Raw genomic sequence first — 56,260 nt, forward strand, 5'->3', positions numbered from 1 at the left:
CCGGCGCCGTGCGGGGCCGCGTCGCGCGCGCGCTGCGAGGCCGCGCTTTCTTCGAAACGATGTACCGGCCCGCGGACGCCATGCGTATCCCAGCCGGCGACACACTCGTGTGCCGATGCGAGGAAGTGACGGCGCAGCAGATCGTCGATGCGGCGCAGCTCGGCTGTAGCGGGCCGAATCAGTTGAAGGCGTTCCTGCGCTGCGGCATGGGTCCATGCCAGGGCCGCATGTGCGGGCTGACCGCGTGCGAACTGCTGGCGCGGGAAAGCGGCACGCCGATGCGCGAACTCGGCTACTACACGCTGCGGTTTCCAACCAAGCCGTTGACGCTTGCCGAGATCGCGGCGCTGCCCTCGACCGTGGAGGGCGAAAAGTCGATCGTCACCGCGTGAGTGTTTCGTTGTGTTTGCGGTTTTGTCTCATCCGGGCGACGGTATGCATGGCGCCCGTTCTCATCAACCTGGTCGTCTCGAAGTGAATTGTTTGGGAGATGCAGATGCACACAGCAGTGAATTTATGGCCGTTGGTTGGTGTCGCGGTCATCGTGATCGGATTTGCATTGCGCATCAATCCGATGCTCGTCGTGGTGGGCGCGACGGTCGTGACGGGTGTACTCGCTTCCATGCCGCTCGTCGCCATCCTGACGCAGATCGGCACGGGCTTCGTCAAGACGCGCAACCTGCCGCTCATCATCATCCTGCCGCTGGCTGTGATCGGTCTGCTCGAACGATACGGCCTGCGCGAACAGGCGCAGAACTGGATCTCGAAGGTGCGCGCAGCGACGGCGGGCCGTCTGCTGATCTGCTATCTCGCGGTGCGCGAGTTGTCGGCGGCGCTCGGGCTGGTGAGTCTGGGCGGTCACGCGCAGATGGTGCGTCCGCTCATCGCGCCGATGGCCGAAGGCGCCGCGGTCAACCGACACGGTCCGCTGTCCGATGAACTGCGCAACCGCGTGCGTGCCTTCGCCGCCGCCACCGACAACGTCGGCCTGTTTTTCGGCGAGGACATCTTCGTGGCGTTCGGCGGAATCATGCTGATGCACACGCTGCTCACCGAGATGAAAGTCGACGTGTCGCCCGTTGCGATCGCGTTCTGGGGCATCCCGACTGCGCTCGCCGCGTTCCTGATCCACGCAGTGCGGCTGTACCGGCTGGACGGTTACCTGGCCCGCGCAGTATCGCCGCACCTGCCCACGATAACGACAACGGCAACCGCGCGCCACAGCGCGCCGGTGACCACCACGCCTTCCGAATCCAAGGGGCATTGAGATGATCTTGCGTAGCGAATATTTCTACTGGCTAGCCGGCGTCATCCTTGCGATCACGGGTGTGCTGATCCTGCTCGATCGCACGCATACACGGCGGCTCGGCAGCGGCGTGTTCTGGCTGATCTTTTCCGCGCTCTTCCTGTTCAGCGACCGGCTGCCGCCGGCTGTGGTGGGCGCGGCGGTAGTGGTGGCCGCGCTGATCGCGGGCTTTGGTGGACTCGGACGCGGCAAGCCTGCACCGCTGCCCGAAGCCGAGCGCAACGCAAGCGTGACACGCCTCGGCAACTGGCTGTTCGTGCCCGCGTTGCTGGTGCCGATCGGCACGCTGATCGGCTCGGTTGCACTGCCGAAGCTGAAGCTGGGCGGACTGTTTCTGTTCGATCAGTCCAACCCGACCCTTGTTGCGCTGGGTCTGAGCGTCATCGTCGCGGTGCTGGTCGCGTGCCGCATCACGCGTGGGACACCCGTCGAATCGATGCGGCAGTCGCGGCATCTGACGGAATCGCTTGGCTGGGCTTTGCTGCTGCCGCAGATGCTCGCGGTTCTCGGGCTGATGTTCGGCCGTGCGGGCGTGGGCGAAGCAGCCGCGTGGCTCACGCATACGTATGTCAACACGGACTTCAAGCTGGTCGCGGTGATCGTCTACACGTTCGGCGCAGCGATCATGACGATGATCATGGGCGGCGCGTTCGCGGCCTTCCCGGTGGCGATGATGGCGGTCGGCCTGCCCGTGCTGATTCACACGTATCACGGCAATCCCGCCGTGATCGCAGCAATCGGCATGTTCTCGGGCTATTGCGGCACGCTCGTTACACCGATGGCAGCGCACTTCAACATCGTGCCCGCGGCGCTGCTCGAACTGCCCGATCGTTACGGCGTGATTCGCGCCCAGGCAATGACAGCGTTTCCGCTGCTGCTCGCCAACGTGGTTCTGCTTTATCTGCTGATGTAACGCACGGCTAGCGTTACTCGCCGCTTTAGCCCGCAGTACATCCAGCTTTTTTCCCGCGCTCCACCAACCCATTGCACGGACGGCTTGCCGTCTCGTGGCGGGCTTTGTCGCGCGTTTTTTTCGAAGTTCTCACAACACACACGTCGGGGTCTACTGATGAAAAAGCACATTTACGCGCAGTCTGCGACATTGGCATGCCTGCTCGCCGGAACAGGTATCGCGCATGCGCAGAGCAGCGTCACGCTGTACGGCATCATTGATGAAGGGCTGAACTACATTAGCAATAGCGGCGGCGGCAAAGTGGTTAGCGTGACGAGCGGGGTCATCCAGGGCAGCCGCTGGGGCTTGCGCGGCAGCGAGGATCTGGGCGACGGCCTCAAGGCGGTCTTCGTCATTGAAAACGGTTTCGATGCCTCGAATGGCAAGCTCGGGCAGGGCGGACTGGAATTCGGACGACAGGCGTGGGTCGGGCTTTCGGGCGCACGCCTCGGCACGGTAACGCTCGGTCGCCAGTACGATCCACGCGTCGACTTTGTCGGACCGCTGGTGTCGGCGACGCGCTGGAGCGGCGCTTTCGGTACGCATCCGGCCGATATCGACAATCTGAACAACTCGTTCCGTATCAACAATTCGATCAAGTACAAGAGCCCATCTTTCGGCGGATTCGCTTTCAGCGCGTTGTATTCGATGGGAGGCGTAGCAGGCTCCGTGGGCCGCAACCAGATTTATAGCTTCGGCGGCGGCTACACCTATGGTCCGTTCGCATTCGGCGCGGCGTACTTCAACGCGCACAACCCGAATGTCTCGTACTTCGGCGCGACGGGCACGGTTGCCGCGACGACCAATGGCGTGCCGGGTTCGAACCTCGGCACGGCACCGTCACTATCCGGATTCGCGTCGGCATCGACGTATCAGTCGATCACGGCGGGCGGCGGGTTCCAGTTCGGCGCGGCGCACATCGGCGTCACTTACTCGAATACCGCGTTCAAGGGGCTGGGCGATACCACGTCGGGTCCGAATCCGAATGGCTTCACGGGCAGTACGCATTACAACAACGCGGAAATCAACGGTGAATATCGGGTTGGACCGGCACTGCTGCTCGGCGTCGCATATGACTACATGAAGGGCAGCAGCATCAGTTCGTCGCATGGCAGGCTCGGCGGGGCAACCTATCATCAGGTCTCGCTCGGCGCGGACTATTCGCTGTCCAAGCGCACCGATGTCTACGTGATGGGCATGTATCAGCACGCATCCGGAACCGACTCCACGGGCGGCGAGGCGCATGCCGCGATCTATACGATCACCCCGTCGGACTCGAACCATCAGGGCGTCGTGCGGGTCGGCATTCGCCATCGTTTCTGACCGCGAGCGATGCGAAGACTACATTCGTAGTTCTCTGGGAACTCCTCTGGGCTGATGTGTATGGCTGGGGGAGTTTCTCTTGCACCGGCGAGGCATTGGAAGCCACGATGTCTCAACGCCGACTTGATTGTCGCGCGAAACCGCAGTCCGGTCGATATAGACAACATACGGATCAGTGAGCCAGTCTTGATGAATTGCTGGCCAGAACGTCGTCATCCAAACGCTAACGTCAGTGCTCTGCGGGGATCACTTGCAGAAGCGGTTCGGGCGTGAGGGCTATCGCCCCTGTAAAAGGCCGATCGTGAGCAAGGATGAGCAAGATGGTCGTTGCGAATACAGCGGAAAACAGACCGATTGCTACGGCAGATGCCAGCCGGTTTGCGCAATGAACCAATGCGATCGCGAACAGCAGGCAGACGCCCAAAAATATCAGGCATGCCCATTTGACACCGTTGACTTGGGTGCGGCTAATCAGAATTCTCTCGCGGCGGGCTTCGAGCGCCTGCCGCAAGGATGCCACGATCTCGCGCTGCGCTGTCTGCTGTCCGGGCGTATCGACGGCTAGAGAAAGGGTGGACTGAAGTGCCTTGTTCAACGACGGAGGACTGATGTTGAGTGTGACGACTCCCTTCGCCATCAGCGGCCATTCGGTATCTGCCGTGTACTGGATATAGTCTCGTACCAGCTTTCGCAACTCGCCTTGCGATTCTGGCGGCAGAACGGCAGACATGACAACGACCGACCGTAGCGCACCGGCTTCCGTGTTGACCGCGGCATTGGCGCGAGCCGTATCGTTCCAGACCTGTGCGGCAGTAAATGCGATGAAGAGACCGAAGATAATGCCGATTGGAGAAAGCAAGGCGGGGGAAATTGCCCCGTATGATTTGCCGTGCTGGCCGCCAGCGAGCCTCGCAGTGATGACATGTAGCGCTGCGCCCGCGAGAAATGTCGCGCCGAAGGCGATGAGCGTCATTTGCCATATTGGCAGATTATGCAACCATGTACTCAGCATTGGGGCTTGCTCCACGCGTGCCATGACTTGACGGCTATACCTCTTGAATGCAGGTGAATCTACGCGCTCAACCAGACCACAGGAATTAATCGACAGTCTGTACGCGCGACCACGATCTGCGGCAAGAACCGGTCAGGTAGACGGAGACGGCGAGCTAATCAACAGAAGTTAAACGTCCAGCGGGGCAGACGCGAGTTCGACGGGGCTGGTCAGTGGAGGGCCGACAAAATCTATGCTCCACTTGTCGCCGAATGCTTTCAGTACCCGCGCATCTGGCAAACCATTCGCCATGACGTCACGGAGTTCCCCAAAAAAGCTCGCAGCATCCCAGCCGGGCGTGATCAGAACCAGTAGCCGCGACGGTTGATCGTCAACGTTGACGAAGCGATGCGTAGTGCCCTGATTCGCGACGATCGTTTCACCTTCGCTCACGATGGTCTGAACGCCGTCCACTTCGAACAGATACCGTCCCTGCAGAACATGAAAGACTTCGGTCTCGATTTCATGCCTATGTTGCGGGGGACCGAATCCGGGTTGGTCGGTTGTCTCGATCAATGTAGCCAGCGCCCCGGTCGCGTCTGGACCAATGCGCTGTTGAGTCCAATGGCAGTGATGTCGATAGGCGCGGTATTGCTCGTGTGAAGCAGCAAGTCTTGCTTCATGACGTTTCTCCTCTACTCAGAATATGGAAGCAGGGTGCGAGCAAACACATACCCACAGGGGGATCATGTGACGGGAGGTTGGCGTGAAGATTCCGCGCTTACGCTAGCTCTAACGTCGATATTGCCGGCGGCAACTTAGCTCAGAATTACTGCGAGAGAAGGATATTGCCGGGTGTGATCCGAGCGTTCCAGGCGCGTTTTCGCGGCTGCTTTTACCGGGTCGTTTTCGGACGTAAATGTCCCATAAGTTTCAACCCCTACCTTTGCCAGACTCTCCGGCTCGCGGTGTCAGCCGGTGCAGTGGTGTTCCGTCTGCCGGAAACTTTCAGATCGTCGCTTCCGGCTGCACACGGTCAGCGTGGATCGCATCAATCATTGAGACATACATCATGAGCCTCAGTCCGGAAATCATCGCTGTCGTCGTGGTCGCGGGTCTGGTCTGCGGCTTTCTCAATACCGTGGCCTCGTCGGGCTCGGCGGTAACTTTGCCGATTCTGATGGCGATCGGTCTACCTGCCGCTGCCGCGAACGCGACCAATCGCATCCCGGTTCTGGTCGGCGCGATGGCCGCGACCATCCAGCTCGCGCGGCACGGCGCCATTCCTTGGCGGCGCGGGTTGATGGTCGGGGCGCCGATGGTGTTGGGTGCAGTCAGTGGCGCGCTCATCAGTGAGTATCTGCCGGGTCATGACCTGCGCAAGATTATCGTGGGCGCGGTCGTGATTGCGTTGATCCTGATCTTCACCAAACTGAAGAAACTGCTCAATGCTGCCACGAGCGATGATTTCCGACTTAGCTTCAAAACGGTGTTCTTGCTGTTCGTGGTGGGAGTCTGGGCGGGCTTCATCGTGCTGGACTCGGGCACATACATGCTGCTCGTACTGGTGCTGGCCGTTGGGCTGCCACTCGTCGAAGCGAATGCGATCAAGAACTTCGTGACGCTCCTCGCAACGTTGGCCGCCATGCTCGTTTTCGTCGAGCATCAAAGCGTCGACTGGAGGATCGGCGGGCTGATGGGAGTGGGTAGTCTGATCGGTGGGCTTCTGGGTGCGCGCGTCGCCATTTCCGAGCATGCACGACGCTGGATTGTTGGCTTACTGGTGGTCGTGATCCTCGGCGAACTGGTTCATCTGGCCGTGCCTATGCATTGGCTCGATAAGGAGATCAGGCCTGCAGTTGATGTTTTTTCCGCCGCTCATTTTGTGCGACATCATTTCGTTTCATCACGATGCATTTGTTAGCGGTCGATCCACCACGTAGCCATAGCAAGGTGTCTCTACGTTGGGCCGGTGATGGAAGCGGCGCTTCAGTAACGTACTGTCGTTATGAAAGGCGTCGGGGCACTCTTCCTTCAATTTCCGTACCGTCGTTTCGATATGTTCGATGCCGCTCTTCGATGCCTTGATCAGTGCCCGCTTCTGCGAATGATTGAGTTTCATGTCTTCTCCTTAAATGGAAACAGCGCAGAAACGAATATAGGCAGTGAAGATTAGTAACGCGTTAGCAAGCCTCGCGGAAGCGGACGTCACGGGTAACGCACAATAGCGAAGGCTGTGAGATCCATCACAATGTCGCGACTCACAGTTCAGCGTCGGAGCAAAAGAGTACGGATAAAATGCCGTTAACCGGCTATATCGAGCCGAATTTCGGCCGGTCGGTCAAGTTTTCTCATTGTCTTCGCATGTTCCACACGCCTGATACCGAAACGCTTCGTCTGTGCAGTGTCCTCTCCAGCACGGCGTTCGGACTCGTATTCGCACTCGTTGGTCTGGGTCGCAAGGAAGAGCGTTACTGCTTTCATTGGTCGGCGAGCGCGTTGCTTTACGCGGCGGTGCTCATTGGCTTCGAGTTTGCGCCGGGCCATCCGTATCTGAAGAGCGCGCTGCTTGGCGCACTCGCATTCACCAACATGCTCATCGTGTCGGGAATCAGGGCCTTCGACGGTGTGCCACCGTTTCGTTGGTGGATGGTGCTGCCCGTCGCGGGATGTGCGGGAACGCACGTGGTTCCATGGTGGATCGCCGGTGCCGATCCGCGCATCGAAGTCGTCACGCAGGTCTGCGATACATTGAGCATTGCTGTATCGGCGACCATCGCGGGCCTCGCGTGCCTTGCCCGGGAACCGGAAGAAGAACGTGCGTCCGGCTCACGCATCGTCACGCGTAACCGGAGCCGCGGCCGACGCCTCGCCGGTTTCGCCATGCTGTGTTATCTCCCCGGCTATGCAATCGCACTCAGCGGTTACCTGTGGACGGTGCCGGGCGCCAATCTGCTCGCGCTCATTCCGATGCTGTCGGATCAGTTGCTGCTCGCCGTGCTCAATCTCGGGCTGCTGGCCATGCCGGCCGAGCGCGCGCACCAGAGATTGCGTGTCGCTGCGCAGCGGGATCCGTTGACGGGCGTGTGGAATCGCGCGGGTTTCGAGTTGCATTCACGTTCTCTTGTTGAGCCCGGCGCGACGGTGCTCGCGATCGATCTCGACCATTTCAAGCTGATCAACGACCGTCACGGTCATTTTGCGGGCGACGAAGTGCTTAAGGCGCTCGCCGATCTTGCTGGTGGCGAGGTCGCGTCATTAGGCGGAGAGTTCGGACGCCTGGGAGGCGACGAATTCGTTGCTGTGCTGCCTGCGTGGCGAGCGCCGTACGCGAAAGCGTGTGCGCAACAGATTCACGATGCTTGCCGTTTGCACTCGTCCGGCATGCCGAAATGGACGATCAGTGTAGGTCTTGCCCAGATAGAGCAAGGGGAATCCGATCTGCGTGATGCGCTACAGCGAGCGGATAGCGCGTTGTATCAGTCGAAGATGGGTGGCCGCGACAAGATGACTGCGTGAGGGTTTTGAAAGCCGTTTCGGATGGCGCGGCACCTGACTCTTCGGAAACGTGGCCCGATGCCGCTCACTCGTGAAGGCCGGGCCCCTCTCACATCCGTTGCTCCCGGACGGAATCGTAATGTCGAACGATGGGGAAAAGCGTCATGATCCATTGGCGTAAAGATCGTGGTCCCGGCTTTTCAGCACATCCGCCACTACCCAGTACGCCTCTCCCCAGGCATTCAGGATATTTTCATCTGCCGCATCGCCAAGTACGTCTTTTATGGCAGGACGCAATGCATTCGCGACAGCCAGGCGATTTACTCCAACACAGGTCCTTCCTGGCGGGCCGCAGAAGACGGCATCAACAACGTTGCGAGTACAAGGGCAATAAGACAACCCACGACGACCTCTTCAATGCGAAGTTGCGCGAGAGGTACGATATCGAATCCCAGCCGTCCGTAGACAAGTCCCACAAGCATCGTGATGAAGAAAACACCACGTGCATAGGCATGCAGGATGAAGTAGGCCCAGCCGAAAACCGACATTGCCATCAGCGCCACGAGCACCCAGAGGTCGTTGTTGAGCGTTGTGACAACGAGCACGCTTGCGGCCGCACCGGCCAATGTCCCCGCGAGCCGTTTTGCAACGCGAACCAGCGTTCCCTCGCGTGAGCTCGTGCCAAGAAAGACTACAAACGTGCTGATGACCGCCCACATCGAGCGCTCGCTGGAGAGTTCTTCGCCAGCCAGCAAAGCGAGTAGCGCTGCCAGGGTTGCGAGCGTGGCAAGCCGCCAGGCGAGATGGTGTCGATGGCGCGAGATTGCCGCCAGTTCATCTTGCAGGCGCCGCTTGCACAGGCTGGCCGCGTGACGCATGAGTTGGCTGTAGCGCGCCGGTGCACTGGCGACGAACCGCGATACGGCGTCGGAGATCGCAAACCAGGGCATTCGGGCGGCATGTGGCGGAAGCAGGACGCGTCCAACGATCGTAACCACGACGGGAGCGAGTATGGAGACAGCCAGCATCTCCACGGTCTGGTCGCGCGATGGATGGATATAGAGCCCCAGATAGAACGAAACCAGTGCAAGCAACGCGCATCCGGTTGCACGGGGCCCCAGCGAATGACACAGCATGCCCGTAAAGACGATCAGCAACAACAGCACGCCCCGCGCAGTCGGATGCGAGGCAACGAAGCACGAAATCGCGAAACAGATGCATGTGCAAAGGTAGAGCGCGGCTAGCGAGATGAGCCAGCTGGACAGACGACGGTCGCGCAGAAATAGCGGCGAAATCATCGAGAACAGCGCAGCAAGCGAAGCGAGCGTGATGGCCGCGTGGTGCTCGACCAGCCATGCGATGGCAAGGGCCGCCGTCAGCAGGCAAGCGAGAGTCGACTGGGTGGCGTGCCGAAGGCGCGATAGTTCCGGATTGATGGCGAGCGCCTGTGCAAGGGCGCGTGCATAGGAGGCAATCATGTTCAATGATCTCCGTTTTCCGGTGTTGCAGCTTGTGGCCGCGAACCGGTTAGCCGGGAAGATTCCCGGCGTTGACCGAGTGCCAGATATGCACCTTTTGCCGGGATCTCCAGCGTCAAGGCGTTTCGGCGAATATTGCCCCGCGGAGGCGACGCGGCACGCGGATAGGCGGTGCCATGTCGCTCTCGAGAAGCATTAGCAGGTTATCAGGACAAAAATGGCTTGTGTCTGGCAGCAGCGCGCACGACGCGCATCGAGTATTGAGGGAATCAGGCCGGTTTTCTGGTTAGCCATATAATCCCTACTTTTTCTCGAACCGGGCGAAGCAGCCATGAAGAAGACTATCCTCACCCTGGCCGCGTCGGTGGCCATGTTTGTTTTTGGTTCTGCCGTAGCACAGGCGCAAGATCGGGAACTGGTGGTGGCATCAAGCGCGACCTATACGCCTTTCGCGTTCGAAAACAAGGACAAGCAGATTGTCGGGTTTGACATCGACGTCGTCAACGCGATTGCCAAACAGCAGCACATGAAGCTGCGTATTGTGAATACGCCGTTCACCAGCATTTTTGCGTCTCTCAACAACGGTGATGTCGACTTTGTGATCTCCGGCGTGACCATCAACGAGAAGCGCAAGCAGAGTTTCGATTTCTCAGCGCCGTATTTCGATGCGCGTCAGCTGATCGCCGTGCCCAAGAGCAGTACTGTGAAGTCGCTGAAAGACCTCGACGGCAAGAAGGTTTCGGTGGTCAGCGGCTCTACGGCCGACGATGTCATGAGCCGTGAAGTCGGCAAGACCAACCCGAACATCCGCCGCTTTGAAAGCACGCCGCTGATCATCTCCGAGCTTGTTTCAGGCGGCGTGGATGCGGCGATCGGTGACAACGGTGTGATCGCTTACCGTGTTTCGCAGAATGCTGGCCTTAAGACTGTCGAAGACGCGAACTTCCCGAAGGAATACTACGGCATTGTCGTACGCAAGGGCGACAAGGCCTTGCTGGAGAAGATCAACGCCGGTCTTGCCGCGATCCGTGCGGATGGCACCTACAACGTGATCTACAAGAAGTGGTTCAATCAGGACTTCAAGCCGCAGTGATAGTTTGATGCAACTGGTTGGATAGAGCGCCGGGCCAGGGCGCGTGACGCGAACGCACCTGGCAGCCACTTCGTTTTCGGTTTCAGCAAGCGAGCATGGAAGATAGCAATCCAGTACTGTGGTTCGGGTGGTTCCGCCCGGATATCCTCGTTGAGTACAAGCAACTGTTCTGGCAAGGCGCACTTGTAACGGTGGGTATGACCGTGGCATGCGTGCTGATGGGCTGTGCGCTGGGGCTGTTGCTGGCGCTGGCGCGGCTGGCCGAGGCGCGACATCAACCGTGGAAGGCCGTTTGCAAATACCTGCTTCGCTGGCCGTCGACTGCCTACGTGAGCTTTTTTCGCGGCACGCCGTTGTTTGTTCAGATTCTGCTGATGCACTTCGCCGTGATGCCGCTATTTATCCACCCGGTGAATGGGCTATTTATCAGGGGCGATCTGGCGCGCACGCTGAAGCAGGATTATGGCGCGCTGATTTCTGGCGTAGTGGCGCTTACGTTGAACTCGGGTGCCTATATCTCGGAAGTGTTTCGCGCGGGCATTCAGTCGATTGCGCGTGGCCAGCGCCAGGCCGGCCTGTCACTGGGCCTGACGCATGGGCAGATGATGCGTTATGTGGTGATCCCGCAGGCGTTCCGGCGCATGTTGCCGCCTCTGGGAAACAACATGATTTCGCTGCTCAAGGACACATCGCTGGTGTCGGCAATCGGTCTGGGGGAAATGGCGTATGCGGCACGCACGGTGGCGGGTGCCTATGGCCGCTATTGGGAGCCGTACCTGGCCATCGCCGCCGCGTACTGGTTGATGACATTCGCGCTAACGATCGGCTTGCGGAAGCTGGAACAATACCTGGCGCGAACAGATCACGTGCCACACTGAGCCTGCTGGAGCCTAGGTGCGGGCTGTGTGTGCCGCGCTGCGTTGCAGTGCAACGTGCGGTTACTGCGCGCCAGGTTTGAAGGGACAGTGGCGGCTCCGGCGGATTCACCCAGGTTGCAACTACTTGCAATCCGATTCGAACCACTGGTCGACCAGGCGCTGCGCCGCGTGTAGATTCGCCGGGTAGTTTGGGTCGTCGTGCCATGGCGACGGGTTGTAGCCCGCCTTCCTCAGTGCCGAGAGTTCGCTTTTGTGTTGCGACTTCGTCGGCGGCGCGTTGCTTTTAATCGCGGCCAGGTCATGGCACTCGGTTTGGCTCAGATGTCGCCTGCCTTGCGGCGTGCCGGCAGCGACATTTCCGGTCAGCAGCAGCGCCAACGCGGCAAGCGTCGAGCAGTTTCTCGTGAGGTTTTTCATAGCGTGCCTCCACGCGTGCGTTTGGAGAAACGCGCACGGTGCGATGTCACCGGTCGCGCGTGACTTCCGCGTTTATTTTGCCTCATTCCAGTGTCCTGAAGCTACTTCGCGAGATTCAACCGTCGCTCCAAACCTTGAATCCAGTTCAGCACCCATCTTTGGCCTGCCAATCTGTTCAGTGTGTGCTTCGCGCACCTGTCCAACGGCCTTTACCTGTTCGATGAAGCGCCTGGTCGCCGGAGACAGATAGCATCGACGCAGACCTGAAACGCTTCGATCGGACAATCGACTGGGTGCGACCAGGAGCCGCCATGATGAGGTCACTCGCGTCAGATCACGCCTGCCTAAAACTGGTACAACTCAGCCGGGTTATCAACCAGTATCTTGCGGCGAATCTCGTCGCTTTCCACTAGCCGCATCGTCCAGTCGAGCATGCGCGCGTCGTCGGGCACGGGCGCCACGTTGGGGTGCGGCCAGTTCGATGCCCACACACTGCGCTCGGGATATTGCGTGGAGAGCGTACGCACGAGCCACGACACGTCAGCGAAATCAGGCGCGCCATTACGCGAGCTCTCGTACGGCGCGGACAGCTTGATCCAGCAGCGCGGCCCGTCGAGCAGGCGGCACAGCGACGCGAACCCTTCGCTTTCAGGCGTCACGGGCGCAAGAAACTTGCCGAGATGATCGATGACAAGCTTCGACGGCAAGCGTGCGAGCATCGCTTCATGCTGCGGCAGGGTGTGCCCATCGAGTTGAAGGTTGATGTTCCAGCCCATCGGCGCGATGCGCGCGGACATATCCGCGAGCGCGTCCCACGGCAGCACGCCGCCCGGGAGCATCATGAATCGCACGCCACGTATGCCGGCATCGTGCAGGCGCTGCAGTTCGTCATCGCTGATATCGGGCGGCACGACCGCGATGCCACGCGCACCGTCGCCGAGTTGCGCAATGGCCGCGAGCGTGCAACGGTTGTCGAAGCCATATCCCGTCGGCTGCACGACGATAGCGCGCGAGAAACCGAGCTTGCCTTGCACTTCCCGATAAGCCGATGCAGGCGCCAGCGGCGGCGTGAAAGTCGCGCTCGCGGCCAGCGGATAGCCTTCCTCATACACGTGGATATGGCAATCGCACGCGCCTTCGAAATTCGTCGGAGCATTCATCGCGCGACCGTCGGCGTGGCAAGGCCCGAGAGCCGAAATGCGTGCTCCGCATTCACAGCGCCAACGGGCACGCGACCATCAAACAGCGCTTCCGTCTGCGCGACGGTTTCCATCGCCTGATGCTCGATGGCGCCCGGCGTCAGCCCGCCGATATGCGGCGTCGCGATCACGCGCGAATGGGCCGCAAGGGCAGGTGAGGGCATCTGGTCTGCCGCGCGCCCCACATCGAGCGCGCATCCTGCCAGATGACCACGCTCGAGCGCAGCGAGCAGAGCCGCATCGTCAACGAGTTCGCCGCGTGCCGCATTGATGAAGTACGCGTCAGGCTTCATCGTCGCGAACGCGCGCGCGTTCATCAGGTTCGTGGTCTGCGGCGTGGCGGGCGCGAGGCAGACGACGAAGTCAGCCTCGGCGAGCAGATCATCCAGGCCGACCTGATGCACGCGCGCATCGTCGAGTATGGCGTGAGGATCGGACACGATGACGCGCATGCCGAATGCCAGCGCGAGATCGCACAGATAGCGCGATATCTGCCCATAACCGATCACACCGAACGTGCTGCCGCGCAACTCGCGGCCCATCTTCGGAGCGGGCGCTTCGTGGCGGTGATACGCCTGCGCATACGCGGTCGTGCCGCGTGCGAGATCGAGCATCGCGCCGATCACCCACTCCGACACGGACGGCACGAAACCGGCGCTCGCCTGCGTGACGAGCACGCCCAGTTCGCTTGCGGCATCGACATCGATGGTGCGGATATCCACTGCGCAGCGCACGAAGGCGGCCAGCTTCGGCAGCGCTTCGAACAACTCGCGCGTCGCGGGCGTCTGCCGGTAAGCGACGATGACATCGGCATCGCGCGCGGCGTCGGCGAGTTCGGCTTGCGACAACTCGCGATCTTCGGTGTTGTACGTGACATCGGCGAACTTCGCGAGCGCTGCTGCCGCGCGTGCGCCGAAGTAATGATCCAGCATGTGCCGGGGATGAGTCACGAATACCTTGTTCATATCCTTATCCTGTCTTTCTGGCTTGCTTCGATTTCGCCGCAGTTTTCCCCGGGCGCGAGACCGATTCGCGCTCCACGAGCGTGATATCCGTGAAGAGCGCCTGCTCCGAGGCAGGCATGGGTTCGTCATGCGGACGCATCGCGCGCTCGACCATCGCGGCGGCCATCGCCGGCACGGGGAGTTGCACGGTCGTCAGCGCGGGGTTGGAAATTGCCGCGAGAAAATGCCCGTCCATGCCGACGATCGATACATCCTCCGGCACCCGCAAGCCACATTCGCGCAGGCCTGCCATGAGGCCGAGCGCCATCAGGTCGTTGACGGCCACGATGCCGGTCGGGCGCGAGTCGTCTTGCGCGAGCAGGCGCGCGAGCGCGCGGCCATTCTCTGCAATCATCGAATCGCCGTATTCGTTGACCGGGCCGCTGTCGAGCACGCGCGCGTCGTCCGGTAATCCCGCATCGCGCGCTGCCGCGAGAAAGCCGTTGATCTTGTCGCTGCGGCTCATCGTCATGCCCGTCAACGTCGCGAACGCGAGCCGCCTGTGACCGTGCGCGATCAGGTGGCGCGTCGCGATGCGCGCGGCTTCGAAGTTGTCCGGTGTCACGTGTTCGACGCGCGTGGTCTCGCCCTCGGTCGCGCGGCGATCGTAGCTGACGACGACCATGCCGCGTTCGACGGCGGTTTCCAGATGGCGTTCGTTCGCCAGCGACGAGATCACGATCACGCGCCGCACGCCCTGCGACAGCAGATCCTCGAAGAACGACGCTTCCTTCATCGGATCGCGATACGTATTTCCGATCATCACACGATAGCCGTAGCGCTCCTGCGCGTACGTTTCGACTTCGCGCGCGATATAGCCGTACATCGGATTGGCGATGGACGGCACCAGCAGCCCGATGAGCGGCGTCTGTCCTGTCTTGAGCTGACGGGCAAGCGTGCTCGGCCGATATTGCAGCGCGCTCATCGCGGCCTGCACGCGTACGAGCGTTTCCTGGCGCATCTGACCGGTGCGGCCGTTGAGCACGTTCGATACCGTGCTCACGGAAACACCAGCCTCGCGGGCGACATCCTGAATGGTGCTCATAAGGTTTTACATCTGCCGGCTACAGGCCGAGCCGGGTCGGCAACCACAATGAAAAGGATGGCACGAGAATCAGCACCACCAGTGCGATGCACAGCACCAGCAGATATTTGAGCATAGGACGCGCGACTGCCTTCATTTCCGTGCCGGTGATGGCGCAGGTCGCGAACAGGCCTAGCCCGAGCGGCGGCGCGAACAGACCCAGGCCCATCGCGACGACGATCACCGTGCCGAAATGCAGCGGATTGATGCCAAGCTGCGCGGCGATCGGAGTGAGGAGGGGCCCGAAGATGATGAGCGCCGGCGCGCCTTCCAGCACTGCGCCGAACACGATCATGATAAGCACGGACAGCAGCAGAAACATCGTCGGTCCGTATTGATGCGCGAAAGCGATCATCGAATCGGAAACGAGCGCGGGAATCTGCTCGATGGTCAGCGCGAACGACACGCTGGACGCCGCCGCGACGATGAACAGGATACTGCTCGCCATCGATGCGGAGCGCACGAATACCCGTGCGACCGATTTCGGCGTGAGTTCGCGAAACGCCAGCCAACCGACGATAAGCGCATAGACCACGGCGAACGCGGACACTTCCGTCGAGGTCGCGACGCCCGACGTCACGCCCTTGCCGATCATGGTGACCATCACGAGCGCGACCAGCGCGCCGCCGAGCAGCGGCATCCATGCGCGCGGATGGGTGAGCACATCGGCGAGATTGATGCGGCGCCCGAAAATCACTGCGACGATAGCCAGCGCGACGGCAAGGACGCCGGCCGGCACCACGCCCGCGAGGAACAGCCCGGCGATCGAAATGTTCGCGACGAAGCCCATGATGATCATGTTCACGCACGGCGGAATGGTTTCCGCCATCACGGCGCTGCAGGCAAGCAACGCCGCGGCCTCGTTCGGATCTTCCTTGCTCTGGCGCACCGCCGGCATCACGACGCCGCCAACCGCCGCGATGTCCGCGAGCTTCGAACCGGACACGCCCGAGAAGAACGCCGTCGCCAGGATCGTGATGAGCCCGAGCCCGCCGCGCACGCGACCGAAAATCCGCAGCAGCAGTTCGATCAGGCGCGCCGACATGCCGTTGGTTTCCATCAACAGCCCGGCTAGCACGAAAAACGGGATCGCGAGCAGCACGAAGTGGTCGGTGCCGGCCATCACCTGTTGCGAGTAGACGAGCATCGGCAGGGACGGTTCCGCGAGGAAGTACAGCAGCGCCGAGAACGCGAGCACGAAGCCGATCGGCACGCCGAGCACGAGTCCGCTGATGAATCCGGCCATCAGCAGGAAGCCGGGCTTGATTGCATGAGCGGGCACGAAGGTGTTCCACTCGAACACCACCGCTGCGAGCAGCACGCAGCCGATCAACGTGCCGAATACGGTCTTGCGCGAGCCGTTAAGCGCGTTGGCGAGTGCGAACACCGTCATGAACACGCTGCCGATAACGACGGGATACACGTTGATCCACGCGGGGAGGCCGCTCGGCGTCATCTGACCGTAGGAATCGACCAGCAGCAGACACGACGATACGCACAGATTCCCCGCGACGCCCGCGATCACCCAATGTCCGACATGGACTAGCGCCGGCTGCCAGCGCCTGGGCAGCATGCCGCGAAACAGATCGACGCCTACGTGCTGGCTGCGCGCAAGCACGGTGGCCGCGCCGAAGAAGACCAGCACGATCATCAGCGCGCCCGCGACTTCCTCGGCCCAGTCGAATGGATCGTGCAGGAAATAGCGGTAGATCACGGAGAGAAACACCACGAGCACATCGGCCGCCAGCACGGCCGCGCACAGGTTTTCGATCACGTGCATGAGGCGGGCGAGACCGCGCGCAAGCATCGTCTCATGGCCGAAAGATGGCGCAACATGTTGCGCTTCCGGTCCGGGCGTGGCGGAAAAAGTGGTCATGGTTGCCTGCCTCGCTAGCCGCGCGCCGCGGCGATGGCGGTGAAGAGGGGCGTGGTCGCGGCATACTGCTTCGAGAAGCTCGCGTACAACTGCGACTGCATCTCGCCGCGCGCCGTGTCGCGATCGGCTTTCGACATCGGATAGAACGACATGCCGCGCTTCTTCAACTCCTGCTCGGCGCTGGCGGCCGTCTGGATGGCTGCGATGCGCTGTTTCGCGGTCGCGTCTTGTGCTGCTTTCTGAAATGCGGGGCGCAGATTCTCTGGAATCTTCGCGAGCGCGCGGCGGCCCATCACGGTGACGAGCGGGCTGAAGACGTGCTGCGTTTGCCAGCACGACTTCACGACTTCATCGAACTTGCTCGCCAGCACGGTCGCGCAGTCGTGCTCGAAGCCATCGACGACACCAGTTTGCGCGGCCATATACAACTCGCCGATGGGAATGGGCGTCGGGACTGCGCCCATCAGCTTGAAGGTTTCCATGAAGGCTGGTGTGGGCAGCACGCGCAGTTTCACGCCCTTGATATCGGCGAGCGATTGCGTGGGCTTCTTCGTGAATACGTTGCGCGCCCCAAAGGAATAGCCCCACGCGACGACTGTGCAGCCCGCACGCTGTTGCAACAACGTGTCGAACGATTTCCCGACGGTGCCGTCCATTGCGCGCCCGACATGGTCGAAGTTGTCGAACACATAGCCGAGATCGAGCATGCCGAGTTCCGGCAGCACGGTTGCCCAGATCGACGAGCCGGTGACCATCATGTCGACCGCACCGACCTTCACCTGCTGGACGACATCGCTTTCCTTGCCGAGCTGGCTGTTCGGGAAATAGTCGATCCGGATCTGGTCGCCGACGCTCGCCTTCAGGTTCGCCGCGAGGTTTTGATACCACACGAAATGCGCGGCGTTTTCGTTCGCGGGCATCGACGATGACAGTCGCAACGTGGCCGCCGGCTGCGCGCGCACGATCGCGGGAAAGCCCGCGCCTGTCGCCGCGAGCGAGGCCACCGAGGCGGCCTGGATGAACCGTCGCCGGGAAATGGATTGCATGGTTTTGTCTCCTGAAATGCCGCTTTGAGCGCGGACGATGTATTGCGCGCGGCATGACAGCAGCGGCGCGACTGTATCGATTTAGTGTATCGATACAGTAAATCGATACAGTTGTGGATCAAATGGGCGTTTACCCGTGTTCACCCATCTAGCACTTCAGGATTCAGTACGCTCGGCGGTCGACCCGCATATGGGCCGAGATCGAGCGCGGCGAGCAGGTTGTCGACAGCATGGTGGGCGTTCGCGCGACGCGTTGCGATCGTCGCGCTGCCGGTGTGCGGCGTCATCACCAGGTGCGGGGCGCGCTGCAGTTCCCGATGCACCGCAGGCTCGTTTTCGAAGACATCGAGCCCGGCGGCCGCGATCGTGCCCGCGACGAGTGCCTGCGCCAGGGCTGCGTCGTCGACGACGCCACCGCGCGCGATATTGACGAGGGTCGCGGAGCGTTTCATCCGGGCAAGTTGCGGGGCGCCGATAAGATGATGCGTCTGGACGCTGTACGGCAGCGTCAGGATGACGTGATCCGCTTCACCGAGCAATGTGTCGAGCGACACATGACACGCTCGACTCTGCTTCTCGATTTCAGGCGTGAGTCGCGTCCGGTTGTGGTACAGCACGTTCATGTCGAAGCCCGCTGCGCGACGCGCAATCGCCTGACCGATGCGTCCCATACCGACGATGCCCAAAGTCGATCGATGCAGGTCCATGCCAAGCATCAGGTCATACGCAAAACCGCGCCACGAGCCGGAGCGCACCAACTGATCACTCTCGATCATGCGTCGCGAAGCGGCGATCAGCAGACCCCATGCGAGATCGGCGACGCTTTCGTTCGACAGATTCGGCGCGTTCGTCGCGACAATCGACGCGCGAGTCATGGCTGGGAGATCGAAGTTGTCGTAACCGACCGACGCATTGCTCACCGCACGCAAATATGGCGCACCGTTGATCAGAGCCTGATCGATGCGATCGGTGCCCAGCAAGAGCGCCCCCGTCTTGTCAGCCATGCGGCGTCGCAGTTCATCGGGTGCGAATGGGATGTCGGTCTCGTTGTACTCGACGTCGACGTGGGACTTGAGTCGTTCGATGACGTCTGGAAAGGTTGCGCGTGGAACCAGAACTTTGTGCTTCATGTGGTTGAACTCGCTTAAGGATCGTATCCGATAGCAGCCACTCTAGAAGTTCCGGTTTCAACTGAATAGTGAGTACAGGATTGCACCAGTATCAATTTCAGGTTGATACTGACGACCTTGTGCGACCGTTGCGCTCGCGCTTTCACAGAAGAAAGGGATCATGCCTATCAACGACTTCAAGGCCATCGCGACGTTCGCGAAGGCCGTGGAACTCGGCAGCATCCGGCAGGCCGCGCTGGCACAAGGCGTCACGCCTCAGGCGGCCGGCCAGACCATAGCGCAGCTGGAGCAGCGTCTCGGGGTTCGCCTGTTGCATCGGACGACGCGCAGTCTCTCTCTAACTGAGGAAGGGCAACGGTTGCTGGAAAACACGTTGCCCGCTCTGGCCGCACTCGATAGAGCTTTGGTTCTTGCGAAGGAGTCGAAGGACGAGATTGCAGGTCCGCTGCGCATCGTTGGGCCGAAGTCATCGTTCGGTGCGATCCTCATGCCGCTGCTCGACGAGTTTTGTCGCGCGCATCCGGGCATTCAGCCTGACGTCCAGCTCGATGATGCTATCGGCAACTGGGTGCTGGATCGCGTCGATGTCGGCTTTCGTCTTGGCGCGTCGGCCAGCGAAGGCGTGATTGGCCGCCAGCTATTTCCGATCCAGATGATCGTGTGCGCAACGCCCGACTATCTCAAGGCGTATGGGACGCCGTCGACACTCGACGATCTGGCGACGCATCGCTGCAGCGTGTTCCGGCATCCGGTCACCGGCAAGGTATCGCCGTGGTATCTGACGGTGGACGGCAAGCTTGAGCATCGGCAGATGTCGCCCGCATTCGCGACGAATGACACCGATCTGGAAGCGCAGGCTGTGCTTGCGGGGCAGGCCATAGGTCAACTCGCCAATTTTCTGGCAGCGCCCCATATCCGCGCAGGGCGGCTGGTGCCCGTTCTTCTGCAGCATGTGAGCGCGCACACGGGCCTGCATCTCTACTACGGAAGCCGAAGCGCCATGCCCAGGCGAGTGCGGGCGTTTCTCGATCTCGCATTCGCGCGGCTGCATGATTGCAGCGACTACGTGCTCGCTGACAAAGAACTCGCGCAGTTTGAAGCACGATCGAAGCGGACGCGCCGCACGCGATAGTGACCGTGCATCGGAAAGCGTGCATCAGTCACCGTGCCGCCGGTTATGCCGTTTGATCCCCGAGGGCAATTTTGTGAATGTTTGCTGCGTACACCCATTCGCGGGCTTGTCGTTCAATGAGATCCATGAAAGCTGGAGGGCCGCTGCAGTAAATCTGTGTGTTGGCATGAGTTGGACTCATTGCGTGGGAACTCTTCTGCGCGAATAGTTCATCGGACAGGCCGAAATGGTGATAGACCGTACCGTGACTTCGAAGCGCGTCAAATTCTTCTCGAAGAACTGCGCGATCGGCCGATCGGGCGAAGTTGTGTACTTCAAACCTTTGCCCCGCCGATGCAAGCCGCTTCGCGATTCCCGCGATCGATGCTGCGCCTATTCCGCCAGCAAACAGGATAGATCGCGCACGATCGTCCAGAATTGTCGGTGGGCTTTGGGGAGCGCCGACAAACACTTCGTCTCGTTCATTCAACGGAAACTGGGATAGCAGACTATCCGCTCTGCCATCACCATCCTGTCTGGTGCCAACCACGTAACCATCTGACAGCGACGAAACACCGAGCAAGGGGTAAGTTCTCTCCTTGTCGCCAGTGCTATTCAGACAGAGTGTTACACACGATCCTTCGTTAAATGGCGGAAGCGCCGATTGAGACGTTGTTCGAAGTTCAATGGCATGGTACCCCTTGGCAATTTGCCATTTCCGGCTAACGATGACGGGAATCAGGTTGTCGCGCATGTCGTCTCCAATAGGACCTGCATCACAGATTGAACTCTAGCCGATACCTCGTCAGGGATGGAAAGGGGAGGCGGGCAGTAGTGAATCCGCAGTAGTTATTGAGCGTCGAAACCCGCGCGGTCAAAGGCTTTGAGCGATTAGTGCAAGGTTGGTATTTTCAGAGCGTACTTTCTGTTTATGCGGTTGCTTTCACTATTGCCAATTACTGAATCTATTCAATGCTCTTGCGTGGTGCGTCGTGCAGAGTCTGGTTTCCGCGGAGTAGCTTCTGCGGATGAAGGCGCGAAAGCAAACCGCGTGGATGACAGCATCTGGTGAGTATCACTGTCCCTTGTGTGTCGACGAGAGGTAGCGATGTGGGCGAGGACCAGACTATTGATCCAGTGCTGCAAAAATTCCGTGATGCCATGGCTCCTGCTTCGCGCTCGCGTTCAACATCGATTGTCCGCAATCACCAGGTCCCCGATAGCGAGGCGACGTAGGGTGAATTGTCCTTTGCCGTGCACGGATGAGCGCCGCGCCATGATGCGTCGTAGTCGCGTCGAGTAATTTGTCAGTTCAGAAGACATAGAGCGCTTAGCAGTTCAGCCGCGAAGCATGTCGTCGCTGCCGCCCATGTTCAATGGATTATCCGAAATTCGCAACTAACCGTCAGCCGCATATGGGGATCACCTTCGCTCCGCCAAACAGCGGACCGCAGAATCGGGCAGGATTTTCATGCATCAGCGAGGGGAATTGCGCGACCCGTGATAATCAAAGCACCTTGACTTTCTGCGTTTTGTGGATTGCTCTCGCCTCCCTCGTACGGTAGGGTGGCTGCAGCCCGCAGTTCGCGGGACATTTTTTGAGGAAGAACACAAGTGAACAAACAGGAACTCATTGATGCCGTCGCTTCGAGCACGGGTGAAAGCAAGGCCAGCACGGGAGCCGCGATTGATGCCATTCTGGAGGCGGTCAGCGCCGCTGTGACGCGCGGAGAGACGGTCCAGCTGATTGGTTTCGGGTCATTTTCCACGGGCGCCCGCGCTGAGCGTACGGGGCGCAATCCATCGACGGGCGAGACGATCACCATCCCCGCGGCGAAGACCGTCAAGTTCACGGCCGGCAAGGGATTCAAGGACACCGTGAACGCTGGGTGACACCTGCGTAGTGTGACGCAATGACCGGCTGACAGGCGGGGAGACCCAGCGTCTGAGCGTTTTCAGGCGTTTGGACTGCTCCGCCGCCCGATGTCGATAAATCTCCGCAAGGGGTCGGCCTGCCGCTTCGAATCCGGGACACAAATCTCTATGTTCGCCGGATTTTCGCCAAAGTGGTGCGCTTCATGTTCGCCGGAGTGCGGGCGCGGTCTACCGAGACCGTGGTCATGCCGATTGGCAGGTGCAAGGCCGGTGTGATAAAACGTTGTCCGTCGCGGCCGGCCACGGCCTGCGATATCGCATTCACAGATGCGACTCTCAACGTTCACAGGATCAAGAAAATGGCAACGGGTACAGTTAAGTGGTTCAACGATGCGAAAGGTTTTGGCTTCATTTCTCCGGATGATGGCGGCGAAGACCTGTTCGCTCACTTCTCCGAGATCAAGACCGAAGGTTTCAAATCTCTGCAGGAAAACCAGAAGGTAAGCTTCGACGTCAAGATGGGGCCGAAGGGTAAGCAGGCTGCGAATATCAAACCTGTCTGACCAGTTGTGCGTGTCGCATGACAACCTGAAGAAATGATTGCAGCGTGGGCCGAAGTCCCCGCTAACGCTGCGCGTCCCCGGGCCGCAATGTGTGTAATCAGAGCAGGCGGGAAATCCTGGCAGCATGATAGGATGGTCCCACCCTGTACGGAGGGAGTCATGGAGAAGCCGATCATCACGCCGGAAGAATTTGTCGACGAGATCAATCGGCGGCTTCCGGAGCACGATTGCTATTCGCCCGGTCTGCAGATGTTTCTCATCCCGCGCAACGGCGTCGGCAACGATGCGATTGGTATCGATTGGGAACCTCGCGACGCCAGCAACGGCGTCATAGCAGTCAGTGAGATTCACAATCAGGTCGCAGCTGAATTTACGGTTAGCAAATATCTCGGGCGTCGGCATTGAGGTACGCGAGTCACTCGTAACCGAGGCCGTTCTCGCCTGAGAATAGCCGCGCCATTTCGCATGTTGCCGATCATACGTCGGCGACACATTCCTGCTTTGCACGCCGCAAAAGCGCGGCCTCGACGCCAACCTGCTTTCTCGCGGCGAAAGCCTCCGCAAACTGGTGCGTCCGTGCGACCTCGTCGCTGTGCAGGTAGATCAAGGTGGTGGACACCGATGCGTGACCGAGGTTGTCGCGCACGGCGGTCAGTCAGGAAAACATGAAACGATGGTTCCTCGCCGCGCTCGCGGCCTGCTGTTTCGTGCCTGGTGTTCGTGCGCAAAGCAACGAATCCGGCCCGCTCGTCACGCCCTCGGGCGAACTGCAATTCGTGCGCGCGGATCGCGATTTCGTTGGGATGCTCGACAAGGAAATTTTCGATCGCTTCAGCGCTAACACGCTCATGCATTTCGATGACGTCGGCGACGCAAACCATACCGTCACGCGCGCGCTTGTGCAGACCGATTCCGGTCCCGTGCTGTACGACTTCCGCCATCGTCCGACACTTGTGCAGCGCTCCGGTAAGCGCATGACGGTCAAGCGCGTGTTCTGGAGAGACGATGAAGTCGTGATGCAAGGCTCGCAGGGCTGGTTCCGATTCAAAAGCGGCGTGTTGACGAAGCTGCAGTCGTCTACGACGACTTACCATTGAACGCGTGCGCTCCCCGACCATAAGCACGCAAGCGACTACACACATAACAGCGCAGCGCTGCCGAAAAATGCCGGCGTTGTCGACGATCGTGCCGAGGTGTTGCGCCGCTTTAGTTTTGATCGCGATTGCAATGCAGGCCCGGGCCGATCCGGAGGCCGAACGCACAAGTTCACAACTGACTGATGACACCATCGTCAGTACATGGCGTGCCTTACGCGCCGTCGATTGCGCCCGCTGCCATGGCAAGGACTATGAAGGGCTGGCGGCACCCTCGATTGTTGAGTATGCGCGCACTCAGAGCCGTGAGATGTTTGTCCGGAGGGTCCTTGACGGCGAGCCGTCGCGCGGAATGCCTGCGTATCGTGACAACCCCTCGATTGCTGAGCGCATCGACGATATCTACCGGTATTTTCTCGGCCGTGCCGACGGCACTATCCCCGCTGACCCGCGGCCTGCGCAGCGTTAGTCGAAAGTACGACCGGCGCGCGTTGATAAGCCGCTCGGGCGCGAGCAATTACGCGAGCATCGCGCGGCAGTCGTGGCCGATTCGTCATGTACGATAGCTGGTCGTGCTGCCAGCGTGATCGATGGCCAGGCCTTGCGACCATGCAAGCGAAGATACTCGCGCAGCGTAATGACACGGCATGGCATCACAGGAGAATGACGATGATTGATGGACTGGTGGGTGGGCGCCTGTACGGCGAGGCGCAGATTCGCACCGGGCAGAATGGCAGGCGGTTCGTGACCTGCAAGGTCCGGGCAACCACCAATGATGGAGATACGATTTTCGTCAACGTGATTGCGTTCGACGATGAGGTGCAAACCGCGTTGCTCGCACTGACTGACGCGGATAGCGTCGCGCTGACCGGGACGCTGACCCCCAAAGTGTGGACGGACAAGAATGGCCTGATCAAACCCGCCATGGATATGGTCGCCCACAGGGTCCTTACGGCTCATGAAGGGCGCCGCGAAGGCGATGATTGAGGTGTCAGGGCACTCGCATCATTGAGAGCCGAAGCGCCTAACAGAGTCGGTGACCTCCTTCGCCGCTAATCGTCGTCAGACTGCATTCAGCTATGGAATCTGCGACAGATTCCGCTTTGCCTCCAGCAGTTGAATCAGCAAGTCGTCACGCTGACGGAGCATTTCCGCGAATTCGTAACGTACGAGTTCCGCATCGACGCCTTTCGCGATTGTTTCGATGTAGTCGTCGCTCTCGGGATAAGTGCCCAGGTCTTTAGCCCAATCACGCTGAGCCGGACCGAGATGCTGCAGTACATGCGTCACACCGCCCGAGCCACCAGAAGCGTGGAGATTGAGAAACGGTCCGAGCAGCGCCCATCGCAGGCCGGGACCATAGGCAATGGCGGTGTCGATGGCCTCCACCGACGCGATCCCGCGCTGTACGAGGCTAATGGCTTCCTGCCAGAGCGCCACTTGCAGCCGGTTGGCAATGTGGCCCTTGACTTCCTTGTCGATCCTGATGGGCTTCTTGCCCGTCGCTGCATAGAACGCGATGGCCTTCGCAACGCTTTCGGGCGACGTCAGGCGACCTCCGCCGACCTCCACCAACGGAATGATGTGGGACGGATTGAACGGATGCCCGAGGACGATTCGCTCCGGATGCCGGGCGCCCGTTTGCATCTCGCTGACCGACAGCCCCGATGACGACGACGCGATGATCGCGTCCGGCTTCGCAGCCGACTCAATATTCGCGATCAATGCGTGCTTGACCTCCAGACGTTCCGGGCCACTCTCCTGAATGAAGTCGGCATGCCGCACGGCAGCGCCGACGTCCTTCGCAAACGTCAGGTTCTGACGCGAAGCGCCATGTGCCAGGCCAAGTCGCTCGACGGCGGGCCAACTGCTGTCGATCCACTCGCGCAGCCGCGTTTCGGCGCCTTCTCCTGGATCCGTCGCTGTGACCGCGAAACCTTGCGCCAGGAAATGCGTCGCCCAGCCTGCACCGATGACGCCCGTTCCCACGATCGCTACGTTGATGACTGGCTCGTTCATGTCTGCGCTTCCAGGCAGGTTGCGCGGGTCGATTCGCGCAAAGGCCGCAATCCGATGATCTCCCGTGCCTCGGCTGGAGTGGCCGGCTCATAGCCCATTTCGCGGACAAGGCGTACGAGTCGCTCGACCAGTTGCACGTTGGTCGCCAGTTCGCCGTGGCGGTAGTACAGGTTGTCTTCGAGCCCTACGCGCACGTGCCCGCCCAGCAGGAGCGAATTCATCGCGGCGGGCAGCTGCGCCGCGCCGATCGCGCTCACGTTGAACACGGTGCGAGGCGGCAGGTGATCGACCATGGTCTGCAACAGGCGCGGGGTGTAGGGCAACGCACCCTGGAACGCATTGGCGCCGATGACGATATTGATGAAGTGCGGCGCGTCATCGAGTCCCTCATTGATCGCGCGCTGCACGTCCTGAACGATGTCGGCGAGGCCGAACACTTCCCACTCCGGCTTGATGCCACGCTTCTTCATCATCTCGGCGATCTGCCGGATGCGTGAAGGCGGCGTCGCCACGAGAATTTCCTTGCCGCCGAAGCTCGCGATCACCGTCTGCGCATCGAGCGTGCACATTTCGACGCCATCGCCTTCCATGCCCTTCAGGCGTTCTTCCCACTGAATCTCCCACAGGCCGTTGTCGAGTTCGCGAACCATGTCGCCATCGACGCCGCCGCCCGTGGAATTGTTCAGGATGATGTCGCATCGGTCGCGAATCAGCCTGTTGATATGACTGTAAATGGCGGGATCACACGTGGCCTGATCGTCGGGGCGGCGCGCGTGCACGGCGACCACGCTGGCGCCGGCGTTGTAGCAGCGGTAGGTGTCGTCGGCGATCTCCTGCGGTTGTGTCGGCAGGGCGGGATTCATTTTCTTGTTGGCCATGCCGCCCGTCGGTGCGACGGTCACGATGACTTTGGGCTTGCTCATGTTCGTGTTCTCCTGAGAGGAAACAGGTCAAAAATGGGGTTGCTATTCCGGGAAAGCCTGGCTAATGACCGGTCATGCCATCGCCGGGGCCGACGCGGACCGCGCTTTTCGGCAGACCGAGCAGGATCGTGAGGCCACCGACGATGACGACTGCGGTCAAGGCAAGCAGACCCATCTGGATGCTGCCTGTCGAGCCCTTGATCCAGCCGATGAGCGTCGGGCTGACGAAACCGCCGAGGATGCCGAGCGAGCTGATCACCGCGATGCCCGCAGCGGCCGCATCACGTCCGAGGTAGGTTGGGGGAATTGACCAGAACAGCGAGCCGCCGCCGAAGATAAAAAACGAGGCGACACAAAGCAGAGCCATCACAGGTACGACATTCACATCGAGAAAAGAAGTCGAGGCGAGCGCGGCGGCACCGAGCGCAAGGGTTCCGCCGACGTGCCAGCGACGTTCCTTGAAACGGTCCGAACTGCGGCTTATGACCAGCACGCCCAGAGCGCCAAAGATATAAGGCACAGCGGTGTACCAGCCGATCGTGGCGATCGGCGCAATGCCGAGGCCTTTGATCATCGTCGGCAGCCAGAACGTGAGTGTGTAGACGGCGCAGGCGCAGCAGAAATAGACGAAGGCGAGCACATAGGTCTTCGGGTCCGTCAGCGCCGCGGCGAGCCGGCCACGCTGATGTCCGGTCTGCCCGCCGCTTTGCTGGTCGGCGTCGAGGACCGACTGCACCAGTCGTTTCTCGGCGTCATTCAGCCAGGGTGCGCGAACGGGCTTGTCCGGAAGCATGCGGTAAAGCAGGAAGCCAAGCAGAACAGTCGGCAGTCCCTCGACGAGAAAAAGCCACTGCCAGCCGTGCATGCCGCCACGGCCCTCCATGCCGCTCATGATCAGCCCCGACAGCGGTCCGCCGAGAACGCCCGTGATCGGCATGCCGAAAAGGAAGAGCCCCGTCACGCGGCCGCGTCGCTGGCTCGGATACCAGTACGTCAGATACAGGATGATGCCCGGAAAGAAGCCGGCTTCGAATACGCCCAGCAGGAGCCGGACGCTATAGAACTGCCACGGTTCGGTGATGAAGGCGGTCAATGCGGAAGTGAGGCCCCACAGCACCATGATGCGCAGGAAGGACAGACGTGCACCGATCTTCTCGAGCAGCAGGTTGCTCGGCACCTCGAACAGCAGATAGGTGACGAAGAAGACACCGGCGCCGAGCCCGTAGACAGCATCGGAAAACGCCAGATCCTGCTTCATCTGAAGCTGCGCATAGCCGATGTTGATGCGATCGAGGAAAGCGAACACGTAGGCGATGAGCACGATCGGCATCACGCGCCAACTGATCTTGCGGAAGACGATATCTTCCGCTGATCGGGTCGGGGACCTGCTGCTGTCCGGGTCCACAGCCGGCAGCGAACGGGCATGGGTCATTGCGTGTCTCCTGTGAGGTATGACACGCATTATTTCGGGCGCTTGCGTAAACCACTGTCTATCGGACGACAGTTACGGTCAGGGCAAACGCCAGGTCTCGACCTTATTGGGCAAGCGCCTGCAATCCCGGCAAATCCAGCACGACGAGCCCGCCGTACTCCGTCCGTATGAGGCCGGCGTCCTTGAGATGCATCATCGCCTTGTTGCAGGTCTGACGAGAAACGGCGGCGAGGTTGGCGAGTTCCTCCTGAGACAGTTGCAGATACCGCTCGCCGCGGGGATTCGGCAACGGATGCACCATACCCACCAGGGCTCTCGCCACCAGACTGTCGGTGTTGAGCAGTCCGTATGCGACCGCATTGCCCATGAACCAGTGCAGCCGCTCGTTCACCTGCATCAGCAGGAACTCATTGAAGGATGGCTGGCTGCTGCGCAACCAGTCGAACGTGGCGAGGGGAATCTGCGCGACGCGGCTGTCGCGCAGCGCGATGAGGTCGGACTGGCGCGGCGCCTTGCGCAGCAGTGTGCCTTCTCCAAACCAGCTTCCGGCCAGTTGCCCGCCAAGCGTGACAGTGCGGCCGTCGTGCGCGGTGATCGACCACTTGATCAGGCCTTCGAGCACGCCGAACCACACGTGCTGACGATCGCCGTGGCGGCCCAGAAACTGCCCCGCGGCGATGGCGCGCTCGGACGTGTCGGCGCGCACCTTGCGCCGCGCGGTCGCATCGAGCGACGTGAACCAGGGCGACTGGGCAAGCAGTTCGTCGACCGCGAGCGATGGAGCGGGTATGTGCACTGGACGAGTCATGCCCGTCTCCTGGTTGTGGTGTGCGAATGCAGATGCAGAGTGTCGCCGGATTGACAGAATCGCCTGTGCGACACGGGAATAATGATCGAATTGGAACGGGAGTTCAGGCTCATGAGCAAGGAAATCATCTTTAGCGTCGACGTGCAGTTCGGCGATTGCGATCCGGCGGGAATCGTCTTTTTCCCGAATTTCTCGCGCTGGATGGATGCGGCGTCGCACCATTTTTTCAGGCAATGCGGTCTGCCCGCGTGGCATGAACTGACGGATCCGGCGCAGTGCATCGGGCCGCCGCTACTTGAGATTCAGACACGTTTTAGAACTTCGGCGACTCACAGTGAGAGACTCGAAGTGCATACCCGCATTGAAGAATGGCGCGCCAAGGTTTTCATTCAGCATCATCGCATCATGCGAGACGATACGCTGATCTGCGAGGGACATGAGACGCGCGCGCTTTGTGTACGGCGCGCGGATGGCGGGCTCAAGGCAGTCCCGATACCCGACTATATTCGTGCGGCCTGCGCTTGATAGGTGACGGCATGACTGATTCAAAGGAGACGCCCATGGCGACCATGAATGACCAGCGTGTGCTCATCACGGCTGGCGCAGGCGGAATAGGCCGCGCAATCGCCGAAGCGTTCCTCGCCGCTGGCGCGAAGGTCTTCGTCTGTGATATCGACGCGGCCGCGCTGAAGCAGGTGTGTGAGCAATTGCCCGGCTTGATGACTTCCGTGTGCGATATCGCCGATCGCGCTTCGGCCGAAACCATGATGGCAAAAGCAGTAGCCGCGCTCGGCGGCCTCGACGTGCTCGTGAACAACGCGGGCATCGCAGGACCTGCAGCCAGTGTCGCCGATCTCGATCCCGACGCATGGGACAACGTTCTTCGCGTGAACCTCACGGGCACATTCACCGTGACGCAACTGGCTATTCCGCATCTGAAGAAGTCCGCAGCGGGGTCGATCGTCGTCATGTCTTCGCTGGCTGGGCGTTTCGGTTATCCGAATCGCAGCGCATATGCCACGACAAAGTGGGGGCTTATTGGCTTCACCAAGACGTTGTCCCGCGAACTGGGCGAATCAGGCGTCCGGGTCAATGCGATCCTGCCAGGCGCGGTGGATGGGCCTCGCTTGCAGCAGGTGTTTCAGGGAAGGGCATCCGTCAGCGGGCGCAGTGTCGCTGACGAAGAAGCCGCGGCGCTTGCCAATCAGTCCATCAAACGCTTCGTAGATCCGGCCGATATCGCCGCGCTCACCGTCTTTCTCGCGTCGAAGGCGGGGCGTTCTATCTCCGGCCAGATGATTCCTGTCGACGGTGATTCGCAAAGCGCGTCGTGAACCCTGTGCGGCGAACCTGGTGAAAGGGGAGTTGCACAATCCGACGATTGGGAAAGCCAGCCGCGATGACGATGGCACATCGTGCGGCCTGTGCCGGGAGGGGCCTTGATCGTGGCCATCCAGTTCCTGTTACCAATACGAGAAATCAATGGAATTCGATGGACGTCCGTTCTAGTTTTTCAAGAGACGTTGATCTCTCCACATTCGGAACAGGCCGTCATCCGCTCTTTGCATCCAGATACTGAGGGTCCACGTATATGGATCACAGCGGCACAATCGTGTGCTGCAAGTTCTGGAGACGAGCATGAACCGCAAATTGAGCTTCGCATTGATTGCACTTGCGATGACGACGTCCGGCATGGCAGCCGCAGAAGAAACTGTGACAGTAGGTGGGCAGGCGATGTATCCGAGCAGAGATATCGTGCAGAACGCGCTCAACTCCGCAGACCACACGACACTCGTTGCAGCAGTCAAGGCCGCTGGCCTTGTCGATACTCTCAAGAGTAAAGGTCCCTTTACTGTCTTTGCGCCCACCAATGAAGCCTTCGCGGCATTGCCATCCGGCACTGTGGAAACGCTCGTCAAGCCTGAAAACAAGGCAACCCTCGCAAGCATTCTGACTTATCACGTTGTTCCCGGCCGATACGACTTCCGAAAACTGGACATGGCTATCAGGGACGGCGGGGGAAAGACGGAATTGAAAACGGTAAATGGCGAGATGTTGACGTTCTCGGAGAATGGTCCGCATAACATTACCGTTGCCGATGAGTCGGGGCATACGGCCAACATTTCGACGTATGACGTGATGCAGAGCAATGGCGTCATCATGGTCGTTGACAAGGTCCTGATGCCACGGTGAGGGCGCGATTCTTAGGACACGCAGTCTTTATTGCCGTGCTGATACCGAATGCATTCGGAGCCAGGCATCGCGTGCATGATAGCCTGGGCAAGGCCTGTAGATTAAAGCTCGATTCGGCAGAACTGGCTGAAAGCACTATTGAGAAGAAAATATCGCTCGCGCCTGGACAACATCGCTAGTGCATATTCGTCAGGCTCTAAGCCTGCCGGAAAGTCGCATTCATCTAAGACTGCTGCATATATCCGCAGTCAGGTGCGTGCGGCGGCCCCGGAGCGCCTGGCATCGTTGCTGGAATAGTGAGCAGGATAACTGTGCAGGTTGCGTGAACTGTACAGGTAGGGGAGCAGATGGAGTAGTGTGCATGTCGCGTAGAAATTTGAAGAAAAAGAATCCCCTGACTTCTGGAAAACGCATGGATTCCATAGAAGAAAATGTGGGTAACGGATCACGCGATGCGAGCCGGCTACCAATTCACTACTCCATGGAGAAAAATAGATGAACGGCATCAAGAAGTCGGCATTGTTCGCAGCATTCGTATCGACGATCTGCATGACGGCACACGCGGAGGTCGTCAAGGTGGGCGTTGCGGGTCCTTTGACGGGAGGGCAGTCAAATTTCGGTAAGGACGATGAGCGAGGTGTGCGGCTAGCGGTTGAAGATTTGAACCGCAAGCCGATTGTTATCAATGGCCAGCCCGTTAAGTTTGAGGTGGTGTCCGAGGACGACGCAGCAGATCCGAAGACGGGTGTATCAGTCGCGCAGAAGCTCGTTGATTCGGGAGTCAAAGCGGTTATTGGTCACTATAATTCTGGCGTGACCATCCCGGCGTCCAGCATCTACAACAATGCGCACGTCCCAATGATCACTGGTGCTGCGTCAAACCCGGCAATCACGCAGCAGAATTTTCCTTACATTTTTCGTCTGGCAGCCAACGACAACGTGATGGGCGCGCGTATGGCCGAATACGCTGCGAAAGTGTTGCATGCCAGGCGCGTAGCGGTGATCGACGATCGTACGGCATACGGATCGGGTGTCGCTGATGTGTTCGTCGCCACGGCGAAGAAGAACGGGTTGGAGGTAGTCGGCCGGGAATATTCAAACGACAAGGCAACCGACTTCAATGCGATTTTGACTCACATCAAGGCTCAGCGGCCGGATGCCATCTTCTATGGTGGCTACTATGCGCAGGCCGCTTCCATCGGACGACAGTCCAAACAGTTGGGCCTTGAGGTTCCTGTGCTCGGCGGTGACGGGATCTGCTCTGTCGACATGCCCAAGCTCGCCGCAGGAGCGCTGGATGGCCGTGGGTATTGCGCCCAGGGAGGCTCGCCGCTCGCAAGTTTGCAAGGCGGTTCCGAATTTGCGACCCGATATGAGAAGCAGTTTGGCGTGAAAAACGACATCTACTCGCCAGCCTTTTATTCAGCGACCATGGTAATTGCACAGGCAATGAAGGCTGCCAATTCGACTGATCCCGAGAAGTTCGTACCTCTGTTGAAACAGATGCAATTTGCGACGCTGGTCGGGAAGGTGTCGTTCGACAAGACCGGCGAGTGGATTGATGCTCCTGTGACCGTGTATCAGGTAACGGGCAACGATCTCAACCCGATCCGATAAACCGTTGGCGGCGGACGGACGGCGGGCTACTGCCGTTCGTGTCCATTCAAACCGAACGCAGCCAACGTAGCGAGAGTGCCATGGACATTCTCGTTCAATGAATCCTGAAAGTGAGGTGAACCGCGACGGACTTTCTGTGCTGGTATCGACGAGTGCGATTCTGCCGGTGTTATGCGCTCAGTGTGCGTGGCGGCGCGTGATGAAGCGGAGCCTGCGCGGTCTCCAATACGTCCAGCGTCGCGGCACTTGGCTGTCAGAATCCACGCGACATTCGATGTGCCGCTTCGGTAAAGCTCTGCGTCCTCAATGCGTTGATACTTCGAAGTCAACGCAGAACATATCCTCTTCGCGTCGCACGACACTGCGCGTCACAGTAGACATCAGCGCATTGCGGAAAACATAGTTCACATCGGACCTTGACTTGCGCGTTAGTCGACGACAGCGAGCCGATTTAACAGATAGTTCGGATTGCTAATATGAATCTCGATCTCATGATTTGAAGAGATCGCCGGGAAGGCGAGGATGCCGTCGGCGTACCTGTCCGCCCCAACGTCTATGTTCATGAAGGCCCGGCATGGTGCGCCCTCGACTTCCAACCCGAGGCACTGGCGAGCAGCAGCGGACGGCTAGAGGTGGAAGCGATTCCACGTCAAACCGATGATGTGAGCACTCGTGCAATACGGGTAAACGCTGTGCTGAAATCCTTCCCAACGTCATTCGACGCGATATTAGAATCGTTGCTCTATTGCTGCGTCGCACAATCATCTGCAGATACACGGGTTTGTCTGGCTGACGACTTCGCTTCCGATTGTCGTCAATGTGATGTGGCAATTGCGAACCCGAGGCGCTACCGGCGCGAACCCGAGAGTCAGTGGATTGAAGAAATGGAAACGCGAACACTCATCTATCTGACGGATAGACCAGTGAACGAGTGGGTAGACGAACTCGTCGAACGCGGCTGGGACGTAAAAGTGATATCGACGTCGAAGCAGATTTCGATGCTCGAGACTGTCGGCGTCGTGGCGGGCGGTGTGGTCGATGTGAGAGCGACGTTTGCCATTAGCGATAGCGCGTTGCTCGAAAGAGCGTTATCAATCGCATCAATTGGCTGGATCGCAATCGTCGGACAGGGACAACTGCATGACGAGCCCGACTTGCGAAGGCTCATTCACGGGTACTGTTCTGACTACGTTACGCAGCCGCCAACGGCGATGCTCGTCGCTCAAGCGGTTGGACATGCGTACGGCATGCTCGGGCTGGCGGAGCAGCGCGTAATGCCCACTGTAGCCGCGGTGGCAGAGGGTGAGATGGTCGGTGCGTGTGAAGCCATGCACGCGCTGTTTCGCGCAATTCGCAAGGTCGCGATGACCGATGCTCCCGTTTTCATCGCGGGAGAATCCGGCACGGGCAAGGAGCTGACGGCGGCGGCGATTCATCGACGGTCCGTCCGGCATGCCCGACCGTTTGTCGCGATCAATTGCGGCGCAATTCCTCGTGAACTCATCCAGTCGGAGCTGTTCGGCCATGAGCGCGGCGCGTTCACTGGCGCCAACCAGCGGCGCCTTGGCCGCATTGAATCGGCCAACGGCGGAACCCTTTTTCTCGATGAGATCGGAGATCTGCCGCTGGAGAGCCAGGCGAGCCTGCTGCGGTTTCTGCAGGAGAGCACGGTTGACCGTCTGGGCGGGACAGAATCGATTGACGTGAACGTTCGCATCATCTCCGCCACGCATGTGAATCTTGAGGCCGCTGTCAGGGATGGACGTTTTCGCGAGGATCTCTTTCACAGGTTGTGTGTGCTTCATCTTGAGGTGCCGCCGCTTCGTGAACGCAGCGACGACATTGAACTACTGGCTGATCACATGCTTGCCAGGTTCCGCCAGGGCGCGAGGCGCAAGCTCCACGGCTTTGCACCCGATGCCCTGCAGGCGATCGCGCGATATGGCTGGCCGGGCAACGTGCGTGAGCTTGGCAACCGTGTGCAACGGGCGGTGATCATGTCGGAGGGACGCCGGATAACGGCAGCGGATCTTGAGCTGGAGCATCTGATCAGCAAGAAGGGGATGACACTGAACCGGGCACGCGAGCTTGCCGAGCGGCAGGCAATCGAACAGGCGTTGCTTCGTCATCGTGGTCGCTACGTCGACGCGGCGCGCGAGCTGGGTGTATCGCGTGTGACGCTCTATCGGTTGCTTGGCGCACACGGGCTGAGGGATCAGACGGACCCGGCACCGGACAGGGCGAGCGCGCCCGTCGGGTAGCGCTCAGAGCGGCGATCAGCGTGCGCGCCAGGTTGTCGGGTCAGGGCCACGCATTGCAGAACCGTGAAATCATCAGGTCGCGTCAAAGGAAACATCGATGTCGGAAACGGTGAAGGACGCACAACAGGAATTTCTGGATGCCATGACCGTGAATGGGAAGGCCGTCTGGGTGTTCCTGATCAACGGCATCAAGCTGAGCGGCACCATCGCGGGCGTAGATACGCACGCTATTTTCGTGCGATCGCCGGGCGGGATCCTGATGGTCTATAAACACGCGATAGCAACGGTGTGTGAGCCATACACGCGCCTGTGGGCAAGTCAAACCACGGGATCATCAGCGCGTGAGCACCATTCATCGTCTCGCGGATCACCTGCATAGGGGACGGGAGGTGGTGTTGCCTGGCAATACAGGCGTGAATATGCGTCGCCTGGTTATTACGTTTAGCACCCCTTGGCTGTCGAGTGTCGAACGTCCGCTACAGATCCGTGAGTCGACGCCAGCAGGGCTTGCGAGAGACCTGCCATGCCGCAGAATGTGCACTGTATCATCCGTGTGATCGGTTTCTTCAGGACTTACGCGACAATCAACCGTCTGAAAGTGTAGGGCGTTTCATCCTCATAAGCTCTTTCACCTCATGCCGATCATCTGCGGATAAGATCGGGACCGTCAGCCATTTGCCATCGGGGTATGCGTGGGCTTCATCGTAGAGCTTGACCAGCTGTGGGCTCCAGAAATATCGCCGCGCCTCAAACTTCTCTCGCTCAGCTCGCCCCAAGACCACCAGAACCGAAAACTGCCGGTAAGCCGGCAGCAGAGTGCAGAAGGCCCGGGTCTTTTTGTAGCGCAGTGACCATCCGCGTTTCTTGCCACCATATAGCCAGTCTGGTGCGAAAACAGTGGGGTAGGATGCATCAATCCAGCTACGTAGCTCGACCCAATGTTCAAACGCCTCCGGCCCCATCCAGTCACGGACAATGTGCTCATCAGGTTGTGAAGTTTTGTCGGTGATTCTGTCACCGATCTGCGCGGACTGTTTCACGTTGCATTCCTCTTCGTCTTCATGGATGGACTGCTTCTAGTGGTGCTGACGCTCGACAGGCAACCACCCAAAGCGATATCCCTGGCTGCCAGTTACCTGATCGGCGTGGTCAGCGCTTTATCGTTGGTGTCGACGACGAACACAGCGATCAGCTTTGCAGGCTCGGTTTTGCTCGCGTTGCGGCTGGTCGAATGGATAGCGCCCGGCGGTTCGGACCAACTCTCGCCTGCCCGAAAGATGCGCGTCTCACCGTCATTCACCTTCGACTCGATCGCACCCTTGATCACGTAGGCGTAGATAAAGGCCGACTTCGCATGGGTGTGAGGCACGGAGGCCGCACCTGGCGCGTAATCGACTTCCACCGCAATCAGCGACTTGCCGGGGACATTGGGAATAACCCCTTCGAAGTGCTTCGAGACGGTTTCCCCTTCGCCGTCGTGCGCGGAGGCGCTGGCGGCTGTCACGATAGCGAGTGCCACGTAGCTGGCAGCGATGATGGTTCGGATCTTCATGGACTTCTCCTTTTGAGAGCCGGCGAGTCGTTGCTCTGCCGAGTTTTATTCCCGTTGGGGTTGAGTGCAAAGGAATGCCGGATCCTGGTTCTCACTCGCCATGATGTCGACCCGGTGCGCTTCATAGGCCAGGCACGTCTCCTCCAGCATGATGCCGACCTTCACTCCATTGGGCGCCGGTAAGGAGAAGAGCTGGAGCCGATCGGGATAGTGCGCTGGCCAGCGCATGAAGATTGGATGATCGAATGTCATTTTGTTTCCGGTGAGCGAGCGGAGCCAGCCATGAACATGACATGGCCGACTCCTCCGCCCGGATCCGTGCCGCGGCCGTCGCCATCAGGCAAGCAGACCACATTGCTCCAGGCTAATGGGGTTTAGATCGAGCCTGCTGGGACAACTGCGGGGAAATCCTTCTCGGGATCGAACACGTTGTTGAAGAAGTTCGTCAGGGAATACATGGCCACCAGCGCGACGACCTCCATGACGTTTGCATCCGTGTAGCCGGCATCGCGTACAGCTTGCAGATCGGCGCCGCTGACCTGGCCGCGGGTTTCAATGACCTTCCGCGCGAACTGGACGGCTGCATCCCGTTTCGGATCGGTCGCGTGGCCCTTCCGCGCGAGAATGATTTCATCGGCCGGCAGCTTCGCCATATGCTCAGCCGTGAAGCTGTGAACCGTCAGGCAGTAGTTGCAACCGTTCACTTCGGAGACAGCCAGGCCGATGCTGTCACGCGTTTTCACGTCAAGTGCCTTGCTCAAGGAGCCAAGCAGCGTCGCCCACGCATTGAACGCAATTGGGCTCTGCGCGAAGGCCGCCATCATGTTGGGGGTGAATCCGATATTTTTCGTGAACGCATCGAGTGTCGGCTTCGAATCGTTCGGTACCTGGTCCTGCTTTAAGATAGTAGTCCTTGTCATCACAGTCTCTATAAGTTACGGGTTTTACTGCTTGAGGAAACTTCAGGGGGAAACCACTTCCTCGGCTTACTTCATGCCTCGCTTCGGCGCGAAGCGGGTTGGGCCTTCAGAATGGGAGGTATCTTGCTCCCTGCCTCCTGTTTTCGTGGCCACCTTGTCGATGCCTGCGATCGCCGCGGCGACGACGCGCTTACACCAGCGCCAATACATCGGCCACGGGACGGCGCGGCTTCTGTGCCCAGTTTCCTGGTCGCTCTACCCCGATGGACAACAGCAGGACGGGCACTTCGTCCGCGGCCAGCCCGAATTCGCGGTGCACCGCTTCGGCATCGAAACCGATCATCGGCGTCGAACCCAGGCCCAGTGAGCGGGCTGCATAGATCATCGCCGCCGCGCCAAAGGTGGCGGTGCGGACGGCTTCGTCACGTCGGCGCTGCGGATACGCCATGTACAGATCGCGTGCCGGATTTTCCCATTCCGGTACCATCGCGGCCGGCATGACGCCTGCCTCCACCAGAGGCGCCAGGCGCTCCGGTATGACGCTCGTATCGACCAGCTGTCCGCAGACGATGAAGGTAACAGCCGCGTCCGTGACTGCGGGCTGGTTCCAGGCGATCGGACTGAGCCGTGCCTTCGCTTCAGGCGTGCGCACGGCGATGAAACGCCAGTTCTGCAAGTGGAAGGATGTCGGCGCACTGGTGCCGATCCGGACCAGTTCGTGGATCTGTTCGTCACTCAAGGTGGAAGCGGAGTCGTAATACTTCGCGGCGCTGCGGCTCAGGATGCATTCGATGACTGCGTTGGTCATGGTGGTTCCATTGGTCATGTCGATTCCTATGGGTGGTGAGAGAGGTTGTGGTGCACGAGTCTTTTCGGTACCGCGTCTTCATCAGGTGGTTGGGAGCCTCTAATTTAGGCGCATGCGAAAGCATTTTCACGCCTGCATTTGCTCAATAAACTATCCAAAAGGATCAAGTAACCGCGGACGTTTCATCCACCACTTCACAGGATGGGATGAAGCTTTTTGTCTCATCGGGATCAGGATTCAGATGTAGACGAACGCGTCGAGAGTCGCCGTTGAAAATGAGCGGCCACTTCACGCCGACGCTTCTCACGCCGCATTCACGCATCACAGCAAAGCGCAGTGAGAGTTCGCGGCTGTTACTGACACTTGCGCGCCTGACGGCGCCATTCACCAGCCGTCATTCCCATCCGGTCGGCGAACAGGCGCCGGAATGACGATACAGACTGGTACCCTACCTGTTCCGCGATGGCCTCCGTGCTCAACGTCGAATTCTTCAGTTCGTTTGCAGCGAGGCTCATGCGGATATCAGTCAGCAGGTCAATGGCCGAGCGCCCGAGCGTGTCCTGGAAGTGCCGCATGAAGGTGGCGCGTGACATGCTGCACAAGGCGGCCAGATCGGGCAGACTCCAGGCCCGGGTGGGATCGGAGAACATGGCTGAAATGGCCGGAGCCAGTCGTGGATGACCGGCGAGCGCCAGCAGGCCTGCCGGTGCCTGTTCGGATTCGCTCGCCTCGCGCAGCACGAGAGTGAAAAGCGCCGAACTGAGTGCGTTGAGGATCGCGTATCCGCCCACCTTGTCTCCCGTGGACTCTTCGCGCATCAGCCCCACAAAGCTGGCGAGTTGATTCGAAGCGGACCCGATGCCGTTTTCACCATCGTCATTCATGGTCCGTACCACCAGATCTGTGGGCAGGTAATTGCGAATCAGCCGATCATGAGGTGGCGCAATGAAAAATCGCCCGCACAACATGTCCAGAGTGTCGCCAGTGCCTTCATTCTCGCTGAGCGTCAACCCGGCAGAACTTTCGCGTTCGTGAGTAGGCCCGGGGTCACGTCCGCTGCCGTCATGCAGAACGTGCGCCGATCCGTGAGGCATTAGCACGATGTCGCCACCCACCAGCTCTCTGATCATTCCTGTCTCCGGATTCTCGACGATGGCCCGTCCCTTGAGCACAATGTGGTAGGGGATCTCGTTCGCTGCCGACTCGGCCCAGTCCAAACGCCATGGCGCGCCGTACGTGCAACGGACTTCCAGCCGGCCGGTGATAGTGATCATTTGCAGCAGGTGACTCAGCCAGTCGACTTGAGACATAGAATTCCGTTAGGCCTCAGCGTAGGAAAGATCGGGATGTGGTCAGGCTATTGCGCCAGCACTCACGTGAACGTTGGTTCATTTAGCGCCACGTGCTTCCTGTCTGGCAATTGCTGTCGACGCATCTCAGCGGCCAGCACTTTGTCCGCCGTCAACGTGCAGGATCTCTCCTGTGATAAACAGTGCGGAATCAAGAAAGAGAATCGCGTCCGCGATATCGCTCATCTCCCCGATGCGTCCCAGCGGATTAAACGCTCCGAGTGCATCATGAGTCTCCGGTGCGTGCATCGGCGATCTGATGATTCCGGGCGCGACCGCGTTCACGCGAATCCCCTTTCGTGCGTATTCGATCGCGAGTGACTTCGTAGCGGCATTCAGACCACCCTTGGTCATCGCTGCCAGTGCGGAATACACGCCGGTGTAAGCAGTGTCAGCAATGCTGGCGGTCACGGTAACCACGTGACCGCGCGAATGCTTCTCCATTTCGGTAATGGCGAGTTGCGTCATGTAAAAGAAGCCCCTCATGTTCACGTCTATCACTGCAGCGAAATCTTCGGAGGTGTTTTTGGTGAATGGCTTTCCGATGTAGATGCCCGCATTGTTCACCAGCGTGTCGATCCGGCCAAAACGGGCGACGCCCTCGGCAATGACGCGCTGCGCGACGGTCCGATCAGCGATATCACCGGCTACCGTCAGGACGTTCGCGTCGTCCGAAGGGATGATCGAACGTGCATTTGCAACGACCGCATAATCGAGTTCGCGGAATGCGCGAACGATCGCGGCGCCAATCCCGCGCGACGCGCCGGTAACGACCACAACCTTTCGTGACATGCTCATACTTTAGTACCTTTAAAGTGAGGGTCCCGGGAGAAAGCCAGACACTGCGGAAGCCAGAATCATCCGGTGATGATTGATGGGCACTTGGGATCGATAGGCGCGCGGACGAAAAACCGAATCCCCGCGGCGTATTTGCTTACCGGACAGCACACAAACCGCGTCCGCGCGTGCGAAACCGATACCCCAGATCTGACTCGCGTAATGACCCAGACAGGGATCGCTCCAGCGTATGCTGATTGTCGTCGACGACAGCTTCTCCACGATCGAGATGTGCAAGGGCGAACGTTCGTTTTGCATGGTCGGATGTCGCTCATCATCAAAGCCTTAGCGGTAAGCCAGGACGTGTTCCCAGGAACTCGGTATCGAACGTGCATCCGTGTCTGGTCAACATCAATGATTAGCTTCAGATAGCAGTCCTTTTCATAGTATTAATCCTTTTAGATTGCCGATTTTCGTCTGCTCAAACGGGGCAGCGCACGAGGCTTTCCATCGCTGGCTGGATGCCCGCAATGAGCGAGCGACGAAGCTCGGCCGCGCGAGCATCATCGATGAAGGCGGTAGCCTGCAACGGCAGATAGTGGACAGTATTGAGACCGATGCAGCCGAGTACAGCGTCAAGATAGGGCGTAAGGAAATCGGGCTGATTGGCGCGATCGCCCGTGAACACACCCCCCGAAGCGATCCCGACGAATACCGGGCGGTCCCGAAGCAAGCCGACCTTGCCTGTCGGTGTCGACTTCATCGTGCGGCCGACGCGGAGAATCTGGTCGATCCACGCCTTCAGGACGGATGGGACGGTGAAATTGTTCATTGGTGTTCCGATGACGATGACATCGGAACACTCGACCTCCTGTATCAGCTGCTCGGCCTGAATTACCGCTTCGGCAGACCGACCAGCCGCGGCCAGCGACGCGGGCGTCGAGAGCGCGGCAGCGTAGGCGGCCTCGAGGTGAGGTATCGGTTCATATCCCAGATCGCGGCGGCGAATATGCGCGTCAGGGAGGATCGTGAGAAGCCTCTCGACGATCGCTGCCGACAACTGTCGACTGTGCGACTCCCGTCGCGGGCTGCAATCGATATGCAGGATATTCATTCCTCTTTCTCCGGCCGCTTCATAAAGGCAGAGTGGCGTCGAGCGCCTGCTCAGGGTGAGAGTGGCAGGTTCTGACGCGTCTCTTCCACATGTCATCGGGTTTCGCGCGAGACGCAAACAGAACTGGACGAGTGATCGTCGGCAGGCATCTCCGCGTTGGCCCTACATTGATATCAACGATGGTGCGTTTATTCTGTACCATCGATGGTACGAACAGAAGAACCAAGATCAACCACTTTTGTGTGTACCAAGAATGGATTCGGACTTGCAGATCCAGCTCGACCGGACAGCCAGGCTTTCCCTGGCAGAACAGATTCGTGAGAGCATCAGTCGGGCCATAGAGTCAGGTGTGCTTGCTCCTGGTACCCGGCTGCCCTCATGGCAGGACCTGGCCGCGCAACTCGGCGTGGCGCGCGGAACGGTTCAGGCGGCATACGAACGGTTGTCCGACGCGCAGATGATCGAAACATTCGGGGCAGGGGGCACGCGCGTGGCCCCGCGGCTCCGCGTGGTGGCAACGCTACCCAAAGCACCGCGGCCCGGAGCGTTTATGCGGGCCTATGATGAGATGAACGCTGGCCCTGCGATCTTTCAGCTCGGCATTCCTGCATTTGAAGGACTACCGGAGAAGCTTTTTTCACGGGCGCGCTCTGCCAATCTGCTGAAAACGGGATGTTTATCGTCTCTGCTTTATCCCGATCCAAGAGGGGAACTGGAACTGCGCACGGAAATCGCGGGCAATCTCTCCATTGCCAGAAACTTCCACTGCCATCCTGAGCAGGTGTTTGTCACTTCGGGATATAGCTCGGGCTTAGGTCTGGCACTGCGGGTTTTAGGATTGGACGGTAAGAAAGTCTGGATGGAAGAGCCCGGCTTCATGGTCACCCGGAAAGGGTTGGAGCTCGCTCGCCTGAATATCGTGCCGATACCGGTGGATGCTGACGGTATCAACGTCGACTATGGTATCGATACGGCTGCGGACGCCGCGTTAGCCGTCTTGACGCCCGGTCAACAAGCTCCGTTGGGCTCGACCCTGTCGTTAAGGCGCCGTCTTCAGCTGATCGAATGGGCGGCCTCGAGCGGCGCCTGGATCATTGAAGATGATTACCTTGGTGAGTTGCAACTGGAAGGTAGGCCGGCACCTGCCATGGCGTCGCTTGGCGAGGGCAAGCGGGTCATCCACATCGGTTCTTTCAGCAAGACCGTTAACCCTGCTCTGCGGCTTGGATTCGTCGTGGTGCCAACCGAACTGGCCAACGCATTCGCCGAGGTTGCCGCAACACTTGCTCCCGCGCCGTCACCAGTGATTCAACTCGCCATGGCTCAATTCATGCACGACGGCCACTATATCCGGCGCGTGCGTCGACTCAAGCGTCTATATTCCGCCCAGCGTGACGCACTGTGCGAGCAATTGCGAATGCGCGACGCGCAGTGGGTTAACGCCGGCCTCGCAGTGCTCCTCCGACTCCCAGACGGCGCACCCGACGTGCGGATCGTTCGTGAAGCGATGACCGTTGGTATGGCGCCATCGCCTTTATCCGTGTGGTTCGCGAATCCGTCCTGGGCTTTATCTGGCCTGTTGCTCGGCGTTGCTACGTCGCCTGAGCAGCACCTCGCCACGTCGTGCCAGCGGCTGTTCGAGATCATTGACCGATATTGCTCATGAGACGCGCCGGGCATCACCTGGAGTTGGTTGAGCGTGACGAAATGTGCCGAGGGCGGCTTCGGTCTGATTGGTTTGTACTTCACTGTGGAGTGCGGGAGTCGCGGTACGTCCCGTATAGATAGGTTCCTGTGCAGCCATCCGTCCCCGAACTCCACCGCGCGTCAGCCCTAACGACGCCTGGCCATCGACAAGATCAGGATTGACCGGTTCTTTATCTGCAATCCGAGGCGTCGGAAAATTTCAAGCATGCTGGCCCCAGCAAGGGGCTAGCGGAGAGAACGACGGTTGGGAGCGTGCAAACGACCGATTTGGCCAGACTATTCCGCGAGAAAGGGTGCGATTATCAGCCAGGGACGACTTTTGCTGTAGAACTCGTCCGAGCCCTGAGATTCAGGGCGTTGCATGAATGTGCGAATAGACCGCGTGACGCGCGTTTGGTGCACTCTGACGGTTGGCCGCGGATACGACGTACGACGGGTGGTCGTGCGCCATGCGCGGCACGTGGCTTGCTCGAAAAGCAGACGATGGCGTGGACGAGTTTCGGCTTCTCTAATCCAGAACTGGACCGCTTTCCATTCTTATAAGATGGCTAAAGTGACGTGACACAGATCACGAAATGACAGGCACATGACTGGATCCGTTGACACCGCCTTTGGCGTGTCGTTGGGTCCGGGCGCTTCTATGGTGCCTCGATATGAATACTCGGATTTGCCTCGACGCTTCAACAGTCGTCACAACGGGGCAGGCGCGACACAGGGTTAATATTCTGAGGAATGTCGCTGCATTCGAAGCATTCCGCGCGCCATGGCAACACCTTCAGGACCATTCGGAAGACTGTAGCCCGAGCCTTGACTTCCAGTATTGCAAACTGGCTGCGACGCAGGCGTTGTCAGAGGGCAGTCTCGTCGCAATCGTCATGGTCTATGACGACGAGGTACTTGTCGCGCTGTGGCCATTGACTATCAGGCGCACAGGCATCTTGCGGGCGGCCGGGGTGTTGACCAGCGGGAATAACGAGGAGTATGGGGGACCGTTGTTCAGGGGCAGGGCGACGCCCGCCATGTGTGCCGCAAGTATCGACGCGGTCATGCAATTGCCGGCCGACATACTTGAGATTCCATTTGTCGAGAAGGGCAGTACATGGGGAAGGGCGCTGCAAACAGCGCCGCAGTCCTGGGTGCAGACAATGTTGCCCGAACGACTGCACATTCTTCCCGGATACGCGGCGAGCTTGCGGGACTTTGCGCGCTGGGAAGATTTTGTCGGCAGCATTTCGCCCTCGCTCCGGCGAAATCTTCGACGCTACAGGGAAAAGCTGAACGCTGCTGGCAACGTCGAGTTTGGCTGGTGCAAGAACTTCGATGACGCGACAAATGTTTTGCACTGGCTGTTCAGCAACAAGCGGCAATGGGCGCGCGAACGGGGCCTGAAAACCGGCTATCTGATGAAGGACCGCGTCCGGGATTTCTTCATTACGCTGGCAAAAGAGACTGCGCTGGACAGTGTGCCCCTGGTCACCTTCGTGAAGGTAAATGGCGTGCCGGTCTGTGCGTCGGTCAATCTGGTCGGACCCCGTACTGTCGAATACTGGATCTTCACCTATGACGAAGCCTATAGCCGCTATTCCGTAGGCAATCTGCTGACGGAGTTCGTTGCGAGGTGGGCTCATGCAAATGGCCGGGACTTCGATATGCGCCCGCTGTACAACGCATACAAGATTAGTTGGACTACCCGTCATACGCGTCACTGGACGCCGATGCTGATACTCACTCGCCGTGGACGGCTTGCCGAGCTTACCGTGTTATTTCGACTGGTGTCTCGCGTGCAACGTCGCCTCGCCCGGGCAGTACTCTCTACGTTTCGAGCTACGCAGCGGCGCTGCGCGAGTCTGTCGGGTTCACAACCACGATAAATCGCCTGCTGAGTAACGGGCAGCATGGTGCGTGCGATATCGCTAACGTTTCAGGCAAGTGTGAACCACTCCGATGCATACGGAGTGCAGCCATTTAAGCTTACGCGGGAAGATGCAATGTGATGACAATGGAGCCTTGTCCGATACTCGAGATCCAACGGCGTGAGGATGGAGTCGTGGCCCCAACGCCCACAGAGGTACTCAGTACCCGTCCGGCAGCGGCTTACTCGATTTTTCACGAACCATGGTGGCTCGACATTGCGACGGGCGGACGCTGGTGTACAGCGAAAGTAACGCAAGGCAGCCGGGTGATCGGAGAGATGCCTTATGCGCTTGCCACCCGTAAAGGCTTGTGGCGCGTCTCGCGGCTGCCGCCGTTGACGCGTTCGCTCGGTCCCGTCATTGAACCGATCGGCTCGGCTTGCCCCGATGCTGAGTTTCGCCATCACATGAGAGTCACGGCCCATCTGATCGATCAGCTACCGGGATGTGACAGCTTTTTCCAGATCTTCGATCATAGGGTGAAAGACGCGCTCGCATTCGCACTACGCGGCTTCGGGGTTTCCGCACGATACACGTTACATATCGGCCCCGATTGCACCACGGTGGAAGCATGGGCAAGGATGAGCGCCAGGACGCGACATGCTATCCGTCATGCAGCCGCACTTCTGACGGTACGGGCTATAGAACGACCACGCGAATTTCTTGATTTCTATGAGGCGAACCTCTCGGCACGCTCAAGAACCAATGCCTACGGCACTGATGTCATGCATGAGCTTGTGAACGCTTTTGTCGAAAGGCAAGCCGGCTATTTGCTGGGTGCGTATGACCGGCACGGACGACTCGTCGGCGGGATTGGCATTGTCTGGGACTGCGAGCACATGTACTACCTCCTGTCGTCGCGCTCGCAGACCGCGTCAGGCGGAGCCATCAGTCTTCTTGTATGGTCGGCGATCCAGGACGCAATCAAACGTAACCTGACCTTTGATTTTGACGGATTCTCCAATGCCGCTGCTTATGCATTCTTACGTGGATTCGGGGGAACGCTAATACAGCGGCTCGGCGTGGAACGGCACGGCATGGCCTACTCGCTCGCGAGAACGATCAGGCGCGGTCTCCCTGGGGCCAACGACGCATTTTCGGCGAGCCTCTGAGCGTCTTGCCTTGCAGCCAACCGCGCAACGGAAATATTGCATACCTAAAAATCTCGCGAGCGGCTATTTCACGGCTCTCGCATGGCATTGGCCGCCAACGCGTTGAAGAACTCAGTGACGTGAATGAAGTTCGCACCTGCAGCCGCCAGCGTGCCGAAGATCACTTCCGCGTCGGCCCGCGCGCCCGGCCACTTCGAAGCGCACGACTTTTCTAACCCGCCACCACAAGGGTGTCGAGCCCACTGCCGCGGGATATGCATTTTCCCCGAACTAACTCACGCGCTGGCCGCCCGGGGAAAGTACAACGTGAAGGTTGTACGTTCGCCATAGCTCGTGACGTCCACTTTGCCCCGATGGAGTTCCATGATGGATTTCACGATAGCCAGTCCCAAACCGGTGTTTTTCGCTGACCCGTGCCGGGAGGCGTCCACCCGGTAAAAGCGCTCGAAGATTTTCTCGAGATGTACGGGCGCAATCGATTGTCCGTGGTTGGTTACCTTAATAACCGAGTACTTCGACGATTCGGACGCACTGAGTTCGACCGATGACCCCGGACATGCATGCTCGAGTGCATTCGATATGAGATTACTTGCCGCCCGACGCAACAGTGTGGCATCGGCAGTGATGCGGGCGGTTCCCTCCACCGTTAACCGGACATCCGATTCTTCTGCCAGCCCCTGAAAATACGACGTAAGTTTGCCCAGTTCGTCGGCTGCATCGAGTGTCGCGACGCGCAGAACCTGTTGCGCGTTGTCCGTTCGCGCGAGAAAGAGCATGCTCTCAATCATCCGCTGTAGTCGCTCACACTCCTCAATGTTGGAGTCGATAAGGGTTTCGTACTCGTCCGTCGTTCTGGTTCGAGACAGCGTGACCTGCGACGAACTGATAACGTTCGCGAGAGGCGTTCTCATGTCATGTGCAAGGTCGGATGAAAACTGCGAAAGACGCACGAACGCGCGCTCCAGCCGGTCGAGCATGCGGTTGACCGAAAGCGCTATTTCCTGAAGCTCAAGAGGTCCGCCCTGTATATCGAGACGTTCGCCAAGATTATGGGCTTCGATCCGCGAAGTCTGTCGGCCTATGCTTTCTACAGGCGAAAGCCCACGTCTTGCGACCGCATAGCCAAGCATCCCGACAAGAGCAGCGCCGAACGCTACGGCGACCCAGATGTCAACACGATAGCTCTCAAGAAGTGATTGTCGGTCGGACGCGGCGCGGACCAGCAGCACGCGAACCATCTCCCGGGACGGGAGTACCTGCTCTGCGGATATGCATCGGGATGGCCCGATTAATTCCAGGTTACAGGCGTACGGTTTTCCGCCGGGATGGTCGTTCTGAAAGATCGAGGTGAGGTCGACCTCCTTCCTCTCGGCATGTTCTACAAGTGTATGGTTGTGCTCGTCTACGATGCCAAGATAGACGCCCGGGTGCGAGAGCAATACCTCATGGAACATCGCAGGATTGGCCCGAACCGCGTCCACGGAACCCGCATCACGTGCAAGTTGCTGGAATTGTGCGAGTTTGCCTGTGATTTCAATGTCGTCGCGCCGTTGCAACTCGGCCGACAGGGAGCGGTACAGAAACGCGCCCATCAAGGCAAACACGACGAACGCGGCTAATGCGAAGGCGCCCGTCAACCGCCGAAGCAGTGAATACGGAGTTGTCCGGAGGCTCACGAGCGGTCCTCGAGCACGTAGCCCATGCCCCTGACAGTGTGCAGCAGCTTCGTCTCAAACGCGTTGTCGATTTTTGCGCGCAGGCGCTTGACCGCGGCGTCGACAACGTTCGTGTCGCTGTCGAAATTCATATCCCAGATTTGTGACGTGATGAACGTGCGCGTCAACACTTCGCCTTGCCGCTCGGCAAGCAACTGCAGCAACGAGAATTCCTGCGCGGTCAGGTCGATGCGGACGTCTGCGCGTTTGACCCGTCGTCTGATCAGGTCGACTTCTAGGTCTGCGATGCGAAGCACGTCTTTGACCGCGCGTGGAGCGCGCCGCAACAGGGAGCGGATTCTGGCGAGAAATTCAGCGTAAGCGAAGGGCTTCGAGAGATAGTCATCAGCTCCCAGTTCAAATCCCTCTACCTTGTCGGCAACCGTGTCGCGTGCCGTCAGCAGAAGGACTGGCGTTTCTTTTTCCCTGCGCAGTCGCCGAAGTAGCTCGAAGCCGTCGATTCCCGGGAGCATGACATCGAGAACGATGAGGTCGAAATCCTCGTGCAGGGCAAGGAACAGCCCATTGTCGCCGTTATCGGCGGTATCTACCGTGAAGCTCGCCTCAACCAGACCCTTCTTGAGGTATGAGGCCATCTTCGGCTCGTCTTCGATGATAAGTATGCGCATGAAATGGAAAGGTCTCGGCGTTTTCCTGGATTCTAAGAGACCGATTCTAGCCAGCTTAGACGTCGGTCAACGGCGGAAAAATGACGGGATCGTGACAAATTTTTCATCTTCGTACGTCTGAAAAATTGGTCATCTTGCAGCCATCCTTCCGTCAGAAGGCTCTGGGTAAGCTTCCTCCCGTCAGCGCCGTGTGTGCCGTTATGCGTTGACACGCTTTCCAGCTTACAGCCCCGTAAAACCACGTGCTAGACTCCGCCCCCCATGTATCACTGGCGCAAACTTTTCATCGTTGTTCTGCTGATACTGAGCCTCCCGGTTCAGTCGCTTGCGGCTGTCTCGATGAAATGTGGCCCGGGTGAGGCTAGCGAAGACAAGGCGTCGCATGCTCACATGGCGCATGTCTTGTTGAGCAGCGACCACCACAGCCATGCGACGCCCGGTCTGGAGCGTGCGCACCCGGATGGGCATCATCACGGCGGGGCGCAGCACGCACACGCGTGTTCGACGTGTGCATCCTGCTGCTTCGGTGCGGCAATGCTTTCCGTACCGGTCATGCCGGCTTCGGTCGGCTTTATTCACTTCTTCACACCACCTCCTGCCGCTCCCGTCGTCTCGTTTCTGACCGGTGGCATCGAGCGACCTCCCAGGTCGACTCTCGTCTAGTCCACGCACGCGCGGCTGTTCGCTGCGACAGGCCAATTTTTCTGGAGACGCGCACCCCGTCTCCGGATGCTTCACGACGAGAACAATTCATGCGAACGATTTCTGCGGCGCTCTTGAGCGCAGGCGCAGTCTTGCCGTTGCTCGCGCATGCCGCGACGCCGGTTCCCGACCCAACGGATGCAGGGGCGTCCGTACCGGCATTTACCGTCCCGTCGGCCTTCGATGGCTATAAACCATGGCAGGACGGGGAGTCACCGAACTGGCAGCAACTGAATCGTGCCGTTGCCCCGAGTCGGGCTATGACCGGCAACAAGCATGGTCAGCAGTCAGGCACGAACACACACGGAAAAACATCGCATGAGCACGGGGGCGAGTCGAAATGATGCGCCACCTCGCACCAGGTCGCGTGTCCTGCATCGCCATCGCGACAATTCTGCTGGCCGGTTGCACGACCTTTTCGAAGGACGGCGGCTTCAACACCGTATCGACGGTTGCATCCGATCGTCTGGGTAAAGAAGCCGTCTATGTTAAATCCGATGAGGACCGCGACGCCGTCTACAAGCGAACGCAGGAACTCCTGTCCAGGCCTCTCGGCATGGACGACGCTGTCCAGGTTGCGCTGCTGAACAACCGGGGACTCCAGGCGTCGTACGGGGAGCTTGGCGTTTCCGAGGCTGACCTCGTCCAGGCTGGGCGTCTGCCCAATCCTGGCTTTACTTTCAGCCGCACCCACTGGAGCGATGGCTTCGGCATCAGCCGGACGTTTTCGATGGGCGTACTGGGGGTGCTCACGCTGCCGGTCGCAACGCGCATCGAAAGTCGACGGTTCGAACAGACGAGACTCGAGACCGCCAATGCAATGCTCGCGGTTGCCGCGGACGCCCGCAAGGCATACGTGAACGCGGTGGCGGCTGAACAGGCCGCAATGTACGCCGCTCAGGTCAAAGACTCATCAGAGGCCGGCGCAGAACTCGCCTTGCGAATGCGTCAGGCGGGCAACTTCAGCAAGCTCGACTATGCACGCGAACAGGCGTTTTATGCTGAGTCGGTCGCCCAGTCGGCGAAGGCACGGCAACAGGCAGTCGCCGCCCGGGAAAAGCTCACGCGCACGATGGGTCTATGGGGCTCAGGTACCCGGTACAAGCTGCCGGACCGTTTGCCTGACCTGCCGAAGGACAGGCCGCAACTGAACGACCTCGAAGGCGTCGCGATGCAGAACCGGCTCGACATCCAGGCGGCGAAGCTCCGGACGCAAGGTGTTGCCACCTCGCTTGGATTAAGCAAGGCGACCCGGTTCATCAATGCACTCGACGTCGGCTATCTCGACAACTTCGAGACCGACAAGGGGCATGAGCACGGATACGAAATCAGTGTCGAGATTCCCATCTTCGACTGGGGCAGCGCGAAAGTGGCGCGAGCCGAAGCCATCTACATGCAGTCGGCAAACCGGCTTGCCCAGACGGCGATCGACGCGCGCTCCGAGGTCCGGGAGTCGTATTCAGCCTATGTGACGAGCTATGACGTGGCGAAGCACTATCGCGATGAGGTTGTGCCAGTTCGCAAGACTATCTCTGACGAAATGCTGCTGCGCTACAACGGCATGCTCACCAGCGTGTTCGAGCTGCTTTCCGATTCACGCGACCAGGTGAGCGCCGTCAACGGATATATCGATGCGCTGAAGGATTACTGGCTTGCAGAGACGGATCTGCAGCAGGCGCTCGGTGGGCGGCTTCCGCCCCTCGGTATAACGCAAGCGCCCGCCACGTCGCACGGTGATGCGACGCCCACGCCAGTGACACAACCACAAGCTGCCCCGTTACAGATGTCGCCACTATCGGCATCCGCTACCCAACCGGCGTCGCCGGCGAACCCAGAAGGTAAATGAAGATGGTTTCACGTCGAAATTTTCTCGGCGGCTCGGGTGCTGCACTCCTGGGCGCGGCGCTTGTCAGCAAGGCGGGTGCGGGTTCGCTTCCCGAAGCGCCCGTGATGGACAAGGCCAGCACGCAGGCGCCGCTGACGCCGCCCAACGGCCGCCCGTACACGCCCGTCGCGACGCTCAACGGATGGACGCTGCCGTGGCGAATGAAGAACGGCTGGAAAGAGTTTCACCTCATTGCTGAGCCGGTCGTGCGCGAATTGGCACCGGGGATGAAGGCAAACCTCTGGGGCTACAACGGTCAGGCGCCTGGCCCGACCATCGAGGCGGTCGAAGGCGACAGGGTCCGCATCTTCGTGACCAACAGGCTGCCGGAAAACACGACGGTCCACTGGCACGGCATGTTGCTCCCTTGCGGAATGGATGGTGTCGGTGGCCTGACCCAACGACACATTCCGCCGGGCAAGACGTTCGTCTATGAGTTCCAGCTCGAAAAGCACGGCACCTTCATGTATCACCCGCACTCGGACGAAATGGTGCAGATGGCCATGGGAATGATGGGGACGTTCATCGTGCATCCGAAAGACCGCAGCGTCATGCCCGTGGACAGGGACTTTGTGTTCCTGATGTCCGCCTACGACATCGATCCAGGCAGCTTCACACCCAGGGTCAACGAGATGACGGACTTCAACATGTGGACGTGGAACGCACGCGTGTTTCCGGGCGTCGACCCGCTGCCTGTGCGAGCCGGTGATCGCGTACGCATCCGTTTCGGAAACCTCACGATGACCAATCACCCCATCCATCTGCATGGCTACAGCTTCGAGGTTGCGGGCACCGATGGCGGATGGATTCCACCCTCTGCACGCTGGCCAGAAGTGACCGCCGACGTCGGAGTAGGGCAGATGCGGGCGATTGAGTTCACCGCGAACCGGCCGGGCGACTGGGCGTTTCACTGCCACAAGTCGCATCACACGATGAATGCGATGGGGCATGCGGTTCCGAACCTGATTGGCGTGCCGCAGAAGGACCTGGCCAGGCGCATCAACAAGCTCGTACCGGACTACATGGCGATGGGCAGCACGGGTGGTTCGATGGGCGAGATGGAGATGCCGCTGCCCGACAACACGCTGCCGATGATGACGGGCACGGGTCCGTTCGGTCCACTTGAAATGGGTGGGATGTTCACGGTCGTGAAGGTCCGCGAGGGACTGGGCCGCAACGACTACCGCGACCCGGGCTGGTTCAAACACCCAAAAGGGACTGTCGCGTACGAATACACCGGCGAGTTGCCGGACGGCTGATTTTTGTCTGGCCGGACGCATACAGCCCGGCTAACCCTTTTATTCAACACAGGAGAAGACTGATGAAGAACGCATTTGTATCTGCTGCGCTTGGCTACGCGTTGGCGCTTTCCGGCGCTGCCTATGCGGCAGGCGACATGGGCAACATGAACATGGCCGGAGGAACGCAGCAAGGCGGCGACGTCAAGAGCGGCATGTCTCACGGAGAAATCAAGAAGGTCGACGCGGCAGCCGGAAAGCTGACCATCAAGCACGGTCCCCTGGAAAACCTGGGCATGGATGCAATGACCATGGTGTTCAAGGTCAAGGACCCGGCAATGGTTTCGCAGGTCAAGGTTGGCGACAGGATTGATTTCGTGGCCGAAGAGGTGGACGGTGCACTGACTGTGACAAAGCTGCAGAAGAAGTAAGAGACCAAAGGGCGTTGCAACCCATTGCGTGCGACGCCCACTATGACCATCCAGAATGAGCAAGACCATGAAATCACGCACTCGCAAACAACTGATTGGCGCAGCTTCAGCCAGTGTCATCGCTTTCGCACCATCCGCCGCGTTCGCACACGGTAAGCTGGAAAGCGCCATGCCGGCTGCCGGTAGCACAGTCGATGTCGCGCCCGGGACGCTTAGTCTCACTTTCAATGAAGACCTCGAGTCGACCTTCAGTACAGTCAAAGTATCTGATGCAAACGGCGCTATTGTGAGCAAGGAAAAGGCAAAGGTTGATGCCTCCAATCCGCGCTTGTTGAGCATTGCACTGCCGAAACTTTCATCAGGCTCCTATTCGGTGCAGTGGGCCGTCATGACACACGACGCCCATAAGACCAAGGGCACATACACCTTTCAGGTGAAGTGATGAACGAAGGTCTCCTCGGCATCCTGCGACTGGCAGCGGTCGCGTTGCAGAACGTCGGCTTCGCGGTGTTGGTTGGCGCCTTGCTCAGTGACCAATGGCTGGCTCGCCGACCATCTCCATGGCAGGCCCGCGTCAGTTACCGGCTGGTCATGATCTTGCGCATTGCGTCCGTCGGTGCATTGATGTGCAGCATGTTGGCGTTCTGGATTCATTGTGCGCTGATGAGCGAATCGACGCTGATGGAAGCGGGTCCGGCCGTCTGGTCGATGCTTTGGGAGACCGGTTTTGGGCATGGATCGCTGGTTGGAGCGGTCCTGATGCTCTTTGTCGTGAGCTTCTCCTTCCTCAGGTCAGGCGGCACAGTTCGGTTTCCGCTGGCCATCTGGCTGGCGCTGGCAGGTGTTGCACTCGCGCGCAGCAATGGTGGCCATCCTGTAGACGCGGGACTGTTCAGTCTGCCGGTGTGGGTCGACTGGCTGCATTTGCTCGCCATCAGTGCGTGGGTAGGTCTCGTACTCGTCACAACGTATGTCGTCCTGCCACGCCTCTCCGAGGTGCCCGGCAGCGATCAGACTAACGGTGCTGATTTTGTGAAGTCCCTCTCGGATGCGGCGACGTTTGCATTGGTCGCGCTGGTTAGTACCGGTGCCTATAACGGCTGGCGAGGCGTGAATACCCCCGCGAATCTCCTGGAATCGACATATGGACAAGTGCTGCTGTTGAAACTCTTGCTCGTGCTGATTGCCGCCGCCCTCGGCGGCCACAATCGCTTTTTCGAAATGCCGAAGCTTCTGGTGTCGCTGAAAAGTGGAGTGCCGATTACAACAGCAACTCCGCTGAAACGCTTCGCCGCTGTATTGCATATTGAGTCGGTGGTGCTGGCAGCGGTAATTGTCGCGGCTGCTGTGCTGGTTTCGAGCCCATTGCCCGGTACTACGTAGTCACTAGAGGGTTATTTTGTGCGTCCACGCAGATGGTCAACGCGTGACGTCAATCAAGGCGCAGCTTTTGCCCGAGTTGATGTCTGGCAACGGCCATCTTTACGGGACCCCACAGCACGTGCGGGTCCTTTTTTTTGTCAGGCTCATCACGTTCAAGCAAAACCGGGCCGCGCGTGACTGAAAGGTCACGTGTCAGTCACGGCTCGTTCAGGCGCCACTCTCCAGAATGAAGACTGTCGGAGCCAATCGTTCTGGCTCTGCATTGCCAAGGAGAACAACGTGACGATCAAATACATTACCGGTGCGTTTATCGCTGTGACGCTCACCACATCGGCATTCGCCGATGCTGGCCACAACTTCCCACAATGGACTGCGGATAACACATTGCCAGCAGAAAGCAGCGCAGGTTCGCTGACACTTGATGCGAAGATCTCAGCGCTCGATATCCAGCCGCGTGGGAAAACCAGAGAGCAAGTGATGCAAGAACTGATTCAGGCGCGACGCGATGGACTCGTTCCGACTGGACATGCCGACTACCCGCCCAGTCAGGCGACGATTGAGCGGAATCGGGCACGCATGAAAGCTATCGGGCCTAAGTGGGCTGAGCAGAAGTAGATAACAGGCGTCTTCATAACAACGTCGATCCGATGTTTGATTGACCATTTCCGGGCTCCATTCTGTCTCTTGTTGGCGTGCGACTGCTCCGCACCTACAAGGGCAAGACGCAGATCCAGCAGATCGTCACGTACTGTCCCGCAGACATTCAGGTGCATTCGCCGCGCCTGATCGCGACTATCGTTGAGTCATTGCCTCGACGACGTCCTGCGTTTTGACTACGGCATGCGCAAGAAACGCGAAGTTGATCAACGCGGCCTTATAGCCGTCGCCCCAAACCGGATGGCGCGGTCCCGCCGTGGCGTCGGCAACGACGGACACTTCGAAACCCTGCTCGATCAGGTCGCGCAGATGAGCCTCCACACACATATTGGCGAGAATGCCTCCCAGCACGATTTTCTGCACATTGCGCTTTCGCAACTGCAGTGTCAGATCGTTGGTCTGTGGACCGAAGACCTTGTGCGGGCTGACAACGATGGTTTCGCCATCGTCGATGTACGGCTTGAACTCCTCCAGCCAGTCAGCACCCGATTTCTCAAACCCACTCAGATTGAGCGCGCCCGTGCGAGCGAATGTGCCGGTCGCGAACTCGTCGGTCTCGAGCGGGCCATTGAATTTCCACGCGCGGTCGGTCGGATAAAAATAATGCGGGGAGATGAAAACACTGAACTTCTCTGCTTTCGCGGCCTTGAATATCTGCAGCATGTTTTCGACCGTTCGGTTCTCCGTCACGCTGGCTCCGACAGCGCCCCAATTTTTGCCCAAAGGGCTGAGCACATCGATTTGCGGATCGATAAACACAACTGCCGTGTTGGCGGGATCGAATTTCATGATTCAAGCTCCAGACAGTGAAGACTGCGCGTGTCAACTTCCTGAGAAAAAAGGTTCTGACTTCATCATTCCAGCGGGTGAGACGAAGCAGGCAACGTCCCGGATCGTTCACACAGGAAAACTATCCAGGTCTCGTGCAGATGTGCACTGGGACCGGATATCCCCGCTATGAAACCAGATTCAGCAAAGTTTGTCCGCGATGCTCCTGTTGGTCGCACGTCTTCATTTGTCATTGACGCGAACCGTCACCAAGCCGAGGAATGCGTGGCAAATTCGAAACCTGTTAAGACCTGCCAGATAACCGCGTGCGAAAGGGAAGCTCGACCGATGGCAATTCCTGAAGCACTCTATACAAGCCCGTTCCGAGCGCATGTACTGCGCTGGACTCAACCTGGCCGTGCTGGCGAG

The 56,260-nt window shown here is 59.4% G+C and carries 58 protein-coding genes and 2 pseudogenes; 31 read left to right on the plus strand and 29 right to left on the minus strand.

Translation table 11 applies throughout. From position 1 onward, the window contains the following. From G3O01_RS06470 to G3O01_RS06485, 4 genes are all read left to right on the plus strand, one after another. On the plus strand, nt 1-392 hold a 392-nt coding region (locus G3O01_RS06470; protein ID WP_205803724.1), incomplete at its 5' end, for a (2Fe-2S)-binding protein. A 104-nt stretch (nt 393-496) separates the two neighbouring features. After that, a complete protein-coding gene (locus tag G3O01_RS06475; protein WP_205803725.1) occupies nt 497-1,267 on the plus strand; it encodes a DUF969 domain-containing protein in 771 nt (256 codons plus the stop codon). Nucleotide 1,268: 1 nt separating this feature from the next. Beyond that, nucleotides 1,269-2,219: a DUF979 domain-containing protein gene (locus G3O01_RS06480; protein ID WP_205803726.1), complete on the plus strand. Its 951-nt coding sequence runs from the start codon at nt 1,269-1,271 to the stop codon at nt 2,217-2,219. Nucleotides 2,220-2,375: 156 nt separating this feature from the next. After that, a complete protein-coding gene (locus tag G3O01_RS06485) occupies nt 2,376-3,581 on the plus strand; it encodes a porin (protein ID WP_205803727.1) in 1,206 nt (401 codons plus the stop codon). Nucleotides 3,582-3,810: 229 nt separating this feature from the next. Here G3O01_RS06485 and G3O01_RS06490 read toward each other — a convergent pair whose 3' ends face one another. Both G3O01_RS06490 and G3O01_RS06495 read right to left on the minus strand, forming a co-directional pair. Then, nucleotides 3,811-4,554 carry a DUF4239 domain-containing protein gene (locus G3O01_RS06490; protein WP_241023727.1) on the minus strand — a complete coding sequence of 248 codons (744 nt, stop codon included), beginning with the start codon at nt 4,552-4,554 and terminating at the stop codon, nt 3,811-3,813. A gap of 207 nt (nt 4,555-4,761) precedes the next feature. Further along, complete coding sequence (locus G3O01_RS06495; RefSeq protein WP_241023728.1) at nt 4,762-5,148, minus strand: cupin domain-containing protein; 387 nt, start codon at nt 5,146-5,148, stop codon at nt 4,762-4,764. A 496-nt stretch (nt 5,149-5,644) separates the two neighbouring features. On the opposite strand from G3O01_RS06495, the gene G3O01_RS06500 reads away from it, so the two are divergent. Then, nucleotides 5,645-6,496 carry a sulfite exporter TauE/SafE family protein gene (locus tag G3O01_RS06500; protein WP_205803729.1) on the plus strand — a complete coding sequence of 284 codons (852 nt, stop codon included), beginning with the start codon at nt 5,645-5,647 and terminating at the stop codon, nt 6,494-6,496. Here G3O01_RS06500 and G3O01_RS06505 read toward each other — a convergent pair. After that, nucleotides 6,479-6,694 carry a hypothetical protein gene (locus tag G3O01_RS06505; RefSeq protein WP_205803730.1) on the minus strand — a complete coding sequence of 72 codons (216 nt, stop codon included), beginning with the start codon at nt 6,692-6,694 and terminating at the stop codon, nt 6,479-6,481. The genes G3O01_RS06500 and G3O01_RS06505 overlap by 18 nt on opposite strands. 242 nt (nt 6,695-6,936) lie before the next feature. Between G3O01_RS06505 and G3O01_RS06510 the strand changes: the two genes are divergently transcribed. Further along, on the plus strand, nt 6,937-8,091 hold the full coding sequence (locus G3O01_RS06510; protein ID WP_205803731.1) for a GGDEF domain-containing protein: 1,155 nt from the start codon (nt 6,937-6,939) through the stop codon (nt 8,089-8,091). Nucleotides 8,092-8,390: 299 nt separating this feature from the next. Here the strand turns inward: G3O01_RS06510 and G3O01_RS06515 are convergent, their stop codons facing one another. Further along, nucleotides 8,391-9,548, minus strand: coding sequence for an FUSC family protein (locus tag G3O01_RS06515; RefSeq protein ID WP_205803732.1), 1,158 nt, complete (start codon nt 9,546-9,548; stop codon nt 8,391-8,393). Nucleotides 9,549-9,918: 370 nt separating this feature from the next. Between G3O01_RS06515 and G3O01_RS06520 the strand changes: the two genes are divergently transcribed. Continuing rightward, nucleotides 9,919-10,641: a basic amino acid ABC transporter substrate-binding protein gene (locus G3O01_RS06520; RefSeq protein ID WP_205804068.1), complete on the plus strand. Its 723-nt coding sequence runs from the start codon at nt 9,919-9,921 to the stop codon at nt 10,639-10,641. A gap of 95 nt (nt 10,642-10,736) precedes the next feature. Continuing rightward, a complete protein-coding gene (locus G3O01_RS06525) occupies nt 10,737-11,519 on the plus strand; it encodes an amino acid ABC transporter permease (RefSeq protein ID WP_205803733.1) in 783 nt (260 codons plus the stop codon). A gap of 120 nt (nt 11,520-11,639) precedes the next feature. On the opposite strand, the gene G3O01_RS06530 is transcribed toward G3O01_RS06525, so the two are convergent. The 7 genes from G3O01_RS06530 to G3O01_RS06560 form a co-directional block, all read right to left on the minus strand. Beyond that, entirely contained in the window at nt 11,640-11,936 is a 297-nt protein-coding gene (locus tag G3O01_RS06530) for a DUF4148 domain-containing protein (RefSeq protein WP_205803734.1), read from the minus strand. A gap of 344 nt (nt 11,937-12,280) precedes the next feature. Further along, nucleotides 12,281-13,096 carry an amidohydrolase family protein gene (locus G3O01_RS06535; protein ID WP_205803735.1) on the minus strand — a complete coding sequence of 272 codons (816 nt, stop codon included), beginning with the start codon at nt 13,094-13,096 and terminating at the stop codon, nt 12,281-12,283. Beyond that, nucleotides 13,093-14,100 carry a hydroxyacid dehydrogenase gene (locus G3O01_RS06540; RefSeq protein ID WP_205803736.1) on the minus strand — a complete coding sequence of 336 codons (1,008 nt, stop codon included), beginning with the start codon at nt 14,098-14,100 and terminating at the stop codon, nt 13,093-13,095. Before G3O01_RS06540 ends, G3O01_RS06535 begins: the two co-directional genes overlap by 4 nt. A gap of 4 nt (nt 14,101-14,104) precedes the next feature. Continuing rightward, nucleotides 14,105-15,184 carry a LacI family DNA-binding transcriptional regulator gene (locus tag G3O01_RS06545; RefSeq protein WP_205803737.1) on the minus strand — a complete coding sequence of 360 codons (1,080 nt, stop codon included), beginning with the start codon at nt 15,182-15,184 and terminating at the stop codon, nt 14,105-14,107. Nucleotides 15,185-15,203: 19 nt separating this feature from the next. Further along, entirely contained in the window at nt 15,204-17,099 is a 1,896-nt protein-coding gene (locus G3O01_RS06550; RefSeq protein WP_205803738.1) for a TRAP transporter large permease subunit, read from the minus strand. Between the two features lie 14 nt (nt 17,100-17,113). Then, nucleotides 17,114-18,145, minus strand: coding sequence for a TRAP transporter substrate-binding protein (locus tag G3O01_RS06555; protein ID WP_205803739.1), 1,032 nt, complete (start codon nt 18,143-18,145; stop codon nt 17,114-17,116). Between the two features lie 140 nt (nt 18,146-18,285). Beyond that, nucleotides 18,286-19,275 (minus strand): D-glycerate dehydrogenase, encoded by a 990-nt coding sequence (locus G3O01_RS06560; RefSeq protein WP_205803740.1) that lies wholly within the window; start codon nt 19,273-19,275, stop codon nt 18,286-18,288. 160 nt (nt 19,276-19,435) lie between these two features. Here G3O01_RS06560 and G3O01_RS06565 point away from each other — a divergent pair, with 160 nt between their 5' ends. Further along, entirely contained in the window at nt 19,436-20,407 is a 972-nt protein-coding gene (locus tag G3O01_RS06565) for a LysR family transcriptional regulator (RefSeq protein WP_205803741.1), read from the plus strand. A 43-nt stretch (nt 20,408-20,450) separates the two neighbouring features. Here G3O01_RS06565 and G3O01_RS06570 read toward each other — a convergent pair whose 3' ends face one another. Continuing rightward, nucleotides 20,451-21,140, minus strand: coding sequence for an oxidoreductase (locus G3O01_RS06570; protein ID WP_205803742.1), 690 nt, complete (start codon nt 21,138-21,140; stop codon nt 20,451-20,453). Between the two features lie 860 nt (nt 21,141-22,000). Here G3O01_RS06570 and G3O01_RS06575 point away from each other — a divergent pair. The 3 genes from G3O01_RS06575 (at nt 22,001) to G3O01_RS06585 (ending at nt 23,229) form a co-directional block, all read left to right on the plus strand. Further along, a complete protein-coding gene (locus tag G3O01_RS06575; protein ID WP_205803743.1) occupies nt 22,001-22,279 on the plus strand; it encodes an HU family DNA-binding protein in 279 nt (92 codons plus the stop codon). Between the two features lie 341 nt (nt 22,280-22,620). Continuing rightward, nucleotides 22,621-22,824, plus strand: coding sequence for a cold-shock protein (locus tag G3O01_RS06580; protein WP_205804069.1), 204 nt, complete (start codon nt 22,621-22,623; stop codon nt 22,822-22,824). Nucleotides 22,825-22,983: 159 nt separating this feature from the next. Beyond that, nucleotides 22,984-23,229 carry a hypothetical protein gene (locus G3O01_RS06585; RefSeq protein ID WP_205803744.1) on the plus strand — a complete coding sequence of 82 codons (246 nt, stop codon included), beginning with the start codon at nt 22,984-22,986 and terminating at the stop codon, nt 23,227-23,229. A gap of 70 nt (nt 23,230-23,299) precedes the next feature. On the opposite strand, the pseudogene G3O01_RS06590 reads toward G3O01_RS06585, so the two are convergent. Beyond that, nucleotides 23,300-23,485: pseudogene (locus G3O01_RS06590) on the minus strand (hypothetical protein); the annotation flags it as partial. 4 nt (nt 23,486-23,489) lie between these two features. Here G3O01_RS06590 and G3O01_RS06595 point away from each other — a divergent pair. From G3O01_RS06595 to G3O01_RS06605, 3 genes are all read left to right on the plus strand, one after another. Beyond that, a complete protein-coding gene (locus tag G3O01_RS06595; protein WP_205803745.1) occupies nt 23,490-23,921 on the plus strand; it encodes a hypothetical protein in 432 nt (143 codons plus the stop codon). Between the two features lie 76 nt (nt 23,922-23,997). Next, nucleotides 23,998-24,387: a cytochrome c gene (locus G3O01_RS06600; RefSeq protein ID WP_241023729.1), complete on the plus strand. Its 390-nt coding sequence runs from the start codon at nt 23,998-24,000 to the stop codon at nt 24,385-24,387. A 200-nt stretch (nt 24,388-24,587) separates the two neighbouring features. Continuing rightward, entirely contained in the window at nt 24,588-24,905 is a 318-nt protein-coding gene (locus G3O01_RS06605; RefSeq protein WP_205803747.1) for a single-stranded DNA-binding protein, read from the plus strand. Between the two features lie 90 nt (nt 24,906-24,995). Here G3O01_RS06605 and G3O01_RS06610 read toward each other — a convergent pair whose 3' ends face one another. The 4 genes from G3O01_RS06610 to G3O01_RS06625 all read right to left on the minus strand — a co-directional run bounded on the left by G3O01_RS06610 (nt 24,996) and on the right by G3O01_RS06625 (nt 29,100). After that, entirely contained in the window at nt 24,996-25,937 is a 942-nt protein-coding gene (locus tag G3O01_RS06610) for a 3-hydroxyacyl-CoA dehydrogenase NAD-binding domain-containing protein (protein ID WP_205803748.1), read from the minus strand. Beyond that, nucleotides 25,934-26,860: a 3-keto-5-aminohexanoate cleavage protein gene (locus tag G3O01_RS06615; protein ID WP_205803749.1), complete on the minus strand. Its 927-nt coding sequence runs from the start codon at nt 26,858-26,860 to the stop codon at nt 25,934-25,936. Before G3O01_RS06615 ends, G3O01_RS06610 begins: the two co-directional genes overlap by 4 nt. 61 nt (nt 26,861-26,921) lie before the next feature. Further along, the gene (locus tag G3O01_RS06620; protein WP_205803750.1) at nt 26,922-28,292 is read right to left on the minus strand and encodes an MFS transporter; all 1,371 of its coding nucleotides are present in this window, start codon (nt 28,290-28,292) and stop codon (nt 26,922-26,924) included. Nucleotides 28,293-28,395: 103 nt separating this feature from the next. Further along, a complete protein-coding gene (locus G3O01_RS06625) occupies nt 28,396-29,100 on the minus strand; it encodes a Crp/Fnr family transcriptional regulator (RefSeq protein WP_205803751.1) in 705 nt (234 codons plus the stop codon). Nucleotides 29,101-29,211: 111 nt separating this feature from the next. Between G3O01_RS06625 and G3O01_RS06630 the strand changes: the two genes are divergently transcribed. The 6 genes from G3O01_RS06630 (at nt 29,212) to G3O01_RS06655 (ending at nt 35,550) form a co-directional block, all read left to right on the plus strand. Then, nucleotides 29,212-29,625, plus strand: coding sequence for a thioesterase family protein (locus tag G3O01_RS06630; protein WP_205804070.1), 414 nt, complete (start codon nt 29,212-29,214; stop codon nt 29,623-29,625). Between the two features lie 35 nt (nt 29,626-29,660). Beyond that, the gene (locus G3O01_RS06635; RefSeq protein ID WP_205803752.1) at nt 29,661-30,434 is read left to right on the plus strand and encodes an SDR family oxidoreductase; all 774 of its coding nucleotides are present in this window, start codon (nt 29,661-29,663) and stop codon (nt 30,432-30,434) included. Between the two features lie 304 nt (nt 30,435-30,738). Next, nucleotides 30,739-31,293 (plus strand): fasciclin domain-containing protein, encoded by a 555-nt coding sequence (locus G3O01_RS06640; RefSeq protein ID WP_205803753.1) that lies wholly within the window; start codon nt 30,739-30,741, stop codon nt 31,291-31,293. A gap of 495 nt (nt 31,294-31,788) precedes the next feature. Next, on the plus strand, nt 31,789-32,910 hold the full coding sequence (locus G3O01_RS06645; protein WP_205803754.1) for a branched-chain amino acid ABC transporter substrate-binding protein: 1,122 nt from the start codon (nt 31,789-31,791) through the stop codon (nt 32,908-32,910). Between the two features lie 884 nt (nt 32,911-33,794). Further along, complete coding sequence (locus G3O01_RS06650) at nt 33,795-35,171, plus strand: sigma-54 dependent transcriptional regulator (RefSeq protein ID WP_205803755.1); 1,377 nt, start codon at nt 33,795-33,797, stop codon at nt 35,169-35,171. A 97-nt stretch (nt 35,172-35,268) separates the two neighbouring features. Beyond that, entirely contained in the window at nt 35,269-35,550 is a 282-nt protein-coding gene (locus G3O01_RS06655; protein WP_205803756.1) for an RNA chaperone Hfq, read from the plus strand. A gap of 205 nt (nt 35,551-35,755) precedes the next feature. On the opposite strand, the gene G3O01_RS06660 is transcribed toward G3O01_RS06655, so the two are convergent. The 9 genes and pseudogenes from G3O01_RS06660 to G3O01_RS06700 all read right to left on the minus strand — a co-directional run bounded on the left by G3O01_RS06660 (nt 35,756) and on the right by G3O01_RS06700 (nt 41,691). Beyond that, nucleotides 35,756-36,211, minus strand: a complete 456-nt coding sequence (locus G3O01_RS06660) for a DUF3788 domain-containing protein (protein WP_205803757.1) — start codon at nt 36,209-36,211, stop codon at nt 35,756-35,758. A 92-nt stretch (nt 36,212-36,303) separates the two neighbouring features. Further along, nucleotides 36,304-36,723: a cupin domain-containing protein gene (locus tag G3O01_RS06665; protein WP_205803758.1), complete on the minus strand. Its 420-nt coding sequence runs from the start codon at nt 36,721-36,723 to the stop codon at nt 36,304-36,306. Nucleotides 36,724-36,773: 50 nt separating this feature from the next. Continuing rightward, nucleotides 36,774-36,975 (minus strand): annotated as a pseudogene (locus tag G3O01_RS06670) (glutathione S-transferase); the annotation flags it as partial. A 122-nt stretch (nt 36,976-37,097) separates the two neighbouring features. Then, nucleotides 37,098-37,643: a peroxidase-related enzyme gene (locus G3O01_RS06675; RefSeq protein ID WP_205803759.1), complete on the minus strand. Its 546-nt coding sequence runs from the start codon at nt 37,641-37,643 to the stop codon at nt 37,098-37,100. Between the two features lie 190 nt (nt 37,644-37,833). Then, nucleotides 37,834-38,469, minus strand: a complete 636-nt coding sequence (locus G3O01_RS06680) for a nitroreductase family protein (protein WP_205803760.1) — start codon at nt 38,467-38,469, stop codon at nt 37,834-37,836. A 335-nt stretch (nt 38,470-38,804) separates the two neighbouring features. Continuing rightward, the gene (locus G3O01_RS06685) at nt 38,805-39,761 is read right to left on the minus strand and encodes an AraC family transcriptional regulator (protein ID WP_205803761.1); all 957 of its coding nucleotides are present in this window, start codon (nt 39,759-39,761) and stop codon (nt 38,805-38,807) included. 126 nt (nt 39,762-39,887) lie between these two features. Continuing rightward, nucleotides 39,888-40,598 (minus strand): SDR family NAD(P)-dependent oxidoreductase, encoded by a 711-nt coding sequence (locus G3O01_RS06690; RefSeq protein WP_205803762.1) that lies wholly within the window; start codon nt 40,596-40,598, stop codon nt 39,888-39,890. 12 nt (nt 40,599-40,610) lie between these two features. Further along, entirely contained in the window at nt 40,611-40,895 is a 285-nt protein-coding gene (locus tag G3O01_RS06695; protein ID WP_205803763.1) for a DUF3331 domain-containing protein, read from the minus strand. 163 nt (nt 40,896-41,058) lie between these two features. Continuing rightward, nucleotides 41,059-41,691, minus strand: a complete 633-nt coding sequence (locus tag G3O01_RS06700; RefSeq protein WP_205803764.1) for an NAD(P)H-dependent oxidoreductase — start codon at nt 41,689-41,691, stop codon at nt 41,059-41,061. 265 nt (nt 41,692-41,956) lie between these two features. On the opposite strand from G3O01_RS06700, the gene G3O01_RS06705 reads away from it, so the two are divergent. From G3O01_RS06705 to G3O01_RS06715, 3 genes are all read left to right on the plus strand, one after another. Continuing rightward, complete coding sequence (locus G3O01_RS06705; RefSeq protein WP_241023731.1) at nt 41,957-43,357, plus strand: PLP-dependent aminotransferase family protein; 1,401 nt, start codon at nt 41,957-41,959, stop codon at nt 43,355-43,357. Between the two features lie 694 nt (nt 43,358-44,051). Continuing rightward, nucleotides 44,052-45,269, plus strand: a complete 1,218-nt coding sequence (locus G3O01_RS06710; RefSeq protein ID WP_205803766.1) for a GNAT family N-acetyltransferase — start codon at nt 44,052-44,054, stop codon at nt 45,267-45,269. Nucleotides 45,270-45,445: 176 nt separating this feature from the next. Beyond that, on the plus strand, nt 45,446-46,423 hold the full coding sequence (locus tag G3O01_RS06715; protein ID WP_346779155.1) for a GNAT family N-acetyltransferase: 978 nt from the start codon (nt 45,446-45,448) through the stop codon (nt 46,421-46,423). A 275-nt stretch (nt 46,424-46,698) separates the two neighbouring features. On the opposite strand, the gene G3O01_RS06720 is transcribed toward G3O01_RS06715, so the two are convergent. Further along, nucleotides 46,699-48,099, minus strand: coding sequence for a heavy metal sensor histidine kinase (locus tag G3O01_RS06720; protein WP_205803767.1), 1,401 nt, complete (start codon nt 48,097-48,099; stop codon nt 46,699-46,701). Continuing rightward, nucleotides 48,096-48,767, minus strand: a complete 672-nt coding sequence (locus G3O01_RS06725) for a heavy metal response regulator transcription factor (RefSeq protein WP_205803768.1) — start codon at nt 48,765-48,767, stop codon at nt 48,096-48,098. Before G3O01_RS06725 ends, G3O01_RS06720 begins: the two co-directional genes overlap by 4 nt. Nucleotides 48,768-49,519: 752 nt before the next feature. Between G3O01_RS06725 and G3O01_RS45130 the strand changes: the two genes are divergently transcribed. From G3O01_RS45130 to G3O01_RS06755, 7 genes are all read left to right on the plus strand, one after another. Continuing rightward, nucleotides 49,520-49,813 (plus strand): hypothetical protein, encoded by a 294-nt coding sequence (locus G3O01_RS45130; protein ID WP_241023734.1) that lies wholly within the window; start codon nt 49,520-49,522, stop codon nt 49,811-49,813. After that, the gene (locus tag G3O01_RS06730; RefSeq protein ID WP_205803769.1) at nt 49,810-51,315 is read left to right on the plus strand and encodes a TolC family protein; all 1,506 of its coding nucleotides are present in this window, start codon (nt 49,810-49,812) and stop codon (nt 51,313-51,315) included. The genes G3O01_RS45130 and G3O01_RS06730 overlap by 4 nt, the downstream gene beginning before the upstream one ends. After that, entirely contained in the window at nt 51,312-52,613 is a 1,302-nt protein-coding gene (locus G3O01_RS06735; RefSeq protein ID WP_205803770.1) for a copper oxidase, read from the plus strand. The genes G3O01_RS06730 and G3O01_RS06735 overlap by 4 nt, the downstream gene beginning before the upstream one ends. A gap of 62 nt (nt 52,614-52,675) precedes the next feature. Then, entirely contained in the window at nt 52,676-53,023 is a 348-nt protein-coding gene (locus G3O01_RS06740) for a copper-binding protein (RefSeq protein ID WP_205803771.1), read from the plus strand. Nucleotides 53,024-53,090: 67 nt separating this feature from the next. Next, on the plus strand, nt 53,091-53,465 hold the full coding sequence (gene copC, locus G3O01_RS06745; protein WP_205804072.1) for a copper homeostasis periplasmic binding protein CopC: 375 nt from the start codon (nt 53,091-53,093) through the stop codon (nt 53,463-53,465). Further along, entirely contained in the window at nt 53,465-54,406 is a 942-nt protein-coding gene (locus tag G3O01_RS06750) for a CopD family protein (protein WP_205803772.1), read from the plus strand. The genes copC and G3O01_RS06750 overlap by 1 nt, the downstream gene beginning before the upstream one ends. Before the next feature lie 279 nt (nt 54,407-54,685). Further along, a complete protein-coding gene (locus tag G3O01_RS06755; protein ID WP_205803773.1) occupies nt 54,686-55,021 on the plus strand; it encodes a DUF4148 domain-containing protein in 336 nt (111 codons plus the stop codon). A gap of 177 nt (nt 55,022-55,198) precedes the next feature. Here the strand turns inward: G3O01_RS06755 and G3O01_RS06760 are convergent, their stop codons facing one another. Then, nucleotides 55,199-55,852, minus strand: a complete 654-nt coding sequence (locus tag G3O01_RS06760; RefSeq protein ID WP_205803774.1) for an isochorismatase family protein — start codon at nt 55,850-55,852, stop codon at nt 55,199-55,201. Between the last annotated feature and the right edge of the window lie 408 nt (nt 55,853-56,260).

It is taken from the genome of Burkholderia sp. Ac-20365 (assembly GCF_017104715.1).
Classification (GTDB): domain Bacteria; phylum Pseudomonadota; class Gammaproteobacteria; order Burkholderiales; family Burkholderiaceae; genus Paraburkholderia.

Coding starts and splice junctions, on each gene's coding strand:
- G3O01_RS06475 (WP_205803725.1), top strand. CDS start 497: ATGCACACAGCAGTGAATTTATGGCCGTTGGTTGGTGTCGCGGTCATC.
- G3O01_RS06480 (WP_205803726.1), top strand. CDS start 1,269: ATGATCTTGCGTAGCGAATATTTCTACTGGCTAGCCGGCGTCATCCTT.
- G3O01_RS06485 (WP_205803727.1), top strand. CDS start 2,376: ATGAAAAAGCACATTTACGCGCAGTCTGCGACATTGGCATGCCTGCTC.
- G3O01_RS06490 (WP_241023727.1), bottom strand. CDS start 4,554: ATGACGCTCATCGCCTTCGGCGCGACATTTCTCGCGGGCGCAGCGCTA.
- G3O01_RS06500 (WP_205803729.1), top strand. CDS start 5,645: ATGAGCCTCAGTCCGGAAATCATCGCTGTCGTCGTGGTCGCGGGTCTG.
- G3O01_RS06505 (WP_205803730.1), bottom strand. CDS start 6,694: ATGAAACTCAATCATTCGCAGAAGCGGGCACTGATCAAGGCATCGAAG.
- G3O01_RS06510 (WP_205803731.1), top strand. CDS start 6,937: ATGTTCCACACGCCTGATACCGAAACGCTTCGTCTGTGCAGTGTCCTC.
- G3O01_RS06515 (WP_205803732.1), bottom strand. CDS start 9,548: ATGATTGCCTCCTATGCACGCGCCCTTGCACAGGCGCTCGCCATCAAT.
- G3O01_RS06520 (WP_205804068.1), top strand. CDS start 9,919: ATGTTTGTTTTTGGTTCTGCCGTAGCACAGGCGCAAGATCGGGAACTG.
- G3O01_RS06525 (WP_205803733.1), top strand. CDS start 10,737: ATGGAAGATAGCAATCCAGTACTGTGGTTCGGGTGGTTCCGCCCGGAT.
- G3O01_RS06530 (WP_205803734.1), bottom strand. CDS start 11,936: ATGAAAAACCTCACGAGAAACTGCTCGACGCTTGCCGCGTTGGCGCTG.
- G3O01_RS06535 (WP_205803735.1), bottom strand. CDS start 13,096: ATGAATGCTCCGACGAATTTCGAAGGCGCGTGCGATTGCCATATCCAC.
- G3O01_RS06540 (WP_205803736.1), bottom strand. CDS start 14,100: ATGAACAAGGTATTCGTGACTCATCCCCGGCACATGCTGGATCATTAC.
- G3O01_RS06545 (WP_205803737.1), bottom strand. CDS start 15,184: ATGAGCACCATTCAGGATGTCGCCCGCGAGGCTGGTGTTTCCGTGAGC.
- G3O01_RS06550 (WP_205803738.1), bottom strand. CDS start 17,099: ATGACCACTTTTTCCGCCACGCCCGGACCGGAAGCGCAACATGTTGCG.
- G3O01_RS06555 (WP_205803739.1), bottom strand. CDS start 18,145: ATGCAATCCATTTCCCGGCGACGGTTCATCCAGGCCGCCTCGGTGGCC.
- G3O01_RS06560 (WP_205803740.1), bottom strand. CDS start 19,275: ATGAAGCACAAAGTTCTGGTTCCACGCGCAACCTTTCCAGACGTCATC.
- G3O01_RS06565 (WP_205803741.1), top strand. CDS start 19,436: ATGCCTATCAACGACTTCAAGGCCATCGCGACGTTCGCGAAGGCCGTG.
- G3O01_RS06570 (WP_205803742.1), bottom strand. CDS start 21,140: ATGCGCGACAACCTGATTCCCGTCATCGTTAGCCGGAAATGGCAAATT.
- G3O01_RS06580 (WP_205804069.1), top strand. CDS start 22,621: ATGGCAACGGGTACAGTTAAGTGGTTCAACGATGCGAAAGGTTTTGGC.
- G3O01_RS06585 (WP_205803744.1), top strand. CDS start 22,984: ATGGAGAAGCCGATCATCACGCCGGAAGAATTTGTCGACGAGATCAAT.
- G3O01_RS06595 (WP_205803745.1), top strand. CDS start 23,490: ATGAAACGATGGTTCCTCGCCGCGCTCGCGGCCTGCTGTTTCGTGCCT.
- G3O01_RS06605 (WP_205803747.1), top strand. CDS start 24,588: ATGATTGATGGACTGGTGGGTGGGCGCCTGTACGGCGAGGCGCAGATT.
- G3O01_RS06610 (WP_205803748.1), bottom strand. CDS start 25,937: ATGAACGAGCCAGTCATCAACGTAGCGATCGTGGGAACGGGCGTCATC.
- G3O01_RS06615 (WP_205803749.1), bottom strand. CDS start 26,860: ATGAGCAAGCCCAAAGTCATCGTGACCGTCGCACCGACGGGCGGCATG.
- G3O01_RS06620 (WP_205803750.1), bottom strand. CDS start 28,292: ATGACCCATGCCCGTTCGCTGCCGGCTGTGGACCCGGACAGCAGCAGG.
- G3O01_RS06625 (WP_205803751.1), bottom strand. CDS start 29,100: ATGACTCGTCCAGTGCACATACCCGCTCCATCGCTCGCGGTCGACGAA.
- G3O01_RS06630 (WP_205804070.1), top strand. CDS start 29,212: ATGAGCAAGGAAATCATCTTTAGCGTCGACGTGCAGTTCGGCGATTGC.
- G3O01_RS06635 (WP_205803752.1), top strand. CDS start 29,661: ATGGCGACCATGAATGACCAGCGTGTGCTCATCACGGCTGGCGCAGGC.
- G3O01_RS06640 (WP_205803753.1), top strand. CDS start 30,739: ATGAACCGCAAATTGAGCTTCGCATTGATTGCACTTGCGATGACGACG.
- G3O01_RS06645 (WP_205803754.1), top strand. CDS start 31,789: ATGAACGGCATCAAGAAGTCGGCATTGTTCGCAGCATTCGTATCGACG.
- G3O01_RS06650 (WP_205803755.1), top strand. CDS start 33,795: ATGGAAACGCGAACACTCATCTATCTGACGGATAGACCAGTGAACGAG.
- G3O01_RS06655 (WP_205803756.1), top strand. CDS start 35,269: ATGTCGGAAACGGTGAAGGACGCACAACAGGAATTTCTGGATGCCATG.
- G3O01_RS06665 (WP_205803758.1), bottom strand. CDS start 36,723: ATGAAGATCCGAACCATCATCGCTGCCAGCTACGTGGCACTCGCTATC.
- G3O01_RS06675 (WP_205803759.1), bottom strand. CDS start 37,643: ATGACAAGGACTACTATCTTAAAGCAGGACCAGGTACCGAACGATTCG.
- G3O01_RS06680 (WP_205803760.1), bottom strand. CDS start 38,469: ATGACCAATGGAACCACCATGACCAACGCAGTCATCGAATGCATCCTG.
- G3O01_RS06685 (WP_205803761.1), bottom strand. CDS start 39,761: ATGTCTCAAGTCGACTGGCTGAGTCACCTGCTGCAAATGATCACTATC.
- G3O01_RS06690 (WP_205803762.1), bottom strand. CDS start 40,598: ATGAGCATGTCACGAAAGGTTGTGGTCGTTACCGGCGCGTCGCGCGGG.
- G3O01_RS06695 (WP_205803763.1), bottom strand. CDS start 40,895: ATGCAAAACGAACGTTCGCCCTTGCACATCTCGATCGTGGAGAAGCTG.
- G3O01_RS06700 (WP_205803764.1), bottom strand. CDS start 41,691: ATGAATATCCTGCATATCGATTGCAGCCCGCGACGGGAGTCGCACAGT.
- G3O01_RS06710 (WP_205803766.1), top strand. CDS start 44,052: ATGAATACTCGGATTTGCCTCGACGCTTCAACAGTCGTCACAACGGGG.
- G3O01_RS06725 (WP_205803768.1), bottom strand. CDS start 48,767: ATGCGCATACTTATCATCGAAGACGAGCCGAAGATGGCCTCATACCTC.
- G3O01_RS45130 (WP_241023734.1), top strand. CDS start 49,520: ATGCGAACGATTTCTGCGGCGCTCTTGAGCGCAGGCGCAGTCTTGCCG.
- G3O01_RS06730 (WP_205803769.1), top strand. CDS start 49,810: ATGATGCGCCACCTCGCACCAGGTCGCGTGTCCTGCATCGCCATCGCG.
- G3O01_RS06735 (WP_205803770.1), top strand. CDS start 51,312: ATGAAGATGGTTTCACGTCGAAATTTTCTCGGCGGCTCGGGTGCTGCA.
- G3O01_RS06740 (WP_205803771.1), top strand. CDS start 52,676: ATGAAGAACGCATTTGTATCTGCTGCGCTTGGCTACGCGTTGGCGCTT.
- copC (WP_205804072.1), top strand. CDS start 53,091: ATGAAATCACGCACTCGCAAACAACTGATTGGCGCAGCTTCAGCCAGT.
- G3O01_RS06750 (WP_205803772.1), top strand. CDS start 53,465: ATGAACGAAGGTCTCCTCGGCATCCTGCGACTGGCAGCGGTCGCGTTG.
- G3O01_RS06760 (WP_205803774.1), bottom strand. CDS start 55,852: ATGAAATTCGATCCCGCCAACACGGCAGTTGTGTTTATCGATCCGCAA.